This is a genomic window from Ensifer sp. R1-3, assembly GCF_056739175.1.
Genome location: NZ_CP096516.1, coordinates 283,051 through 339,669, shown reverse-complemented (window position 1 = coordinate 339,669; position 56,619 = coordinate 283,051). Strand labels below are relative to the sequence as shown.

51 protein-coding genes and 2 pseudogenes (2 of these 53 cut by a window edge) are annotated in these 56,619 nt (G+C 62.7%); 24 read left to right on the top strand and 29 right to left on the bottom strand.

What is annotated here, in order from left to right; all coding sequences use genetic code 11:
• From M1D43_RS18945 to rpiB, 10 genes are all read left to right on the top strand, one after another.
• On the top strand, positions 1-608 hold the 3' portion of the coding sequence (locus tag M1D43_RS18945) for an ABC transporter ATP-binding protein (RefSeq protein ID WP_014530750.1). 442 nt of this gene lie to the left of the window's left edge; only the last 608 of its 1,050 coding nucleotides appear in the window; its start codon lies off the left edge, out of view; the stop codon is at positions 606-608.
• A gap of 30 nt (positions 609-638) precedes the next feature.
• Positions 639-2,024, top strand: a complete 1,386-nt coding sequence (locus M1D43_RS18940; protein ID WP_013850008.1) for an aspartate aminotransferase family protein — start codon at positions 639-641, stop codon at positions 2,022-2,024.
• A 9-nt stretch (positions 2,025-2,033) separates the two neighbouring features.
• Positions 2,034-3,497, top strand: coding sequence for an NAD-dependent succinate-semialdehyde dehydrogenase (locus M1D43_RS18935; RefSeq protein ID WP_014527506.1), 1,464 nt, complete (start codon positions 2,034-2,036; stop codon positions 3,495-3,497).
• Positions 3,498-3,530: 33 nt separating this feature from the next.
• Entirely contained in the window at positions 3,531-3,914 is a 384-nt protein-coding gene (locus M1D43_RS18930) for a RidA family protein (RefSeq protein ID WP_014530751.1), read from the top strand.
• A gap of 43 nt (positions 3,915-3,957) precedes the next feature.
• Entirely contained in the window at positions 3,958-4,338 is a 381-nt protein-coding gene (locus M1D43_RS18925; RefSeq protein ID WP_013850010.1) for a RidA family protein, read from the top strand.
• A 203-nt stretch (positions 4,339-4,541) separates the two neighbouring features.
• Positions 4,542-5,312, top strand: a complete 771-nt coding sequence (locus M1D43_RS18920; protein ID WP_003525813.1) for a FadR/GntR family transcriptional regulator — start codon at positions 4,542-4,544, stop codon at positions 5,310-5,312.
• Positions 5,313-5,332: 20 nt separating this feature from the next.
• The gene (locus M1D43_RS18915) at positions 5,333-6,325 is read left to right on the top strand and encodes a TRAP transporter substrate-binding protein (RefSeq protein ID WP_014527507.1); all 993 of its coding nucleotides are present in this window, start codon (positions 5,333-5,335) and stop codon (positions 6,323-6,325) included.
• A 79-nt stretch (positions 6,326-6,404) separates the two neighbouring features.
• Positions 6,405-6,872, top strand: coding sequence for a TRAP transporter small permease (locus M1D43_RS18910; RefSeq protein ID WP_003525807.1), 468 nt, complete (start codon positions 6,405-6,407; stop codon positions 6,870-6,872).
• 11 nt (positions 6,873-6,883) lie between these two features.
• Positions 6,884-8,161, top strand: a complete 1,278-nt coding sequence (locus M1D43_RS18905) for a TRAP transporter large permease (RefSeq protein WP_010975249.1) — start codon at positions 6,884-6,886, stop codon at positions 8,159-8,161.
• Positions 8,162-8,184: 23 nt separating this feature from the next.
• Positions 8,185-8,631, top strand: a complete 447-nt coding sequence (gene rpiB, locus M1D43_RS18900) for a ribose 5-phosphate isomerase B (protein WP_003525805.1) — start codon at positions 8,185-8,187, stop codon at positions 8,629-8,631.
• 44 nt (positions 8,632-8,675) lie between these two features.
• Here the strand turns inward: rpiB and M1D43_RS18895 are convergent, their stop codons facing one another.
• From M1D43_RS18895 to M1D43_RS18885, 3 genes are read right to left on the bottom strand one after another with little or no spacing between them, the layout of a single operon-like run.
• Positions 8,676-9,356: an ABC transporter ATP-binding protein gene (locus tag M1D43_RS18895; protein WP_498814383.1), complete on the bottom strand. Its 681-nt coding sequence runs from the start codon at positions 9,354-9,356 to the stop codon at positions 8,676-8,678.
• The gene (locus tag M1D43_RS18890; protein WP_014527509.1) at positions 9,353-10,594 is read right to left on the bottom strand and encodes an ABC transporter permease; all 1,242 of its coding nucleotides are present in this window, start codon (positions 10,592-10,594) and stop codon (positions 9,353-9,355) included. Before M1D43_RS18890 ends, M1D43_RS18895 begins: the two co-directional genes overlap by 4 nt.
• A gap of 5 nt (positions 10,595-10,599) precedes the next feature.
• A complete protein-coding gene (locus M1D43_RS18885; RefSeq protein WP_013850014.1) occupies positions 10,600-11,622 on the bottom strand; it encodes an efflux RND transporter periplasmic adaptor subunit in 1,023 nt (340 codons plus the stop codon).
• Positions 11,623-11,756: 134 nt separating this feature from the next.
• Between M1D43_RS18885 and M1D43_RS18880 the strand changes: the two genes are divergently transcribed.
• Positions 11,757-12,449 (top strand): TetR/AcrR family transcriptional regulator, encoded by a 693-nt coding sequence (locus tag M1D43_RS18880; RefSeq protein WP_010975245.1) that lies wholly within the window; start codon positions 11,757-11,759, stop codon positions 12,447-12,449.
• 495 nt (positions 12,450-12,944) lie between these two features.
• Here M1D43_RS18880 and M1D43_RS18875 read toward each other — a convergent pair whose 3' ends face one another.
• Positions 12,945-13,949 carry a LacI family DNA-binding transcriptional regulator gene (locus M1D43_RS18875; RefSeq protein WP_010975244.1) on the bottom strand — a complete coding sequence of 335 codons (1,005 nt, stop codon included), beginning with the start codon at positions 13,947-13,949 and terminating at the stop codon, positions 12,945-12,947.
• A gap of 178 nt (positions 13,950-14,127) precedes the next feature.
• On the opposite strand from M1D43_RS18875, the gene M1D43_RS18870 reads away from it, so the two are divergent.
• From M1D43_RS18870 to M1D43_RS18850, 5 genes are all read left to right on the top strand, one after another.
• The gene (locus M1D43_RS18870) at positions 14,128-15,156 is read left to right on the top strand and encodes an ABC transporter substrate-binding protein (RefSeq protein ID WP_010975243.1); all 1,029 of its coding nucleotides are present in this window, start codon (positions 14,128-14,130) and stop codon (positions 15,154-15,156) included.
• Between the two features lie 174 nt (positions 15,157-15,330).
• Positions 15,331-17,559 carry an ABC transporter permease gene (locus M1D43_RS18865; protein WP_017264386.1) on the top strand — a complete coding sequence of 743 codons (2,229 nt, stop codon included), beginning with the start codon at positions 15,331-15,333 and terminating at the stop codon, positions 17,557-17,559.
• Entirely contained in the window at positions 17,556-18,617 is a 1,062-nt protein-coding gene (locus M1D43_RS18860; RefSeq protein ID WP_498814381.1) for an ABC transporter ATP-binding protein, read from the top strand. Before M1D43_RS18865 ends, M1D43_RS18860 begins: the two co-directional genes overlap by 4 nt.
• A 30-nt stretch (positions 18,618-18,647) precedes the next feature.
• Positions 18,648-19,448, top strand: a complete 801-nt coding sequence (locus tag M1D43_RS18855) for an inositol monophosphatase family protein (protein ID WP_010975240.1) — start codon at positions 18,648-18,650, stop codon at positions 19,446-19,448.
• A 90-nt stretch (positions 19,449-19,538) separates the two neighbouring features.
• Positions 19,539-20,336 carry a potassium channel family protein gene (locus tag M1D43_RS18850; RefSeq protein ID WP_010975239.1) on the top strand — a complete coding sequence of 266 codons (798 nt, stop codon included), beginning with the start codon at positions 19,539-19,541 and terminating at the stop codon, positions 20,334-20,336.
• Between the two features lie 85 nt (positions 20,337-20,421).
• Here the strand turns inward: M1D43_RS18850 and M1D43_RS18845 are convergent, their stop codons facing one another.
• From M1D43_RS18845 to M1D43_RS18785, 13 genes are all read right to left on the bottom strand, one after another.
• Positions 20,422-21,207 (bottom strand): COG3904 family protein, encoded by a 786-nt coding sequence (locus tag M1D43_RS18845; protein WP_013850021.1) that lies wholly within the window; start codon positions 21,205-21,207, stop codon positions 20,422-20,424.
• Complete coding sequence (locus M1D43_RS18840) at positions 21,194-22,489, bottom strand: hypothetical protein (RefSeq protein WP_013850022.1); 1,296 nt, start codon at positions 22,487-22,489, stop codon at positions 21,194-21,196. Before M1D43_RS18840 ends, M1D43_RS18845 begins: the two co-directional genes overlap by 14 nt.
• Positions 22,490-22,605: 116 nt before the next feature.
• Positions 22,606-24,168: an adenylate/guanylate cyclase domain-containing protein gene (locus M1D43_RS18835; protein ID WP_013850023.1), complete on the bottom strand. Its 1,563-nt coding sequence runs from the start codon at positions 24,166-24,168 to the stop codon at positions 22,606-22,608.
• 8 nt (positions 24,169-24,176) lie between these two features.
• Positions 24,177-24,542: a response regulator gene (locus tag M1D43_RS18830; protein ID WP_010975235.1), complete on the bottom strand. Its 366-nt coding sequence runs from the start codon at positions 24,540-24,542 to the stop codon at positions 24,177-24,179.
• Between the two features lie 24 nt (positions 24,543-24,566).
• Complete coding sequence (locus M1D43_RS18825) at positions 24,567-27,320, bottom strand: ATP-binding response regulator (RefSeq protein WP_010975234.1); 2,754 nt, start codon at positions 27,318-27,320, stop codon at positions 24,567-24,569.
• Positions 27,317-28,075 carry a Tll0287-like domain-containing protein gene (locus M1D43_RS18820; RefSeq protein WP_003525786.1) on the bottom strand — a complete coding sequence of 253 codons (759 nt, stop codon included), beginning with the start codon at positions 28,073-28,075 and terminating at the stop codon, positions 27,317-27,319. Before M1D43_RS18820 ends, M1D43_RS18825 begins: the two co-directional genes overlap by 4 nt.
• Before the next feature lie 122 nt (positions 28,076-28,197).
• Positions 28,198-30,117, bottom strand: coding sequence for a D-apionate lactonase (gene apnL, locus M1D43_RS18815; RefSeq protein ID WP_027989178.1), 1,920 nt, complete (start codon positions 30,115-30,117; stop codon positions 28,198-28,200).
• Positions 30,114-31,148, bottom strand: a complete 1,035-nt coding sequence (locus M1D43_RS18810; protein ID WP_010975231.1) for a Gfo/Idh/MocA family protein — start codon at positions 31,146-31,148, stop codon at positions 30,114-30,116. The genes apnL and M1D43_RS18810 overlap by 4 nt, the downstream gene beginning before the upstream one ends.
• Before the next feature lie 5 nt (positions 31,149-31,153).
• Positions 31,154-32,218 carry an ABC transporter permease gene (locus tag M1D43_RS18805; protein ID WP_003525781.1) on the bottom strand — a complete coding sequence of 355 codons (1,065 nt, stop codon included), beginning with the start codon at positions 32,216-32,218 and terminating at the stop codon, positions 31,154-31,156.
• Positions 32,218-33,768 carry a sugar ABC transporter ATP-binding protein gene (locus M1D43_RS18800; protein WP_010975230.1) on the bottom strand — a complete coding sequence of 517 codons (1,551 nt, stop codon included), beginning with the start codon at positions 33,766-33,768 and terminating at the stop codon, positions 32,218-32,220. The genes M1D43_RS18805 and M1D43_RS18800 overlap by 1 nt, the downstream gene beginning before the upstream one ends.
• The gene (locus M1D43_RS18795; protein WP_127539753.1) at positions 33,765-34,409 is read right to left on the bottom strand and encodes a DUF2291 family protein; all 645 of its coding nucleotides are present in this window, start codon (positions 34,407-34,409) and stop codon (positions 33,765-33,767) included. Before M1D43_RS18795 ends, M1D43_RS18800 begins: the two co-directional genes overlap by 4 nt.
• Before the next feature lie 165 nt (positions 34,410-34,574).
• Complete coding sequence (locus M1D43_RS18790; RefSeq protein ID WP_010975228.1) at positions 34,575-35,516, bottom strand: D-ribose ABC transporter substrate-binding protein; 942 nt, start codon at positions 35,514-35,516, stop codon at positions 34,575-34,577.
• A gap of 68 nt (positions 35,517-35,584) precedes the next feature.
• Complete coding sequence (locus M1D43_RS18785) at positions 35,585-36,412, bottom strand: phosphogluconate dehydrogenase C-terminal domain-containing protein (protein ID WP_010975227.1); 828 nt, start codon at positions 36,410-36,412, stop codon at positions 35,585-35,587.
• 186 nt (positions 36,413-36,598) lie between these two features.
• On the opposite strand from M1D43_RS18785, the gene M1D43_RS18780 reads away from it, so the two are divergent.
• The 6 genes from M1D43_RS18780 to M1D43_RS18755 all read left to right on the top strand — a co-directional run bounded on the left by M1D43_RS18780 (position 36,599) and on the right by M1D43_RS18755 (position 45,675).
• Positions 36,599-37,207: a TetR/AcrR family transcriptional regulator gene (locus tag M1D43_RS18780; RefSeq protein ID WP_010975226.1), complete on the top strand. Its 609-nt coding sequence runs from the start codon at positions 36,599-36,601 to the stop codon at positions 37,205-37,207.
• A gap of 92 nt (positions 37,208-37,299) precedes the next feature.
• Positions 37,300-38,454, top strand: a complete 1,155-nt coding sequence (locus M1D43_RS18775) for an efflux RND transporter periplasmic adaptor subunit (protein ID WP_010975225.1) — start codon at positions 37,300-37,302, stop codon at positions 38,452-38,454.
• A 28-nt stretch (positions 38,455-38,482) separates the two neighbouring features.
• Positions 38,483-41,632 carry an efflux RND transporter permease subunit gene (locus tag M1D43_RS18770; protein ID WP_010975224.1) on the top strand — a complete coding sequence of 1,050 codons (3,150 nt, stop codon included), beginning with the start codon at positions 38,483-38,485 and terminating at the stop codon, positions 41,630-41,632.
• A gap of 136 nt (positions 41,633-41,768) precedes the next feature.
• Positions 41,769-42,725 carry an AraC family transcriptional regulator gene (locus M1D43_RS18765; protein ID WP_010975223.1) on the top strand — a complete coding sequence of 319 codons (957 nt, stop codon included), beginning with the start codon at positions 41,769-41,771 and terminating at the stop codon, positions 42,723-42,725.
• Between the two features lie 276 nt (positions 42,726-43,001).
• Positions 43,002-43,460 (top strand): (2Fe-2S)-binding protein, encoded by a 459-nt coding sequence (locus tag M1D43_RS18760; protein ID WP_003525768.1) that lies wholly within the window; start codon positions 43,002-43,004, stop codon positions 43,458-43,460.
• Between the two features lies 1 nt (position 43,461).
• Positions 43,462-45,675, top strand: coding sequence for a xanthine dehydrogenase family protein molybdopterin-binding subunit (locus M1D43_RS18755; protein ID WP_010975222.1), 2,214 nt, complete (start codon positions 43,462-43,464; stop codon positions 45,673-45,675).
• A gap of 386 nt (positions 45,676-46,061) precedes the next feature.
• Here M1D43_RS18755 and M1D43_RS18750 read toward each other — a convergent pair whose 3' ends face one another.
• The 5 genes from M1D43_RS18750 to M1D43_RS18730 form a co-directional block, all read right to left on the bottom strand.
• Positions 46,062-46,247: a hypothetical protein gene (locus M1D43_RS18750; protein WP_003525766.1), complete on the bottom strand. Its 186-nt coding sequence runs from the start codon at positions 46,245-46,247 to the stop codon at positions 46,062-46,064.
• Positions 46,244-46,441, bottom strand: coding sequence for a hypothetical protein (locus tag M1D43_RS18745; RefSeq protein ID WP_013850036.1), 198 nt, complete (start codon positions 46,439-46,441; stop codon positions 46,244-46,246). Before M1D43_RS18745 ends, M1D43_RS18750 begins: the two co-directional genes overlap by 4 nt.
• Positions 46,442-46,451: 10 nt before the next feature.
• Entirely contained in the window at positions 46,452-46,631 is a 180-nt protein-coding gene (locus tag M1D43_RS18740) for a hypothetical protein (RefSeq protein WP_010975221.1), read from the bottom strand.
• A gap of 69 nt (positions 46,632-46,700) precedes the next feature.
• The gene (locus M1D43_RS18735; RefSeq protein WP_010975220.1) at positions 46,701-47,183 is read right to left on the bottom strand and encodes a hypothetical protein; all 483 of its coding nucleotides are present in this window, start codon (positions 47,181-47,183) and stop codon (positions 46,701-46,703) included.
• Positions 47,184-47,271: 88 nt separating this feature from the next.
• Entirely contained in the window at positions 47,272-48,495 is a 1,224-nt protein-coding gene (locus M1D43_RS18730; protein ID WP_010975219.1) for an MFS transporter, read from the bottom strand.
• 115 nt (positions 48,496-48,610) lie between these two features.
• On the opposite strand from M1D43_RS18730, the gene M1D43_RS18725 reads away from it, so the two are divergent.
• A complete protein-coding gene (locus M1D43_RS18725; protein ID WP_014527524.1) occupies positions 48,611-49,204 on the top strand; it encodes a TetR/AcrR family transcriptional regulator in 594 nt (197 codons plus the stop codon).
• Positions 49,205-49,261: 57 nt separating this feature from the next.
• Here the strand turns inward: M1D43_RS18725 and M1D43_RS18720 are convergent, their stop codons facing one another.
• The 4 genes and pseudogenes from M1D43_RS18720 to M1D43_RS18705 all read right to left on the bottom strand — a co-directional run.
• The gene (locus M1D43_RS18720; RefSeq protein WP_010975217.1) at positions 49,262-50,053 is read right to left on the bottom strand and encodes a hypothetical protein; all 792 of its coding nucleotides are present in this window, start codon (positions 50,051-50,053) and stop codon (positions 49,262-49,264) included.
• Positions 50,054-50,102: 49 nt separating this feature from the next.
• Entirely contained in the window at positions 50,103-51,371 is a 1,269-nt protein-coding gene (locus M1D43_RS18715) for an alpha/beta hydrolase (protein WP_014527525.1), read from the bottom strand.
• Positions 51,372-51,603: 232 nt separating this feature from the next.
• A complete protein-coding gene (locus M1D43_RS18710; RefSeq protein ID WP_015456587.1) occupies positions 51,604-52,560 on the bottom strand; it encodes a formylglycine-generating enzyme family protein in 957 nt (318 codons plus the stop codon).
• A 191-nt stretch (positions 52,561-52,751) separates the two neighbouring features.
• Positions 52,752-52,916, bottom strand: a pseudogene (locus M1D43_RS18705) (DUF2950 family protein); the annotation flags it as partial.
• 355 nt (positions 52,917-53,271) lie between these two features.
• Here M1D43_RS18705 and M1D43_RS18700 point away from each other — a divergent pair.
• Complete coding sequence (locus M1D43_RS18700) at positions 53,272-55,251, top strand: BCCT family transporter (protein WP_498814377.1); 1,980 nt, start codon at positions 53,272-53,274, stop codon at positions 55,249-55,251.
• A gap of 143 nt (positions 55,252-55,394) precedes the next feature.
• Here M1D43_RS18700 and M1D43_RS18695 read toward each other — a convergent pair whose 3' ends face one another.
• From M1D43_RS18695 to M1D43_RS18685, 3 genes and pseudogenes are all read right to left on the bottom strand, one after another.
• The gene (locus M1D43_RS18695; protein ID WP_498814504.1) at positions 55,395-55,946 is read right to left on the bottom strand and encodes an arylsulfatase; all 552 of its coding nucleotides are present in this window, start codon (positions 55,944-55,946) and stop codon (positions 55,395-55,397) included.
• Positions 55,927-56,253: pseudogene (locus M1D43_RS18690) on the bottom strand (sulfatase-like hydrolase/transferase); the annotation flags it as partial. The pseudogene M1D43_RS18690 and the gene M1D43_RS18695, both read right to left, overlap by 20 nt.
• Positions 56,141-56,619, bottom strand: the 3' portion of a protein-coding gene (locus M1D43_RS18685) for a sulfatase-like hydrolase/transferase (protein WP_107358434.1). The gene runs 16 nt beyond the window's last position; the window shows 479 of its 495 coding nt (coding positions 17-495); its start codon lies beyond the right edge, outside the window — the gene reads right to left on this strand; it ends in the stop codon at positions 56,141-56,143. The gene M1D43_RS18685 and the pseudogene M1D43_RS18690, both read right to left, overlap by 113 nt.

Sequence of the window (56,619 nt, the reverse complement as noted above, 5' to 3'; positions counted from 1 at the left end):
CCCGTGCTCTCGTCTTCGAACCGGACATCATTCTGCTCGACGAGCCGCTCGGCGCCCTCGACAAGGCGCTGCGCGAGCACATGCAGGTGGAACTGAAGCGCATCCACAAGGACCTCGGCGTCACCATGGTCTATGTCACCCACGACCAGTCGGAGGCCATGACCATGTCAGACCGGATCGCCGTCTTCAATCAGGGCCGGATCGAACAGGTCGGCACGCCGAACGAGATCTACCGCGCGCCGAAGACCCGCTTCGTCGCATCCTTCATCGGCGACAGCAACCTCATCGAGGCCTCCTCGCTGGGCAACGGAAGGTTCGACACGCCGGTCGGGATCGTCGAGGCGCGGAGCCGCCAAGCGGACCGCAACCGCCGGGCCGATCTGCTGCTGAGACCTGAAATGATCCGCATCGCCGAAACCTCACAGGACGGACGCCAGCCGCTGAAGATCGACAGCACGATCAACTATGGCGACAACCTGCTCGTCATCGGAAAGCTCGGCACGCAGCCAATCCGCATGCGGGTCCCCGGCGCCGATGCGCGCAGGCTCGAAGGCATTTCCGAATGCCACGTGACCTGGCGCGCCGAGGATGTCCACGTGATCGCCTGATCCGAACTCCGGTTGCCGATGGAGCCGCACATGAACGACCGTCCGAATTCCCTCCACGCTCTCGACAAGCAGAGCCTCGTCCACCCCTACACGAACCTGGCCGTGCATCAGGAAACCGGGCCGCACGTGATCACCGGCGGCGACGGCATCTATGTCGTCGACGACGAAGGAAAACGCTACATCGAGGGATTGGCAGGCCTGTTCTGCGCCGGTCTCGGCTTCAGCGAGCAGCGCCTCGTCGAAGCCGCGACGCGTCAGCTCAAAACGATGCCCTTCTATCATTCCTTCGCCCATAAATCGACGGAGCCGGGCATCAGGCTTGCGGAGAAGCTCCTGTCGATCGCGCCGGTCCCGATGTCGAAAGTGTTCTTCGCCGGCTCCGGGTCGGAGGCGAACGACACGGCGATCAAGCTCATCTGGTACTACAACAACGCTCTCGGGCGTCCCGAGAAGAAGAAGATCATCTCGCGCCGCAAGGCCTATCATGGCGTCACCGTCGCGACCGCGAGCCTCACCGGCCTGCCGTTCAACCACCGCGATTTCGATCTGCCGATCGCCAACATTCTCCATACCGATTGCCCGCACTACTGGCGCTTCGCCGAGACCGGGGAAACGGAGGAAGACTTCGCCACGCGGATGGCCAACAATCTCGAAGCGATAATCCTCGAAGAGGGTCCGGAAACGATCGCCGCCTTTTTCGCCGAGCCCGTCATGGTTTCAGGCGGCGTCATCACCCCGCCGAAAACCTATTTCGAAAAGGTCCAGGCGGTTCTCCGCAAATACGATATCCTGCTCATCGCCGACGAGGTGATCTGCGGTTTTGGCCGCACAGGCAACATGTTCGGCTCAGAAACCTACGGGTTAAAGCCGGACATGATCAGCTGCGCCAAGCAGCTGTCGGCGGCCTACATGCCGATCTCCGCCCTAATGATCAACGAGAAGATCGCTGACGCACTTGTCGACCAGAGCCGGAAGATCGGCACTTTCTCGCACGGTTTCACCTATGGCGGCCATCCGGTTGCAGCCGCCGTGGCGCTCGAAGCGCTGACGATCTACGAGGAGATCGACATCGTCGGCCATGTACGCTCCGTCGCCCCCGCTTTCCAGGATCGCGTGCGTAAGCTCGGCGAGCATCCGCTGATCGGGGAAGCGCGCGGCGTCGGCCTCGTCGCCGGCCTCGAATTCGTCAAGGATAAAGCGACCAGGGAGAATTTCCCGCCGGCTTGGCAGGTGGCAAACCAGGCCGGCAAGTTCGCGACCGCCCGCGGCGTCCTGACACGCGGCCTCGGCGACATGGTGAGCCTCTGCCCCGCGATGATCATCGATGACGAGCAGGTCGACGACCTGATGACGCGCATGGGGCTGGCGCTTGACGATACGCTGGCCTGGGCACGCGCGCAGGGACATGTCGGCTGAGGAAAGAGCATGAATCCGGAAACCACTGCAGTCCCCTATGAGCGCCTCGGCATACTGATCGATGGCCGCTGGATATACGAGGCAGAGCGGAGCACCGAGGTGGTGGATCCCGCGACGGGCCAGACGATTGCCCGGCTGCCTTTTGCGGCCGATGGCGAGATTGCCGAAGCCGTGGCCTCGTCGCAGCGCGCTTTCGAGAGCTGGAAGGATCGCTCGCCGCTCGAGCGGGGCCGGATCCTGCGCCGCTTCGCAGACCTCGCGCGCAAGCATGCCGACGAGATCGCCCGTAACATGACGCGCGACCAGGGCAAGCCGCTCAGCGAGGCGATCGGCGAGATCCGTTTCGCCGCCGACCATGCCGATTGGCATGCGGAGGAAGCGCGCCGCATCTACGGGCGGGTCATTCCCGCCCGCGATCCGCGCGTGCAGCAGATGGTCCTTCGCGAGCCGGTCGGGGTCTGCATCGCCTTCACGCCTTGGAATTTCCCCTTCAGCCAGGCGCTGCGCAAGGTCGTGGCGGCGCTTGCGAGCGGCTGCACCATCATCCTCAAGGGACCGGGGGAATCCCCCTCCTCCACGGTCGCGATCGGCCGGCTGATGCAAGAGGCCGGGCTGCCGGACGGCTGTCTCAACATCCTCTGGGGCGACCCGGCCCACCTGTCGGAGACGCTGCTGGCGGCGCCGGAAGTCAGAAAAATCTCCTTCACCGGTTCGGTCGAGGTCGGGAAGCATCTCGCGAGCCTTGCAGGCAGGCACATGAAACGGTCCACGATGGAGCTCGGGGGGCATGCACCGGTGATCCTCTTCGACGACGCCGACATCGAGGCGGCAGCCGATGCGCTTGCCGGCCAGAAGGTGCGTAATGCCGGCCAGGTCTGCATCTCTCCGACGCGGTTTTACGTGCAGGCGAAAGGGCACGACCGTTTCCTGGCACGCTTTGCCGAGAAGATCGCATCGACAAGGGTCGGCAACGGTTTCCAGGAGAGCGTACAGATGGGCCCGCTCTGCCACGGCCGACGCGTCGCTGCCATGGAAGGTTTCGTCCAGGACGCGCGCGAGCAGGGTGCCGAGATCGTCACCGGCGGCGAACGCGTCGGGAACGCGGGCTTTTTCTATGCGCCAACCGTGGTCGCCGCCGGCACCGACGAACTGCGCCTGATGAAGGAGGAGCCCTTCGGACCGATCGCCGTCGTCACGCCCTTCGGCGATTTCGACGAGGTGATCCGGCGCGCCAACAGTCTGCCCTTCGGTCTGGCGTCCTATGTGTTCACAGGCTCGAGCAGCCGTGCACAGAATGCCGCACGCGCTCTTGCAGCCGGAATGGTGAGCGTCAACCATTTCGGCCTGGCGTTGCCGGAGACTCCCTTCGGCGGAATCAACGACAGCGGCTACGGGAGCGAGGGAGGCTCCGAGACATTCGACGGGTATCTGAACACGAAGTTCGTCACGCGTTTCGACCAAATCCCGCAGTGAGCTATCCGACAACAGAAACGAGCGAGGAAGAGCATGTTTGAAGTCATCGATACCGGCGCCGATCCGTCGGATGTTCCGGTCAGCGAAGCGGTTCACGCCGGCGGTCTTTTCTGGTCCGTTCACGTCTCGGAGGACCCGGTCACCGGCGAGCCGGTCTTTGGCGACATCGAGACGCAGGCACGCCGCACGCTTCAGAACCTCGAAATCGCGATCAAGGCCGCCGGCGGGTCCCTCGCAAATGTCGTGCAGATGCAGGTGTTTCTCACCGAAAGAGCCGACGCTCCCGGCATGAACAGGATCTATACCGAGTTCTTCAGGGAGCCCTATCCGGTGCGCGCGACCGTGGTCGTCAAGGAGCTCATCACCCCGGGCCTGCGCGTCGAGGTCCTCGCCCATGCGGTGCTCGAGGGTGCTTGATCGCAGCGCACGGTCCGAATTCAGCAAGGCGGGAGGAACACGAATGTTCGAGAAAATCGAAACCGGAATTGCTGCATCCCGCGCTCCCTTGAGCGGTACCGTGAAGGTGGGCCGGATCGTGAGATCGGCCCACATAGCAAAGAACCCGGAGACCGGCGAACTCGTCACCGGGGACATCGAGTGCCAGGCGCGACAGGTATTCTCCAACCTCCGACAGGCGCTTGAAGCCGCCGGAAGCACGCTAGCCGCTGTCGTGCAGATACAGGTCTATCTCATCGACAGGGCCGATGCCCCGGGCATGAACAAGATATACCGCGAATTCTTCGCGCCTCCATTTCCCGTGCGGGCGACAGTCGTCACGGAGCTCCTTTCACCCGGCATCCGCCTGGAAATTCTCGCCACTGCGGTTTGCTCCCTGGATTGAGCAGTTCAAAGCGATAGCCCAAGCCGGCAGCACTCGTTGCTGCTGCAGCGCGGTCCCTCGCCGCACCTGAAATTCTTGTGACCCGCGCCCCTGCCCGGTTCGGTGCGCGACCATTCTCAACAAGTTTCCAATAATTCAAGCAGCGCGTCTTGACGGGCAAACGCATGTGGTGCTTACTGGTAATACCAGTTGGGACCATTTGCATGAACCCTGTGCTATCCGACAGTGCCGACGAACTTGCGGGAACGGAAAAGGTTCTCTCCTTCTTCCGGGAGCAGCTGTTGTCCGGTGCGCTCAAGGTGGGAGACAGGCTGTTGGGCGAGAGGGAGCTTTGCCTGGCCCTCGGCGTATCGCGACCGGTGCTGAGGGAGGCTTTGCGGTCGCTCGCCAATCTCGGCTTTCTCGACATCCGCCATGGCAAGGGCGCCTTCGTGCGCAAGGCCGACGTGGGCGTCTTCGGCGATTTCCTGACGTTCTGCCTCGCCCAGCAGCCCGACATGCTCGACGACATCATGCAGGCCCGTGTCGCGATCGAGTGCCAGGCCATCCGTCTTGCCTGCATCCGCGCGACGGATAGCGACCTCTCACGCATTGGCGGCCTGCTGACCCGGCTGATGGACACGCTCCACAACGCCGAAGACGGGGGTGCTGCGGACTTCGCCTTTCACATGGCGATCGTCGAGGCCAGCCGCAGTCCCGCGCTCGTCACGGTCTACCGCTCGATATCCGACCTTCTGAAGCGCAGCCATGTCCAGAGGCGCGCCGAAACGAGCGACGCGCCGGGCATCACCGACTATCTCGTGGAAGCCCATCGGGAGGTCTTCCTGTCCATTCTCGCGCGCGACCCGGACAAGGCCGACAGGATGCTGCGCGAGCATTTCGCCATCGGCGACGAGCTTCGGCGCAAAAGCTACATAGCTGCCTTCACCAGGAAGGGCGCGCCGCAGGAAGAGGAAAAAGAAGCAGACAGCTAGTTTTATCCAGGGAGGAGAGCATGCTGAACTTTCTGAAACATGGCCGGGTGGCCGGCGCCATGCTGGGAGCCGCATTGTTGGCCGGAGCCGCTTCCGCGACCGAACTGCGCTATGCGCATGTGGGCGCAGAGGGAGACATCCAGACGGTCTATGCGGCACAGGCGGCGGAGGGCATTGCGGCCGCGACCGGCGGCGAAGTCACCGTCACCGTTTATCCCGCCAGCCAGCTCGGCGGGGTCGCGGAAATGGTGGATGGCGTGCGCATGGGCTCGATCTCCATGGGCCATCATGATTTCGCTTCCCTCGCACGATTGGTGCCTGAGGTCGCGGTTTTCAACGCGCCTTTCATCTATCGCGACGGCGCCCATGCGCTCGCTGCGACGGACCCGCAGTCGTCGCCGGCCCTTCAGGCGATCAACGAGAAGCTCATCGCACAGGGCGTGCGGATCGTCGGGCGCATCTATCGGGGTGACCGCCACATCTCCTCCAACTTCCCGGTAAAGACACCGGCGGACCTTGCCGGCAAGCCTTTCCGAGCGGTCCCGCTCGAACTGTGGGTTTCCATGGTCAAGGGCTTCGGCGCGATCCCCACCCCGGTCGAAGTTGCCGAACTCCCGACCGCGCTGATGACGGGCGTGGTGGTCGGCCAGGAAAATCCACTGACCATGATCGCCTCCAACAATCTCAACGAGGTGCAATCGCATCTGTCGATGACGGGTCACATGCGCGCCGTGCTCGCCGTCTTCATCAATGAGGAAGTCTGGCAGGGATTGAGCGAAGAGCAGCGCACGGCTTTGACGAAAGTCCTCGACGAGGAGGCCCAGAAATCGCTGAAGATGGCGACGGAATCCGAGGCTGATCTGGTCAAGGAACTCAAGGGCCGCGGCATGACCGTCATCACGGAGGCCGAAGGACTCGACGTGGCGGCCTTCAGGGAAAAGGTCGGCGCCCAGATCGGGCAGGACTTCCCGAATTTCGCACCGCTCATCGAGCAGATCGAAGCGGTGAAGTAACCGACGAGCTGCAGGGGCAAGCCACTGTCCCTTGTCCCTGCAACGCCTGCATTTTTCAGTAAGAATGGGAGGGGAGAAGATGCGTCTGCCCGAACGTGTCCTGACGATTGTCGTGGTTGCCGTGATGGCGGGTCTGGTCATCGTTCCGACGGCTCAGGTCATCATGCGCAGCGTCTTCGGGCTGCCCTTCATCGGCGCGGAGGAACTGACGCGCTTCCTGCTCATCTGCCTGGTGTTCCTCGCCTATCCCCTCGTGGTCGGGCATGGCGAGAATATCGTCATGGGCGAGTTCAAGGCTGCAATGTCGAGGAAGGCGCGCGCAATCGTGAATGTCGCGATTTCGATCTGCGCGATCGGCGTCACGGGGTTCATCGGCTGGGTCACTGCCATGAATATCACCCGGAACCTGACCAACGCCACGCCGACCCTCGGCATCCCATTCTGGATATTTCTGGGCGCTACGCTTTTCGGTTTCGCGGGTGCGGCGCTCGTTCATCTTCTGCATCTGCGCAAGCCGCCGCAGGCGGACAAGAACGTCGCAGTCTGAGAGGTCGTTTCATGGGTTTTCTGGTCGTTGCGGCCTTCCTCGGTCTGTTCATGCTTGGCTTCCCGGTGGTTTACGCCATCCTGCTGCCGTCAATTCTCTACGTACTTGTCGAAGGCTTGCCGTTCGGGCTGCTTGCCCAGCGGATCACCTATGCGCTGGATTCGTTTCCGCTGGTGGCCGTGCCTCTCTTCATCTTCGTCGGCAACCTCATGAACCTTTCCGGCATTACCGATCGCATCTTCCGCTTCGCCTATACGCTCGTCGGGCGAATGCCGGGTGGCCTGGCGCAGGTCAACGTCTTCGGAAGCCTGATCTTCTCCGGAATGTCCGGGGCGGCGCTGGCTGATATCGGGGGCCTGGGGCGCATAGAGATCGATGCCATGAAGAAGCGCGGCTTCGATCCATCCTTCGCCGGCGCGGTAACTGCCGCTTCCGCGACGCTCGGGCCGATCTTCCCGCCTTCCATCCCGCTGATCGTCTACGGCTCGGTCACGAGCGTCTCGATCGTCCAGCTCCTCGTAGCCGGCATCATGCCCGCCGTGCTGTGCACCGCGCTGCTAATGCTCACCGTGCTGATCGTCGCCATCCGACACGGCCATGCACGTGCGGAGCGCTGGCCAACGGCAGGCGAGCTGGTCGGCACATTGGTGCCGGCGCTCCCGGCCATTCTTGCTCCGGCGCTCATGGTCGGCGGCATGACGGCCGGCGCCTTCACACCGACCGAGGCGGCCGCGATAACGGCCGTCTATGTCATCTTCATCAGCGGCGTCCTGTACCGCGAACTGACGCCGGCGCATCTGTGGCATTCGGCGGTTCTGACGGCTCGCAGCTCCAGCGCTATCCTCATCATCGTCGCCTCTGCTGCGCTTTTTGGCTGGATTCTCGCGGTCGAGCAGGTGCCTCAGACCTTTGCCGCAGCGCTGCTTGGCTGGTCGAAGGACCCGCTGATGCTGCTGATCATCGCAAATCTGATCTTCTTCGTCGCCGGCATGTTCCTCGACTCGACGACCGCAACGCTGCTTCTCGTTCCCATCATCGCCCCGCCGCTCGTGATGGCCGGTGTCGACCCGGTTCAACTCGGCATCGTGACGATCTTCAACCTGATGCTCGGACTGCTGACGCCGCCTATGGGTTTGTCGCTGTTCCTCGTGTCGGATATCGCCAAAGTCTCGATCCGGCAGTTGCTGCGGGCACTTGTGCCTTTCTACATTCCGCTGGTTTCCACGCTTGTCATCCTCACCCTAGCGAAGGACTTCACGCTGTGGCTGCCCCGTCTGATCGCCCAGTAATCTTTTCTCCAGGAGACACCAATATGCGTATCGTCATCGGTTCCGACCATGCTGGCTTCCACCTCAAGGCCACGATCATCGACCATGTCACCTCGCTCGGCCACGAGGTGTACGACGCAGGCTCATACGATGCGAACCCCGTAGACTTCCCCGACATCGCAAAGATGGTCACTTCTTCGATCATCGAGGGCAAGGCGGATCGCGGGCTGATGGTCTGCGGCACCGGCGTCGGCGCCTCGATCGCGGCAAACAAGGTGAAAGGTATCCGCGCAGCGGTCTGCCATGACGTGCATTCCGCCCATCAGTCGGTGGAGCATGACGACGTCAACGTCATGTGCATCGGCGCCCAGATCGTCGGCGCATGGTTGGCCAGGGATCTCGTTGCAGCCTACCTCGCTGCCGAATTCTCCACCGACGAGGACTTCCGGCGCCGCGTGCGCAAGCTTGCCGAAATGGACGAGCAGCGCTGAGCATCCGCCGGCCGGTTCCGCGCCGTTCGGCGAAACGCGCGCATCTATTCTTCCTTGCTGACCTCGCCGTCCACGAGGTGGATTCGCCGGTCCATTCGAGCAGCCATGTCCAGGTCGTGCGTCACCGCGACGACTGTCTTGCTGCGCTCGCGGACAAGTCCGTCGAGAATTGCGAATACCTGCTCCGAACTCCTGCTGTCGAGGCTTCCGGTCGGCTCGTCTGCCAGGATCAGCGGCGGATCGTTGGCAAGCGCCCGTGCGACCGCCACGCGCTGGCGCTGGCCGCCCGAGAGCTGATCCGGCCGCTTGTCGAGATGATCGGCGAGGCCGAGCGAGGACAGCAAGTCGGTCGCCCGCCCCCGCATCTCGTCGCGCCCGAGGCGGGCGAGCTTGCGCATGGGAATCTCGACGTTCTCGCGCGCGGTAAATTCCGGCAGGAGGAAATGGAACTGGAAGACGAACCCCATGGTAGCGAGGCGGGTCTCCGCCCGCTCCTTCTCGCTCATCGGCTCGGAATCGCGGCCGCGGACGCGCAGCCTACCCTCCGTCGGCCGGTCGAGCAGCCCCAGGAGATAGAGCAGCGACGACTTTCCCGACCCCGAAGGGCCGGTAACGGCCACGAACTCGCCTTCCTCGATGATGAGATCGATGTCCTTCACCAGCGTTACCGGAACCGTCTCATGCAATATACGCGTGAGGCCGCGAGCCTCGATCAGCGGACTCATGTCGCGCCCCTTATGATGTCCACCGGATTGACGCGTGCTGCGCGGCGGGCGGGGAGGTAGCCGGCGACCGCTGCCGAGGACAGGGCGAAGGCTGTCGCTACGGCGTAGTGAAGAATGCTCCACGCGATCGGCAGCCTGGTCATTTCCTGGCCGGTTGCCGCAATTTCGAACCGCACCCGGGAAAGCGCGTAGGTGATCGCAAAACCGAGCGCCCAGCCGAGAAGTGAACCCGCGATGCCGATCGCCAGCCCCTCCATCACGAACAGCCGGCGCATGTCGGCTTGCGAAAAGCCGAGCGACTTCATGATGGCGATGTCGCGCGCCTTCTCGTGCGTGATGGTGGACACGATGTTGAAAATGCCGAAACCCGCCACCAGCATGATCGCGGCGACGACCGTGTACATGATGACGTTGCGCACGACGAGCGCTTCGAGAATGGACTCGTTCGCCTCCTGCCATGCGACCGTCTTGTAGCCGAGTTCGGCCTCCACTCGGCGCGCGATGGTGGGCGCGGCGTTCGGATCGTCGAGCTTGATGCGGATCTCGTTGATTGCATTCGGTCGGTTGGACAGGATCTGGGCGTTCTTCAGCAGAACATAAGCCTCGCCTTCGTCGCGCGCCGTGGTGCCGGTATGAAACAGGCCGACGATCTTGAAGTTGCGGGCAAGGCCTTCCGACGACACGGCGGTAATCGTGTCGCCGAGACCGGCACCCAACCTCGAGGCCATCGTATCGCCGATGACGACGTTGTTGCCGCCGGCCGCAAGCGCGGCGAAGCTGCCGGACTCGAAATCCTCGACGATGGGCGAGACCTTCACCTCCTTCTCCGGCTCGATGCCGATCACCACGGCGCCGACTTCGCGGCCGGAGTAGCGGATCACGCCCTGCACGTTCAGGACGGCGGCCAGCCGCCCGGGCATCCATTCTTCGAGCCAGGATGCCGCTTTCGTCGGATTGATGATGCCGCGCCGGTCGTCCCTCGGCCTCAGCCCGGATATGGCGACGGCTTCGAAGAGGTCTTCCGCCGGCTGCCGCCGCGCCGAGCGCTGCTCATCGGTCACATCGACATGGGGCATCGTGTCGACGAGCTGGCGAACGAAATCGTCCTGCCCGCCCTGCATCAGCGCCGCCATGGCGATCGAGAAGCCGACGCCGACAGCGACACCGATAACCGCAACGAGCGTCTGGCGGCCGCGGCCGGCGACGTGCGTCAAGGCGATGTCGAAGATCAGGCGCATGGCGTTCAATTCGTCGCTGTTTGCACCACATCCACCCGAGTCCCGTCGGCAAAATCGGGGGATAAGGGCGAGATTATGCGTGCGGTTTCTTCAAGGCCGGAAAGGACCTCTACACCGTCCGTGCCACGGATGCCGGTTTCGATCTCGCGCAGTTTCGCCGTTCCCCCTTCAACCACCGCGACTCTGGTCCCACTGACCGCTGCCGCGGGGATGACCAGAGCATTGCGCGACAGGCGAACCACCACGTTTACGTCGGTCGACATGCCGATTCTGAGCGGCGTGTCCTCAGGCAGGCGAAGGCGGACGCGGTAAGTCTTCGTAACAGGATCGCCTTTCGGCGTAATGCTGTCGACAACCGCCTCGAGCGCGCGCTCTGGAAAGGCATCCGACCGAAGATAGGCATTTTGGCCGACTTCGACCCGCGGAATGTCCTCCTCGTTCACCTCGGCCTCCACGATCAGCGGTCGCGGCTCTCCGACCCAGAAGAGAACTGTCCCAGGCTCGGCGACCTCGCCGATCTCACCGTCTTGCCGAAGCACCCGCCCGTCACTGGGCGCACGCAGCACGTAGGCGGCAAGCCGCGCCTCTTGTCCCGCGATCAACGCCTCCAATTGAGCGACGTCGGTGCGTGCCCTGTCCACGGTCTGCTCGCTTATCGTGTTTCTTTCTGCCAAGGCGAGCTTGCGGCGGTATTCTTCCTGGGCAAGCGACAGGCGCGCCTGCAGCTCGCTCAGAATCGCCCGCGCCTCCGTATCGTCCAGGCGCGCGAGCACGGCACCCTTTTCCACTCGTTCGCCCTCGCAGTTACACTGCTCGACGATCCGCTCGCGCACTGTCGAAGTGACCTTTGCCCAGACGCGCGGCTCCACGACCCCGCTGGCATAGACGATCTCCGCCGCATCGCCGCGCTTCGGCGTCACGATCGAAACGGGCACCGCCCGGGTCGCATACCAGAAGGCAACCGCACCGACTGCGGCGGCTATCGCAATACCTGCCGCGTAGCGCCTCATCTGCTGCATCAGCCGCACGAACTACTCCTGAAATTCACCCGCATCTATTGTTATGTTAGCATTAGACCGACCGTCGGTCTATAATTGCGAGCAGGACTTCGCGCAGCCTGCCAACACGTGTAGAACGTATTTCTCCGGTTCAGGACAAATCGATGCCACGAGTGAAGAAATCACCTGACGTCAGAACGAATGAGCTCATCGGTTGCGCTGAACGCCTCTTCTTCGAGCAGGGATACGAAAACACGACTGTCAACGACGTGATCCGGGAGGCGAATGTTTCCAAGGGGGCGTTCTATCACTACTTCGTTTCGAAGGAGGCACTGCTGGAGGCAGTCGCCGCGCGCATGGCACACCACAGCCTAAAGGAATTGCAAACGGTATTCGAGGATCCCTCCCTCGATGCCGTCGGCCAGCTGAATGCCCTTTTCGCGGGTTCGCGGCGCCTGAAAGTGGAAATGGCGCCACAGTTGAAGAATACATTCAACGCACTTTTCAAGCCGGAGAACATCGTCCTTTATCATCGCATCGACGCAGCGGTCAGCGCGGTGACACTTCCCTTTCTAACCGAACTTCTGAGGCGCGGTCACAAGGAGGGGAGCCTCGACGCGCCCGATCCTGAAGCCCTCGCGCCGATGCTGTTGTACTTGCGGCTTGGCGTCGCCAAGACGATGCATCGGGCTCTGCAGCAGACCGAAGCCGGGGACCTGGACGGCGCGGCGCGGACGCTGGATGGCTGGATGCGCACCTACGGGATGGCTGTCGAGAGATTGCTGAAGATCCCTGAAGGGACGATCGAGGTAACGGAACCGGGTTTTTCGCGCGCATTTCTGGAAGCTTCCGTCTAGCTCCCTGAAGCTGCACACCTCCGGGCGGAAAACCGCTGCGCACTTTTCTTTGGAATTGCTCAGATATCCCCGATATTCACCGGTGGTAGCCCTGATGGGTCAGTGGAGCCGAAGCATTATGCGTGCTAGTCCTTCGTCAGCCGTCTCGAACGGGGGAAGACGGTCAGAGGCCTGGCGCTTCAGCGACTGGCCTCGCCGGGGCTGGGGCACCGCACGCAATTCGAAGCTCGACGCCTGGCGAAATCAGAGCCTACCCGAGCGAAAGGCCCCGACCGGTATCGGTCAGGGCCCCATTCAGTTCCCACCAGCTCAATAAGAGAGCACGGACACGGCAATACGTTCTCCAGCACAGCCCATTACAAGCCATAGCGATGCAAGAAGATGTGTCGGTGCAAGTGGGATATTACACAAACGTATTACTATAACCAGTAACAAATTGGGGGTATTCGCATTAAATCGGCTCGCGAATACCATCTGCGCTGAGTCGAACCGTAGCTACCCTCCCCGGATGGACGAGCGCCAAACGAGATCAGGCTGGAAGCGTACCGAATGGTCGACCGGTTCCTGCCTCTCATTGACGAGCCAAGCCACCGCCTCCTGGGCTATCCTATCGACGGGTTGGGCGAAAGTGGTCAGGTCATAGGAGGACCAGGCCGCCTGTTCAATGTCGTCGAAACCCGCGACACAGAGCAGATCGGGAATGGAGACCCGGAACTGGTGGCGCGCGGCATCCATGAAGCCGCAGGCAAGGAGATCAGTGGCACAGAAGACCGCATCGGGGCGCTCGCCGAGCGTCAGCAGCCGCTGCGCCAGAACGCGGCCGCTTTCGTAATTTGTCGGCCCGTGGCGCTCGACAAGAACCGGGAGGCCCATTGCTCTTGCCGTCGCCACGAAGCCGTGTTCGCGCGCCATCAGGCTCGGGGTGCCGGCTTGCGAATTCGCGAAGGCAAGACGCCGGCAGCCGGCGCGCACGAAAGCGGTGACCACCCGCCCCGCCGCCTCCGCGTCATCGAGATTGATGCGAAGCGGGCCCTGCTGGTCGTCGTCGCGGTTGATGAGGACGAGGCGCTGGCCGTTCTTGAGGCAGAGCTGGGTAATCGACCGGTCGGGCATGCCGGACAGGATGATCGATGCATCGGCGCGGTACCGGATCGCCTGCCGCAATGCGAGATCCACGCTGTCGTCCGAGCGGTCCGTGTTGATCAGCATGGCGACCTTGCCGGCGTTCTGCAATTGCTGCGTCATCGCCCGGATCAGGTTGGCACGGTAGGGCGTGCTCATCTCTGATACGATAAGGCAGACGATGCCACTCTCGTTGCGCATCAGTCCGCGCGCGAGATGGTTGACGTGATAGCCGAGCGCTTCCGCCGCCTCTACCACCCTCCGCCGTGTTTCGGGCGAGACGCTCGCGCCGGGCGTAAAGGTACGGGAGACGGCTGAACGTGAGACTCCCGCCCGCTCTGCGACTTCCTGGGCGCTGACAAACGGCTTCTGCGGCATCACGATCTCTCCTCGACCTTGCACGCAGAATTGCACTATTTTGCAAATGCGTGCAACGCAGTCATATCCTGCAATATCGAACAATCTTATTGACACTCCCCGTATCCTCGTGCAGCATTTGCACGCGCTTGCAAAAAGCGTCCGGCACGGAGGCGCCGGCACAATCTGGGAGGAACCGATGGGTTTGGTTAAACTGGCCGCGGCAGCGCTCGCCGCGGGCGCGACGTTCTTTGCCTTTTCCGCGCGAGCCGATGGAAATCTCAATCTGATCTGCTCGGCCGACGTGGTGATCTGCGAGCAGATGGAGGGCGCCTTCGAAAAGAAGACCGGCATCTCCGTCAACATGGTTCGCCTGTCTTCCGGCGAAACCTACGCGAAGATCCGGGCCGAGGCGCGCAACCCCAAGACGGACATCTGGTGGGCGGGCACCGGCGACCCGCATCTGCAGGCCGCCTCCGAGGGACTGACGCTCGAATACAAGTCGCCGATGCTCGGCGAATTGCATGAATGGGCCGTCAAGCAGGCCGAGAGTGCCGGCTATCGCACGGTCGGCGTCTATGCCGGCGCGCTCGGCTGGGGCTACAACACCGAGATCTTCAAACAGAAGAACCTGAAGGAGCCGAAGTGCTGGGCGGACCTGCTCGATCCGTCCTTCAAGGGTGAAGTCCAGATTGCCAATCCCAATTCTTCCGGCACCGCCTATACGGCGCTCGCGACGCTCGTTCAGATCATGGGCGAGGCCGAGGCTTTCGACTATCTGAAGAAGCTGAACGCAAATGTGTCGCAATACACGAAATCCGGCTCCGCACCGGTGAAGGCCGCGGCGCGGGGGGAAACCGCAATCGGCATCGTGTTCATGCACGATGCGGTCGCGCAGACGGTGGAAGGCTTCCCGGTGAAGTCCGTGGCGCCCTGCGAAGGCACCGGCTACGAAATCGGTTCGATGTCGATCATCAAGGGCACAAAGAACCTCGACAATGCCAAGAAATGGTATGACTGGGCGCTCTCCGCCGACGTGCAGTCCAGTATGAAGGAGGCGAAATCGTTCCAGCTTCCCTCCAACAAGACGGCCAAGGTGCCGGAAGAGGCGCCGAAGTTCGAGGACATCAAGCTGATCGATTACGACTTCAAGACCTATGGCGATCCGGCCAAGCGCAAAGAGCTCCTGGAGCGCTGGGACCGGGAGATCGGCGCAGCCGCGAACTGATCGCGCAACACGCCTTTCAAACGGATTCGAGCCGTCGGGAAACCGCCGGCTCGAATCCGGCAATCTCGGCCAGATGAGCCCTTCCGGTCGCATTCGCGCTCTTATCCAACGGCAGCGATCTGGCTTGTATTCGGAACAACTCATCGTGACACGGCGGCACGGACAGGCCTATCCATGAAAACCCACTACCGCAGACTGGATATCGCGCTGGCTCTCGGGCTCGCCGCCTTCGTCCTCCTTCCCTGGTACAGGATCGACGGCGGTTTCTTCGGCTTCGGCTGGCTTTCAGCCTTTCCGGAAGAACCGGTTGCCGCGCCGGGTCTCGTCCAGATCGCTTCCTTTGGCAAATGGTGGCTGATGCTCCCGGCGCTGGCCATGATGGTCGCCGCCGCTGCCCGCTTCATCGGCGATCCGGCGCGGCGAGGAAGCTTTCTTGCCTGGACAGGCGCAGGCGGCATCGTCGTTCTGGCCCTTCAGGGCCTCGCCATCGGCTTTTCCGGCTGGAACTGGACGGTCAGCGAAGCGCTGTTCGGCGCGCTTGCGGAGGGCCAGCCCTCCATGGGAGCGGGAGCTGTGCTCGCGGCGCTCGTCTTCGTCCTCATTTTCGCCTTCGGGATTGCCGAACGCGGGGTGATGAAGGGCGACGCTTTCGTCGTGTCGGCCATCTCGCTGCTTGTCTTTCTCGTCGCCGTCTTCGTCTTCTATCCCGTCGGGAGCATGCTGGTCGGCGCCTTCCAGGATTTCGACGGCTCCTTCAATCCGGAAGGCTTCACCCGCAATATCGTCGATCCGTCGATCTGGAGCCTCGACTGCGTCGTCGGCGGCGGGCGCTGCGGGATCGCCTGGCGGACATTCTGGCTGGCGGTGATGACCGCGGGCGGCTCGACCATCCTCGGCCTCGCCTTCGCACTGCTCGCGACCCGTACCGGCTTCCGTTACAAACGGAGCCTCAGGCTGTTGACGGTGCTGCCGATCATCACGCCGCCCTTCGTGGTCGGCCTTGCGCTCACCCTGCTCTTCGGCCGTTCCGGCGTCATCACCGAAGCCCTGTCCACGCTGATCGGCGTGGAGCCCGGCCGCTGGCTCTATGGCCTCACCGGCATCTGGATTGCGCAGGTCCTGTCCTTTACGCCCATCTCCTTCCTTGTGCTGATCGGCGTCGTCGAGGGCGTCAGCCCGTCGATGGAGGAGGCCTCGCAGACGCTGAGGGCAGACCGCTGGCGCACCTTCTGGCGCATCTCGCTGCCGCTGATGAAGCCGGGGCTCGCAAATGCATTCCTCATCGGCTTCATCGAAAGCATGGCCGATTTCGGAAATCCGCTGGTGCTCGGCGGCAGCCATGGCGTGCTTTCGACGGAAATCTTCTTCGCCGTCGTCGGCTCGCAGAACGACCCCTCCCGCGCCGCCGTGCTCGCCATCATTCTCCTGTGTTTCACGCTGACGGCCTTTCTGGCGCAGCGCTTCTGGCTTTCGGGAAAGAACTTTGCGACGGTTACCGGAAAGGGCGACAGCGGCGCCCACGCCGCCCTGCCCCGCACGGTTTCGATCGCGGTCCATGTCCTGGTAATCCCATGGGCGCTCTTCACGCTCGTCGTCTACGGCATGATCCTCCTCGGCGGATTCGTGAAGACCTGGGGGCTGGACAACTCGCTGACGCTCGCCCACTACGTCAAGGCATTCTCCGTCGAGTTCCGCGACGGCGGCATCGCCTGGACGGGCGTTGCCTGGAACTCCTTCTGGACGACGATGGAGATCGCCCTCATATCGGCACCGCTCACGGCGGCCGTCGGGCTCCTTACCGCCTATCTGATCGTGCGCCAGAGGTTCGCCGGCCGCGGACTCTTCGAGTTCGCCCTGATGATGAGCTTCGCCATTCCGGGGACGGTCATCGGCATCAGCTACATCATGGCCTTCAACCTGCCGCCGCTCGAAATGACCGGCACCGCTCTGATCCTCGTTGCCTGTTTCGTCTTCCGCAACATGCCCGTCGGCGTGCGCGGCGGGGTGGCGGCGATGAGCCAGCTCGACCGAAGCCTCGACGAAGCATCGCTGACGCTCCGGGCCGACAGCTTCCGCACCATCCGCAAGGTCATTCTGCCGCTTTTGCGGCCGGCGATCACGGCCGCCCTCGTCTATTCCTTCGTGCGCGCGGTCACGTCGATCAGCGCCGTCATCTTCCTGGTCAGCGCCGAGTACAACATGGCGACGGCCTATATCGTCGGGCTCGTCGAGAACGGCGAATACGGCGTGGCGATCGCCTATTCCTCCATGCTGATCGTGGTGATGATATCGGTCATCGCCGGCTTCCAGCTTGTCGTCGGCGAACGCAGGCTTCGGCGCGAAAACCGCGTCCAGGCCGTTGCCCGCGCGCCCGTTCCCCTTCCCCAGGAGAAAACCGCATGACCGTCGTCGCTCCCGGTTCCGTCGTCTTCCGGAACATATGCAAGCAGTTCGGTGCCTTCACCGCCATTCCCGACCTGTCGCTGACCATCGAACCAGGAACGCTCGTCACCCTGCTCGGGCCCTCCGGCTGCGGCAAGACGACGACGCTTCGGATGCTCGCCGGCCTCGAACATCCGACATCCGGCCGCATCCTGATCGGCGGCAAGGACGTGACTATGCTGCCCGCGAACGAGCGCGACGTCTCGATGGTCTTCCAGTCCTATGCCCTCTTTCCGCACATGAACGCCCTCGACAACGTGGCCTACGGCCTGGAGTCTTCAGGTATGAGGCGCAAGGAAGCGCGCGAAAGAGCCGAGGAAGGACTGGCCCTGGTCGGCCTGCCCGGCATGGGCCAGCGCCTGCCCGCCGAGCTCTCCGGCGGGCAGCAGCAGCGCGTCGCGGTCGCCCGCGCACTGGTGCTGGAGCCGCAGGTTCTTCTCCTCGACGAACCGCTGTCAAATCTCGACGCAAGGCTGAGGCGCCGCGTCCGGACCGAAATCCGTGAACTGCAGCAGCGGCTCGGTTTCACCGCCGTCTACGTCACGCACGATCAGGACGAAGCCCTTGCCGTCTCCGACCGCATCATCGTGATGAAGGACGGGAACATAGCGCAGGAGGGGCCCCCGCGCGAACTCTACGAAACGCCGGCATCCGCCTTCATCGCCGACTTCATGGGCGAAGCCAATGTCGTTGCCTGCGACGTGATCGACGTCGACGGCCACGAGGCCACGATCCGCGTGGAACGGCTGACGCATCGCGTGAGCGGCCGCGGAATTCGCCCCGGACCGGCGAAGCTCGCGGTGCGCCCGAACGCGATCACGCTGGAGCCGTCCGCAGCCGGCAGTTTTTCAGGCGAGATCACCCATACGGCCTATCTCGGCGATCATGTGGAATACGAGGTCAAGACAGCAGCCGGGACGCTCTTCGTGGTCGACCCGGCGGTGGAGCGGGCACTTGCGCCCCAAACGAATGTGGCAATCGCCTTCAAGGAGCGCGGCATTGCCCTCATCAACGGTTAGCCCCGGCAATTTGCAACCAAGGATTCCCTTATGACATCTCACGTCGTCCCCGGGCTCGAAGCCCGCCTGGCATTGGCCGAAACCATCGGGCGCGAGGCGGGCGCGATGGCGCTCGATTTTTTCGCTCGCCGCGAAACGCTGATCATCGAAACGAAGCGCGACCCGCAGGACCTGGTTTCCATCGCCGACCGCGAAGTCGAAAATCTCATCCGCGATCGAATCGCGGAGGCGTACCCGGAAGATGGCGTGCTCGGCGAAGAGTATGGCCTCGTACCCGGCCGCTCCGGCTTCACATGGGCGGTCGATCCGATCGACGGCACGAGCCCATTCGTCAACGGCATGCCCAACTGGTGCGTCTCCATCGCCCTCGTTCATGCCGGCATACCGGTGGTGGGGGTCATCGCCGCACCATGCCACGGTGAACTCTACGCGGCAGCACTGGGCCTCGGTGCACGGTTGAACGGCAAGGCGCTCACACTCGACGGCTCCCGCACCATTCGCAACCACGTGACCGGGCTCGGCGCCAACAACTATGTCAAGCCGGCCTTCGTCGGACAGATGGTCGAAAGCCTGTTGGAGGCCGGCGGCACCTTCATGCGCAACGGTTCCGGCGCACTTATGCTTGCCTATGTGGCCGCCGGCCGTCTGGTGGGCTATTACGAACCCTACATGCACGCCTGGGACTGCCTCGCCGGCTATTGCCTCGTCCAGGAAGCGGGCGGCTGGTACCTGCCCTTTCCCACTGAGGGAGAGAGTTTGACCCGCGGCTCGATCGTCCTTGCCGCCGCGCCCGGCGCAGTCGAGGACCTGAGGAAACTTGCAGGCGTCTGACACTCGCGGCTGCAACGTTGAATCGCCACGTCCCTGAACTGCCAAGGCCTGCTCCTTGACCCGGGATTCAGCGTCCCCTATTTCAGCTTCATGGATATGACTGACCAGCCGCGTGCGCATTCGAAGTTAAATTCGACAAGGCTGGCGCTTCAGAGATTGGAACGCGGGCGGGATCCGTGGGCGCTGCGCTGGCAGGCGCTGCTTGCCGTCATAGACCTCAGCATCCTCGCCTTTTTCATCCTCGGGCCCTATCTGAGAGCGGGTCCGTCCTATCTCATCATCGACTACATCATCGCCGCATGGATCGGCTGCGAACTCATCGCAAGAGCGTTTGCCGCGCCTTCGATCGAGCGTTTCCTCCGGCGGCCGATGACCTGGGTCGATGTGATCATTCTCGGCACGCTTCTCTTCCCCGACCTGCTGTTCAACTTCGCATTCCTCAGGGTGATGCGCATCTGGGCGATCGGCAAGAGTCCGCTCCTGCTGGAAGGTCTTCGCCGCGCCGGGTGGTCGCATCTGCAGGATGTCTTCCGTGCCTGCCTGAACTTTCTCGTGTTCCTCTTCGTCGTCACGGGCTTCGTTTACACGACGTTCTTCTATCACAGGGAAGGCGGCGAAGGTTTCGTCGATGCTCTCTATTTCACGGTGGCCACCATCACCACGACGGGCTTCGGGGACATCACCCTGCCGGGCACGCTCGGCAAGCTCACCTCCGTCATCACGATGATCGTCGGCATATCGCTCTTCGTTAGGCTCGCCCAGGCCGTCGTGAGGCCCTACAAGGTCAGTTTCCCCTGCCCTCAATGCGGCTTGCAGAGGCACGACACCGATGCCGTCCACTGCAAGGCCTGCGGTCATCTGCTCAACATACCCGATGAGGGTGACTGAGACGTTCGAGGCGTGAGGCTTTCACTGTTTCAGTGAAAGCCTCACGCTTAGATACTGCACTTCTCCGCATGGAAAACCGCTGCACCTAGCCATCCGTCTTGGCTGTAGCGACCGGCTCCGTGGTCAGATGAAAATCAACCATCTCCTTTTCAGTCAGGTAATAGAGCCGGTCCGGCGGTGTTTCGAGAGCGTTGATCCAGAGGCCGGGGCCGACGCCCATCGAATCGAGATGGCGGGCGACTCTGGCCGTGGTGGATTGTGCGAAGGACATGGCCTGTGCCGGCGTCGGCCTTTCCTCGCCGCCGCTGAAAACCTGGTGCACGCCGATCAGCGCGTCCCTTTCCGCCACACGCGCCACGCCCCCGGCAAAAACGATCGGGCAGGAAGACGCGCAGAGCGCCTTGGATGCCACTTTGGTGTCGAGCTTCTTCTCACGGATCAGTTTCGACATCGCGAGCGCATCGTCCACCGAACCACCCGGCGAGTTGAGAGCCACGGTCGTCACATATTCGCCGCGCGCCTCGATCTCGTCGGCGAAGCGCGAACCGGCGCCGAGGTCGAGCGTGCCCTCGGCGACCAGTACGCCGCCGGATCGGAGATCGAACCTCATCGGCTGGCGCAGCACTTCGTCGGAGCTTCCGGGTTGGACTGGCGGGCCGTTGGGCGCAGCCTCGGTCACTGCCGGAGGCAGGACGGGCCGATCCTCGAGCATCGGATCGAAACCGGGCAGTCCGGCGTTCATCGCCGAGATCTCGCGCAGGTCGATCAGCAGGAAGACACCCGCGGCCGCCAGCATCGCGAAGAAGGCACCGCGCATCAGCACACCGTCCTCAATCCGGACCAGCGCCTTGAACGCTTCATCGATCCTCATGCGTCCGATCCTTTGCACGCGTCCTCGGGTCGAGGCTGGTGATGTTGTTCGGCTCCTCCGCTTCTGCCTGAGCGACTATATCGCCGAGTTGCCCGCCGTTCGCCGTCACGGCGCGCTGCACTTCCAAGGCCTGCAGAAGCTCGGCCGCCGTGATGCGCTCGGCAAAGGGCAGCTTCTCCTCCTGCTTGCGGATTGCGCTGTGAACCGCTGCCAGAATGAAGACCAGTACGCCCGGCAGCAGGTCGATGGAAATGGCGCCCGCCCAGGCGGGAATGAAATCGGTCGCATAGCGCAGTACCGCCTCAGCGGATGAAAGCGGAACGAAACGCCGCTCCGCCACCGGCGCACGCGCCAGTATTTCGTCAGCCGCTTCGGAGAGAACCTTGGATTGCGTTGCCACCGAGGCTCGCACAGTCTCCATCACCCGGTCCTGGCGGTTGACGAGATCGGCATCGCCGCCGTCGGCCACGGGTGCGATGAAGCCGAGCGACAGGTCGTCTGCGGCGCGGCGGATCGAAGGCGCGATCGAAGTCTGTCCGAGCGACGTTATGACGCCCGTAAGCGCCACCACTTCCGAGGAGAACTGATCGGCACGCGGTGCGACCGCACCCGGCGCGGAGACCAGTGTCCGCATCGTTTCGAGCCGCTTCTGTCCCTGATTGAAAAGCATCGCCACCTGTTCGCGGGACGCGTTTATGCCATTCTCCAGATCCTTCATCTGTGCCGACATTTGCGACAGAAGCTGCACTACGCTTCCGGATCCCGTCGTGCCGGTGAGCGCTCCCGATTGCCGCTCCGAGGCGGCAAGCTGGGCGAAGCGTTCGGATGCGCGCTGGATATCGGGCAGCAGGCTCTGGGCCGCAAGCGCGTTCTGATGCGCCTGGTCCAGGTCGGCGGTATAATCCTCCACCGTTTCCGCAAGATGCTGTTCGAGCGCGGCCGAACCTGCGAGCGCCGCCGCATTGAGCCAGCTCGACATGGCGATGATCATGGCCGCCCCCAAAGCCATCACGCCCAGCATGGCGGCTCGGCCCGTATGGTTTGTCACATGCGGATAGAAGCGCGCCATGTAGGACCAGAAGGCGTAGATGCCGACGGAAACCGAGGACGAGTAGATGATCGCCGCGAAGAAGACCGAGGTCGGGGAGCCGTCGAGAATGCTGCGAACGCCGAGATAGGTATAGACGCCCGAGGCAAGCGCCAGCACCGCAAGTGCAAAGCGCGTCATAGTTTCCACGGCCGCAACGCCGTCATGCAAACGTTGGGATGCGCCGAGGGCCATGAGCACCATCTCCTCAGAGGAATGTATTCCTTAACAGAGAATGAAGAAACGGGCGGAATAAAGGCTGCCCATGCGGCGAAGAGCCGGGATGCCAGGAGATCCGACGCAAGGGCGCGTCATCGAACAAGATAGGTCTCCACCGCGCCGATGCCTCGCAGCTCCAGGGCGCAACGGCGCTCGAGCGTCCACGGACCGCGCAGCGCGCGCCTGGTTGCCTCGGAAATCTGTATTACGTCGGCGACCCCCTGGGATTCGAGCCTGCTCGCTATGTTCACCGTTTCTCCCCACACGTCGTAGACGAACCGGAGTCGCCCGATCAGCCCGGCTACGACGGGCCCCGTATGGATTCCGATCCGAACCCGAAAACGGTCAGGCCCGGCTTCCATGTCCTGCAAGGATCGAAGCATGGACTTTCCGAGAGCCACGATCCTGTCGGCATGATCCGGCGCAGGCTCCGGGATCCCGCAGGCGGCCATATAGGCGTCTCCTATGGTCTTGATCTTCTCGACACGGTGCTGCTCGGTCAGCAGATCGAACCTCCTAAACATTCTGTCCAGGCGCCTGACCAGATCGGATGCAGTCAACCTTGCTGCAATGGGCGAAAAGCCGACGATATCCGCAAAGAGGATGGAGACCTCGTCGAAGCGGTCGGCGATGATCTCTTCGCCATCCTGCAACCGTGCAACGATCTGGTCGGGCAGGATCGCGCGAATGAGGGAATCCGCCCGCAGCTTTTCCGTTTTTATCTGCTGGAGGTAGCGGTGCTCCCGGTCAAGCCAGCGCTTCTTCTCGAGCGTCGAGTTGATCCGTGCGCGCAGAAGTATCGGATTGAAAGGCTTCGTCAGATAGTCGTCGGCGCCGGCCTCGATGCAGCGGGCTACCGCCGTGACATCACTCAAGCCCGATATCATGATGACCGGGACGTGCTGCCATCGCTCCTCGGACTTCAATCGCGACAGCATCTCGATGCCGTTCATGTCCGGCATCAGAATGTCCAGCAGGATGAGGTCGAACTCGTCCTCGGCCAATCTGGCTAGCGCAGACAGTCCGGATTCGGCGGTGACCACGCGGTGACCTTCGCGTCGCAGCCGCCGGGACAGAAGATCACGATTGCTGGCCACGTCGTCGACGACGAGGATCCTGCCCCCTTGTTCCGGGCATGCAACCTCTTGCGCCTTGAACAGAAGTCGCTCGAGCCCCGCCGCGTCGATTTCGGCGCGTTCCCCCGGTTGAAGCATCTCGACCGTTTCCCCGCGTGAAAGACTGGCGATGGCGTCGACCTGCGTCAGGAGCTCTGCCGCCGCCGACAGTATCACATGGAGGTCTTCCTTTAGCGCATGCTCCGGCGCATCGCTTGCCTCTTCAAGGATCATTTCGGAATAGCCTATGATGGCGTTGAGCGGCGTGCGCAGGTCGTGGCGGAGTCTTGCCTCAGCCTCCGCTTCTCCTTCCTCCAGAGGGCAGGCCGCGCCCTCGAGAAGGCGATCGATAAAGCCGTTCAGTTGCCGTGCTGCAGCACCGATCCGGTCGAGATCGCCCTTTATATGGATCAAACCGAGATCCCGCGCCTGCTCGACCAGCAGTTCCTGGAAACCCAGGATTGCCCGCGCCGGACCGGCCAATCTCTGGGCCACGTGAGCGGCGATCGCCTGGTGCTGGAAGTCGTTGCCGGCGGTCATCTTCCCACCTATATCGCGAGCAGCTGCTCGATCTTGCGAACGAGCTGGGGCAAGTCGACCGGCTTGCTGTCGTAATCGTCGCAGCCGGCTTCAAGCGCCATCTCCCGGTCGCTTGCCATTGCATGCGCCGTCAGGGCGATGACCGGTATTGCGGATGTCAGCGGATTGGCCTTGATCCGTCGTGTCGCTTCCCAGCCGTCCATCACCGGCAGGCTCATATCCATGAGGATCAGGTCCGGCTTTTGCGATTCGGCAAGTTCGACGCCGGCCCTTCCGTTTTCAGCAATCAGCACGTCGAAGCCCCGGCGGGACAGCCGCCGCGAAAGCATGTCGCGGTTCATTTCATTGTCTTCCACCAGAAGGATTTTCGTCATTTGCGGCTCTCCTCCTGCCTATGTTCAGCCGTCCGCGAGGGCTTTGCCGACCGAAGCGCCCGATCCGATCTGACGTTCGAGTGCCGCGACCAGCTGGGAGCGGCTGTTTGCGCCCTTGTTCACGACAGCGACCGCCCGGTCGCGCAACCATTTCAGCTCGCTTGCGGAGAGGTCCTTCGACGTGACCACCACCACCGGAATGTTCTGCAGCTCCGGAATCCTCTGCATTTCGCTGAGCGTCTGGAATCCATCCATTTCCGGCATCAGAAGGTCGAGCAGGACGAGACGCGGCAGAATCCGCTTCATCATTTCCAGTCCTCGGATGCCGTCGCCCGCTTCGTGTACTGTCCACTTTCTCTTGACCAAAATGCGCCGGAGAAACTCGCGGGAGGCCTGGTCGTCGTCGACGACCAGAACGTCGTGCTTGCCGCCCCCGAATGTCTCGATCGTCCGGACCAGCTTATCGGTATCGATCGGCTTCGTCAGATACTCGACCGCGCCGAGCGAAAGACCCAGTTCGCGATCCGCCAGGATCGTCGCCAGGATCACCGGGATCGTGCATAATTCGGGATCGTTCTTCAGGGCGCGCAGGACCGACCAGCCGTCCTGATGCGGCATGATGATGTCGAGAATGATCGCGTCTGGCCGGTGCTTGCGTGCGGCAGCCAATCCTTCCTGTCCGTTCGACGCCTCGATCGAAGCGAGGCCCGCTTCTGCGAGCGCCTTTGCGATAAGGCTGCGGGCAGCCGGCTCATCGTCGATGATGAGTGCGGTGCGGCCCGACCCAACTTGCGGCACGGGTTCGGCCGGCGATCCGTCGGCCTCTCTCTCGCACTGTGCCGGCACCTCCATGGTGAACACGGAACCCTTGCCGACTTCGCTTTCGACGGTGACGACGCCGCCTATCATGCGGCAGAAGCTGCGCGTGATGCTTAAGCCCAGGCCCGTGCCGCCGTAGTTTCGGGTGGTGGAGGCATCGGCCTGGGTGAAGGCATTGAAAAGCCGTTCCTGCTGCTCCGGTGACATGCCTATGCCGGTGTCGGTGACCTGGAACACAAGCCAGTCGCGGTCCGGTCTTTGCTCCCGCCGGACCCTCAGGGTCACCCGCCCGCCATTCGTGAACTTGGCCGCATTGCTGAGCAAGTTGAAAAGGTTCTGGCGCAGCTTGGTCTGGTCGGAATGCATCTCGCCGAGATCGGCCTCGAAATCCTGCGTGAACTCGTTTCCGTTCCGGGCCATCAACGGCGCGACTGTCGCTGCTACGTCACGGAGCAAGTCGGCAACGCTGAAGGTCTCGAGGAAAACCTCCATCTTGTTCGCCTCGATCTTCGACAGGTCGAGGATGTCGTTGATGAGCGAAAGAAGATGGCGACCCGCGGACGCTATCTTGTCGAGGTCCGGGACAAGCTCCTCATCCTCATGATCGCGTGCCTCCTCTATCAGCATCTCGCTGTAGCCGATGATCGCGTTGAGGGGCGTGCGCAACTCGTGGCTCATGGAGGCGAGGAACCGGCTCTTGGCCTCGTTTGCCGACTCTGCGTGGCTCTTCGCGCGCTCGAGTTCGACCTGCCGCTGCTTGAGCTGGGTGATGTCGGTGTAGACGGCGACCGTTCCTCCGTCCGGAATCTTGCGTTTGCTTATGCGGACCCACTTGTCGCCGAACCGCTTCTCGTCGACGAGGCCGGCAGGGTCCCGATGCAGCCTTACGCGCTCGTCGACCCACTCTTGCGGCGACTTGCCTTCGAGATCCACCTGACCCATTTCCAGGTTCTGCTCCACGATTTCGCGGAAGCTCCTGCCGCGAAGCGTATTCGGCTTGTGGCTCGGGAAGATTTCGCAATATTTGCTGTTGGCGACCAGGATCCTGTCCTCGGAATCATAGAGGACGAAGCCATCCGAGATCACCTCTAGCGCGGCTGCGATCGTCCGGCGCTGCCGCTCCGCTTCGTCTTCGAGTTTTTTCTTTTCGATCGCGCTTTCCCGGAAAAGCGAAAGCGTCCTTGCCATTGCTCCCAGTTCATCGCCGCCCTCTTCGGGGATATCGACGTCGTAACGTCCCTCCGTCAGGTCGCCGATGACGCGATTGAGGCGCCGCAGCGGGCCGACGATCGAGCGCAGGACGAGAAGCGTGAGCAGCGAACCGATCAACACCACTCCGCCCACCAGGATGGCCGCGGTCGTGGCTGTCTTCTCGGTTTGCACGACAACCTCGTTGCGGGCCGCTTCCGCCTCGGCCTTTACCTGTTCCACGAGCCTGTTGAGATCCGCATCGACCTTGCCGCTGTGGGTGCGCGCCTTTGCCAGCAAGGCGTTACCGACGATGCGGTTGTCCTGGGTGTAGCTGTCGGCTGCCTGCAGAGCCGTTTCGACATAGGCGTCGACTTCCGTACGAATTGCCTCCACCGCCTCCGGCGCGTGCTTTGCAAGGCCCGCCAATTGCTCCTGCAACCGTTCGCGGGCCTCATCGGCGTTGCGCTGGGAGTTCATCAGCAGACTGACGGAGAGATCGGTCAACCAGTATCTGAGGTCGCCGAATGCCACATGGGCCGATGCTGCCGATGCTGCCCGGTCGAAAAGCTCCCTTGTTTCGGCCATGCGCTCGGCGCTGCGATAAAGCGCCTGCGTGAGAAACAGGGATGAAAGGACAAGGCTGATCAGGCCGGCCGCTGTGAGCGCGGCCACGCGGGCAGAGATCGGCAGATCGGTGATCCGGCTGTCGAGCCTTTTCGCGGGCCGGGCGGCCTCTGTCGACCGGAGCTCATGCCCGAGCGCACTCATTTGAACAGGACGATGCTGATGGCACCGCCCAGATCGCCCGCCTTGCCGCCTTCCTTCGGATAGCCGGTGACGTCGATTTCACCCTTCGGCGAGCCGTGACAGGAAAGGCAGGACTCCGTGTAATATTCCGGCAGCAGCATCCGGAAAGCCGGGCGGCCGTTCACCTGCGTCACTTCCGTATAGAGTTCACCCTTCGGCCTCTGCGGATCCGAGAAGACTTCGTTGATGACTCGCGCCTCCCAGGCATCGGGAAGCGACTTGCGGTTGCGCACCAGAACCTCCGGCGCCGTAACGCGGACCAGCGCCTCATTGCCCGCCTTGACGGCAAATTTCTCGTTCATCAGACGCGCGAAAATGGCCGGCACGAAACCTTTGAACCCGATCCCGGGGCGGTTTATGTCGTCCTGCTGCTCATTCACGACTTCCCGCATCGCCTCGACCTGCGCCTGCAGAAGCTTGCGGTCGCGATCGCCGAGATCATCCGAGATCAATGGATGGCCGGTGCGCTCGCCATAAAGGGCGATCGCTTCGGCCGTGAAACGCTCACCGTCGAGTTTCTTGTCTCCGAGGGCCGGGTCATTGATGAGCGACTGGTAATTCGAAAGGACGTTTCGAGCGGCACGCAACAGCTCGGCAAGCCGCGTCCCGGTCGCGACATCATCGGCCTCCTCGGCAGCAAGCGAAGGTGCGAAGAGCGCGCAACCGCACAACAGCGTGACGATGCAGTTTCGCGCCAGGGCTGCAAGAGCTTCCATTTTCTTACCCCCCAGAAGGAAGCGCAAGCAGAGATGATACCACAGGAGGGCACGTGGAAGGAGTCATCAGGAGTCGTCGCTCTCGCGCTTTCGCGCTCAAGCCTTCATTCCACTGGCGTGAATCACAGGATGTCGATGCGGGCAGCCGCATAAGCGGGCAGGTCGAGACTGTCGCTTTGGTGCGCTATCGCCTCCGGTTCTCCGGCGCCATCGCGCAACCAGGTCTCGTCGAGAAGCGTGAGCCTACGCGCGCCGGCCTCGGGAAGCATCACTCGTTGCAGATCGGGTGTGAGATTGGCAAGCAACAAGGTGGTCGTTCGATTCAACGTCGCACCAAGGCCGGCAACGCATTCCGGCGCGGATGTTTCGACCGCGATCCGCAACCCGTCCGACAGCTGCGCGAGCCAGTTGACAACATGAAACAGCGGCCTCGCCCGACCGGCTTCGACGGGCTCCCCGGCGCCGGCGATCAGCCCGGATGGTCCGGCAAGCGTCGAAAGCGTCAATAGCTCGGGCTCCGCATCGGCAACCGTCGCGGCATAGGCAAGCGTCCAGGCAGCGCCGAAGAGAGCGTTATGTCGGGGGTCCCTCGCCGCCATGGCGATCCGCTTGCCGAACGGATTGTCCTTCGTCGCACTGCCATAGGGGTTCTGGCGCATGGCGATCGTGGAAGGACCGATGCGATAGCGCTTCGCGCCATAGATCGCGCGCACGGACCGGGCTACGTCCCGCAACGCCTCGAAGGTCTGCATCACGCTCGTGTCGTCGGCCGCATGGACGATCGGGTTGGTGCAGTGGGTGACGTAGGAAAGTCCTTCGGCGGGCACCCGCTTACGGTTGAGCTCGGTGAAATAGCTGAACATGCCGCCGCCGAGCGGTACGCCTGGAAACGCTTTGCGAGCGGCCGCATAGATGTCTTCGAGCGGCGGGCATTCCGGCCAGACGCTACCGGGCGGGGTCGACTGCCGGTCGACCGAGGGAGAGACGGCCAGGCTTGCGAGCTCGATGCCGCTCTGGCGCACAAGCTGCGCGATCTCGCCGAGTTCCTCATCGAGGGGTCGCTTGCATGGAACGAAACATTCGAGCGTCACCGCGCAGCCCGACGCGTCGGCCACGCCTCGGAAGTGCCGAAGGTCAGCCAGGCCGTGACCGGCATCCGGGTCGAAATGGCAGACGAGATGCCGTGCGCCCACCTGCTTCAGAAGCCCCGCATTGCGTAGCTCTTCGGCGGCAGCGTCAGGACGCAGGCCGATGCCCATCTGAGCCAGCCTCCCTGCGTTGTGCCTGAGGGAGAGACGGATATTTTCCTGCCCTCGCTCTTCCAACGCAAGCGCCTCCCCCGACGTGCGGATCGACAGCATCACGCTCTGGTGGACCGTCTCTCTCGCCTGCAGCAGATAGGGCCAACGCAGTTCCAGCGGGCGCACGTAGGTCTTGTAGGAACCGTCGGTCCAGTTCCGCTGGTCCTCCATCTCGAACACGTCGCCGGCGAAGCGGCACTCGGCCTCGATGCCCGGCGAAACTTCGTGGGTAATCGCCGCGATGTCCTTGAACGGCTGCCAGGGCTCGATGAGGTCCGGGAAGACCGATCGTTCGACCGTGCCGTCTCCATGCTCGACCTCGACCGGCCGCCCTGCCACACCGACGATCGGATGCAGGACTGCGAAGCCGGCGCGTGCCGTTTCGAAATCGCGGTCCGGCGTGAAACGCGCGTCGAAGACGAGGCGGTCGGGCTTCAGGTCAATAGTCGCGCTGCAATCGAGAAGAGCCCCGTCCGGCGACCGGAACCTGGCGGAGTACCGAACGACTGTCCCGGTCTTGCCCTCCTCCACCGTCAGATCGCCGATTTCGGCCTCGCAGGTGCCCCAATCCCGGTCCCGGACGAGAAAGGAGATGGCCCTGAGCACCTCCTTGCCGGCAAGACGGATCGTGCGCAGATTGCCGCCGGCGAAATCGGCGCTCAAGCGGCCTACCTCGATCCTGCGCGCCTCGGGCTCTCTCTCGTCGGTACCTAAAAGGAGAAAGGCACGAGAGACCGTCATCCGAGAACCTCCGCGAGTGAAACGGTCCGTCCTTCCGCCGCGCTCAGATAGGAGGCCTCCACCAGGGCGAAGGTCTCGAGATTGTCGCGGCCGGACGTATCCGGCTCGCGTCCGGCACGCAAGGCTTCGATCCAATGCTGCTGGATGAGCGCGACGCTCTCCTGGATGTTGTGCCAGGGAGGCGACGCCCAGGAAAGGGCGGGCGGTTCCACATTCGTCAATTTCGTAGCGCCCTTCGAGTGAACGGCAAGGTGATAGCCCTGCGTCAGCCGCAAGGTGCCCTTGCTCCCGTCCACCTCCATGAGGGTCTCGGGGAAAGGCTCGATCGGCAGCTTGGTCGCGTAGCTGCAGTCGACGAGCGATGTGATCCCCCCGTCATGGTCCAGGAGCATCGTTGCGACGTCTTCGCCGGCAATCGCCGGATTGACCCGGCGCGTGCGCGCGGTCACCGCCGTCGCATCGCCGAAGATGTAGCGCGCGACATCGAGCGCATGAATGCCGAGATCCTCGATGATGAAGCGCTTGCCCGTGGCGAGATAGGGCTGGCCGGAAAAGACGTCGTAGCCCGACCGGAAGCTTACCCGCCCCCAAAACACCTCGCCGATCGCGCCGCTGTCGATCGCCGCCTTTACCGCCCGTATCGGCGACTGCCAGCGGAAATTCTCGTGAACCATGAACGCCACGCCTGATTTCGCGCAAGCCGAGACCATTGCCTTGGCGTCCTCCATGGTGGGCGCGATCGGCTTCTGGCAGATCGTCGCGACCCCGTGTCGTGCGGCCATCTCCACCAGCCCCCGGTGACTTCCGACGGTCGTGGCGATGTCGACGAAATCGAAGCCGCCATCGGCAAAAAGGTCCTCGGCCGAGGTGTAGCGCCGCTGGATGCCGAACGCGTCGCCGACGGCCTTCAGCCTCTCGGGATCGCGATCGCAGATGGCAACGATGCGCGCCCCTTCCGCGTCACGCCAGCCATGCATCTGGTTGACTGCGAAGAACCCGCAGCCGATCAGCGCGCCTTTGAGATCAGTCATGCCCGTCACCCCTTTTTCGCAAGCTGCATCAGCGTGACCTGTTGCTGCAGCCGGCGTTGCGCCTGATCCACCACGACGGCGACGATGATCACGATCCCCTTGATGACCATCTGCCAGAAGGACGAGATGCCCATCATCACGAGACCGTCGGAAAGAATGCCGATGACGAAGGCGCCGATGATGGTGCCACCGATCGTCCCGCGGCCGCCGGACATCGACGTGCCTCCGAGAACCGCTGCGGCGATGGCATTGAGTTCGAAGGAATTGCCCGTCGCCGGGTGCGACGCCATCAGTTCCGACGAGATGACCAGTCCGACGATCGCCGCGCAGAAGCCGGAGAACATGTAGACGAACATCTTCACCCGGTCGACCCGGATGCCGGACATGCGGGCGGCACGCTCGTTGCCGCCGACGGCGAAGATGTGCCGGCCGATCGGCGTATACCTGGCAACGTATGCGGCGGCGAGCGCCACGACGATGAGGACCCAGATCGAAACCGGCAGGCCGAGAAGCCGGCCCGAACCGAGGAAGGCGAAGCCCGTCGTCGCGAGTTCCGGCTTGCCGACGAGGTTGGGGAATGTCTGGCCGCCCGATGAAAGCAGCGCAAAGCCACGCGCGACATAGAGCGTGCCGAGCGTGGCGATGAAGGGTGCGACGTTGAGCTTGGTAATCAGCAGCCCGTTGACCGCGCCGATGACGATCCCGACGGCGAGCGTGATGAGGCAAACCTCGACGACGTTGAAATAGACCGTGTAGCCGAACTGCAGATCGATGCCGTTGAGGATGAGCCCGCCGGCCACCATGCCGCAGAGCCCGACGATCGAACCGACGGAAAGGTCGATGCCGCCGGTGATGATGACGAAGGTCATGCCCATGGCGAGGAAGGCGTTGAGCGCCACATGCTTTGACATCAGGATTAGATTGGCGGTCGAAAGAAAGTTCGGCGCGAAGATCGAGAAGAAGGCGACAACCGCGAAGAGGGCGATGAACGTCCTGAGCTTCATCAAGGTGAGCAGTACCGAGCCGCTCGTCGCGTCAGTTGCGTTGGTGGTGGTCGTTGCCGTCGTCATCAGGCGTGTTCCCTTGTCGTTTTATGACCCTCGGCCGAAGCCTTTATGATCATCTCTTCCGTCGCGTCCGCGCGGTCGATGACCGTGACCAGCCGTCCGTTGCTCATGACGGCGATGCGGTCGGAGAGCGCCATGACCTCTTCGAGGTCGGAGGTGGAAAAGAGGATGGCGAGCCCCTCGCCGGCAAGCCGGCGCATGGTGCGGAAGACATCCGCCTTGGCGCCGACATCTATTCCGCGGCTGGGTTCGTCCATCAGCAGCACCTTCGGTTTCGTCATCAGGGCCTTGCCGATGACGACCTTCTGCTGGTTGCCGCCGGACATCGAGGTCACCTCGAAGTCCGGGTTGGGCGCCTTGATGGAAAGATCGCGGATGGCCGCCGCGATCGAGGCTTGCTCCCGCGCGCCGACAATATGGAAGCCGAAGCGGACGAAGCGGTCGAGGCTCGCAAGCGTCAGGTTGCTGGCGATCGAAAGCGCCTGGACGAGACCCTCGCGCTGGCGATCTTCCGGTATGAGCGCCAATCCTGCGCTGATCCTGCCCGACGTGTCGCTGGCGTCGACCTCCGTCCCGCCGACGAAGACCCGCCCCGAGGAATGCGGGTGCTGGCCCATGACGCATTCGAAGAATTCGCTTCGGCCGGCCCCCATCAGCCCGTAGATGCCCAACACCTCGCCGGCACGTACCGAGATCGAGACATGATCGACCGCGAGCCCGCCGGTCCGGCGCGGCAGGCAGATCTCCTCGGCGCGGAACGCCTCCTCTCCGAGGCGGTGGTCGACCGATTTGGCGAAGTCCTTCGCATCCGAGCCGATCATCGACCGGACGATCCACTTGGTATCGATGTCCTTGACCATGGCGTGGCCGGTGATCTGTCCATCCCTGAGCACGGTGATGTAGTCGCCGATCCGCATCAGCTCCTCGAGCCGGTGAGAAATGTAGACGATCGCCACCCCTTGCGCCTTCAGCTCCCGGATGACCTTGAAAAGGACGTCCACCTCCGCCGCCGAAAGGGCCGATGTCGGCTCGTCCAGAATAAGGATGCGGGTATCGAGCGAGATCGCCTTGGCGATCTCCACCAGCTGCTGCTGGCCGATCGGCAGGTCTTCGACGAGCGTCTCGGCATCGATCCCGGCATCGAGCCTGTCGAGGAACCCGGTAGCCCTCTCGACCTGCGCGCGATGATCGATGCCGCGAATGCCTCGGGTCAGCTCCCGCGTCGCGAAGATGTTCTCGGCAACCGAGAGATTGCCGAACAGATTCAGCTCCTGGAAGACCATGCCGATGCCGTGGCGCTGCGCGTCGGCCGGCGAATGGAACTCCACCTGCTGGCCGTCGAGCAGGATGCGGCCGAGTGACGGCTTCTCGACGCCGGCGATGATCCGCATCAGGGTCGACTTGCCGGCACCGTTTTCCCCCACGAGCACATTCACGGCGCCGCGCCGGAGCGAAAGGTTCGCATGGCGCACCGCAATTATACCCGAATAGACCTTCGTCACGTCTTCGAGGCGCAGGACGCAGTCATCGTCGTCAGCTGGGTGCATGATCATCCGCCCACCGTCAGCTGAGCCGGAACGAACAGCGGCAATTGACCCTTGGCGGGCAGCGGATAGGCGCCGACTGCGTCGAGTTTCTTGCCGACAAGCCCGTCGCGGGACAGCTTTTCCAGAACCAGTCCGTTGACATGCGTGTTGAAGGCCTTGCCGAACTGCGCCCATTCGATCTGGTTCTTGAATTCGTTGAAGTTGACGAAGTCGAGGCTGTCGCGGATCGCCGTGCCACGGATCGCCGGGCCAATCTGCACGCGCGCATCCGCCTTGCCGTCGCCGTTGGCGTCGACCTCCACATAGGCCGAGCGCGACTTCGTCTCGGCCTTAACGACGGTGCCGGAAAGACGCGCCGCAAAAGTCCAGGGCGCACTTCCCTGCTTTTCCTTGTGGCCGTATTTGGCACCCGCCGCCTGAGGATCGCTCTCGGCGAGAGCCGCCACCTCGGCGAACGGACCGGCCTTCCTGTCGAAATAGGGAAGCACCTTGACGTCCCAGATCTCGGCGACCATGCGACCGGGGTTGAAGCCGCCGGAAGCAGCCTCCGCGGCCTCTTCGGCAGTCGGCGTCTTGATGATCTTGCAGCCCGAGAGTGCCATCACGCCCGCAACCACAAGTGCGGCCGCGACCTTAAACTTCGGCATCGAAATTCACTCCATGACAGGACAGGCGCGCAGCGGATCGGCCGCGTGCCGAGCGCATCGGCCCGAAAAGCGAAATCGATTTTCGGAAAGCATGATGCGTGGATTCAAAGGCACAGCGGGTGCGGACGGTTTTCGTCCGCTCCCGCTCCAACTCTTTGGAGCCGATCAATCGGCCAGCGCGAAGGTCTCGAGCTGGTCGGCGTTTTCGCTGTTGATCAGCACGCAGTCCATGAGCTGCTTTTCTTCCGCCGGCGCCTTGCCGGTGGTGATGTATTCGTGCGCCTGTTGCACTGCCATCTGCGCCTGAGCGTAAGCCGGCTGCAGAACGGTGGCCTTGATGCCGCCGGACTTGATGGAGTCGCGAACGTCGTTCGAGCCGTCGAAGCCGACGACGATCACGTCCTTGCGGCCGGCCGCCTGCAATGCGGCGATCGCGCCCATGGCCATCGTGTCGTTGCCGGAGATAACGCCCTTGATGTCGGGATTGGCCTGAAGGATAGTCTCCATCTTGCTGTAGCCCTCGGTCTGGCTCCAGTTCGCCGACTGCTGCGCCACCATCTTCATCTCCGGATATTCGTCGATGACGTCGTGGTAGCCCTTCGAGCGGATGCCGGCATTGAGATCGGCTTCGCGGCCGAGCAGCTCGACATAATTGCCGGATTCGCCCATCAGCTTCACGAATTCCTCGGCGCCGAGCTGCGCGCCCTGATAGTTGTTGGAGACGATCTGCGAGACGGCGACCCCGGTCGCGTTGATCTCACGATCGATCAGGAAGGACGGCACGCCCGCATCCTTCGCCTTCTGGACGGCCGCGATGGAGGCTTCAGAGCCGGCATTGTCGAGAATGATCGCCTTGGCGCCGCGGCCGATCGCGGTGTCGATCAGCTGCGATTGCTTGTTCGCATCGTCGTCATGCACGAGGACCAGTGTTTCGTAGCCGAGCTCCTTCGCCTTGGCCTCGGCGCCCACCGCTTCAGCCTTGAAGAAGGGATTGTCGTGCGACGGCGTGATAATGGCGATGAGATCGGCCGCGTAGGCCGGAACGGCGGAGCTCGCCGCCAGTACCGCCGCGAAAGCGGTGATGGTCATTCTGCGTGTCAGTTTCATCTGCTTTTCCTCCCAGGTTGAAAAACGTCGGAGCTGTCCTCACATGCTCCGGTATTCCGTTCGCACGATCAGGTGATGCGGCGGATGCTGTCGGCGATCTCCTGCGGCTCGAAGACGCGTTTCCAGTCCTCGCGCATGAGCATCGGCTTGCCGAATTCGATGGCCTTGTTGCAGGCGTCGGAGAAGACGCCGGGTGTCTCTTCGAAGATCACTGCGCCGAGCACGTTCATGTGGCCGAGCAGGAAGTCGCGGGCTGCTTGTTTCGGCACCCCGCGCTTGACGCATTCCTCCATGGCCTCGCGCATGACGACCAGCAGCGAGGCGCAGACCGTTTCCGAAAGGCCCGGCTCCAAAAGCGCAATCTGCTCGACCGTCACCCGGTGCGAGCGCATGACCGGCGCCCAGATGATCTTGGCGATCTCCTCGCCGAGCGCATAGGCCTCTTCCGGCCCCTGCATCAGCGCGGAGACGATGTGCTGCTTGGCGGCGACACCGCCGAAGAAGTCGCGCTTGGCTGCCGCATCCGTTTCGTCGTTGAAGATCGGCGGATGGCAGGGATGGGTGACGAAATAGGTAAGATCGCCGCGCTCCGGCAGATGACCGGCATAGGGTGCGGCCGCATCGAGGACGATGACCATCGTGCCGGACTTCAGTCTATCCACAATCCCGGAAGCGACCTTGCCGATAGCCGTATCCGGCACCGCCAGAATAACCACCTCGGCACCATCCAGCGCCTCATCGGCGGCAACGGCCTGAAGCCCGAGCTCGTCGGCCAGCCGCGTCTTGCCCGCCTCGCTCACTTCGACATGGCGCACGTCGAAACGCGAGCCTTTGAGGTTCTTGGCCAGGCGGCAGCCCATCTTCCCGCCGGCGCCGAACAGGGCAATCGATGTCATTTGCAACTCCTCAGCTATCTTGATGATCCGAATAGCGGAACTGGTATGATGAGTCAATGAGTATATCACCAGCTCCAGTTTGCCGATTAGCTGGCGACCGCAAACAGGGTCGGCGGTTGACAAGTCACGATTATCGGATTACGACTGACGAAATTCAAAATTCGTCACTCATCATCAGGAGACAGGATGAGCGATCTCGCAGACAACGCCATAGACGCAGCCCGCCAGGAAAACGTGGCGCGCATTCTTGAGGCCGCCGAGCGGCTGTTCCGCCATTACGGCTATGCCAAGACAAACGTCGCCGATATCGCGCGCGAGCTCGATATGTCGCCGGCCAACATCTATCGCTTCTTTGCGTCGAAGACGGAAATCCACCAAACACTTTGCTTGCGCATGCTCGGCGCGAGCTACCAGCAGGCGCTGGAAATCGCGCATCTGCCACTCAGTGCTTCCGAGCGGCTGAGGCGCTATGCGCTGGGACAGCACAAGCTCACCGTCGAGACGATGCTCGACGAGCAGAAGGTCCATGAAATGGTCGTCGTGGCGATCGAGCGCGACTGGCACGTCATCGAGAAACATATCAGCCGTCTGGACGACCTCCTCGCAGGCATTATCCGCGAGGGGATCGAAGCCGGAGAGTTCGCCGACGTGGACCCCGCGGTCGCGGCCAGATGTTTCGGCGCCAGCCTCGTCACCCTTTGTCATCCGCAGATCGTCGCCCAGTGTCTTGCCAAGGAAAACCGCGCGACACCCGATGAACTGGTCGAGTTCGCGATCCGGGCGCTGAAAAAATAAGGCATGCTGCCCCAAAAGTGTGGACGGGTTTCGGGCGAAGCCATGCACAAAAACGCCGCGCCGCCGCAGAGTGGCCAAGGAGAGTAAGAGCGATGTTTTCAGGAAGTGCCCTCAACCGACCGTTCGTCGCCCGTCTCCTCACCGCGATCCTGCTCGGCGCCGTTCTCTCCGGCTGCTCGCAGGAGAAAGTCGAGACGAAGGAGACCATACGCCCGGTCAAGGTCGTGGAGATTGCCGCGGCCGGCGAGCCGCGGGAGCTTCACTATTCCGGCTCGGTTAGAGCGCGCACGGAAATGAACCTCGGTTTCCGCGTCGGCGGCAAGATAACCGAACGGCTCGTCAATATCGGCGACCGGGTTAAGCCTGGTGACATTCTCGCCCGCATCGACGCCACCGACTATCGGCTCGCGGTCACGAGCGCCGAGGCAAACCTGCTTGCTGCCGAAAAGCAGGTGCAGACGACGGCGCTTGCGAAACTCCGGGCCGAACAGCTCTTCACCAAATCGTTTTCCTCCCAGGCTCAGCTCGATCAGGCAACGCTTCTTTACGATCAAGCGGTATCGACGCGAGACGCCGCGGCCTCGTCGCTGAGCCAGGCAAAGAACCAGGTAAGCTATACGGACCTCAAGGCCGATCAGAACGGCATCGTCACGGCCGTAAACGCCGATATCGGCCAGGTCGTCGGCACCGGAACGCCCGTCGTGACCGTCGCAGTCGACGGCGAGAAGGAAGTCGAAATCGCAGTGCCGGAAATAGATGTTACCGAATTCAAGCCCGGCAAACCGGTCGGGGTGCGCTTCTGGTCGAACGACATGCTTGTGCTCGACGGACATGTGCGCGAAGTCTCCGGCAGCGCCGACCAGCGCTCGCGCACCTTTTCCGTACGCGTCAGCCTGCCGAACGACGAGCGCGTGCTTCTCGGCATGACGGCGACGGTCGAGGCGGCTGCAGCAAGCTCGGCGCCGCTCGTTTCGATACCCCTGAGCGCGCTGTCGAAGAAGGATGGCCAGAATATCGTCTGGATCGTTGATCGTGACTTCTCGACCGTCCATGCACGCCCGATCAAGCTCGCCGATTTCGCCGACAACGGTGTGCGCGTCGTCGACGGCCTCGGCGCCGGCGACCTCGTCGTTGCCGCAGGCACACAGTTCATGGCCGAGGATCTCAAGGTGAGACTGCAGGCGGGCGAACAGCAATCCGCCGAGCAGCAGTCCGCCCGGGCCGAAACGCCCGAAATTCTCCGCTAACCTCCACCGATAGAACGGGACGACGGCCATGCACGCCTCCACCGAGGACAAGAAACCGTTCAATCTTTCGCGCTGGGCGATCGGGCATCCGAGCATCGCGCGCTTCCTGCTTGCGCTGATCATCATCACCGGTGGGCTTGGGCTCCTGCGCATGGGGCAACGCGAGGATCCGGAATTCACGTTCCGCGTCATGGTGGTGCAAGCCGTATGGCCGGGAGCTTCCATCCAGGAAATGGAAGACCAGGTCGTCAACAAGATCGAGCGCAAGCTGCAGGAAACGCCGCATCTCGATTTCGTCCGCTCCTATACGCGCGCCGGCAGTGCCATCATCACGGTCCAGATCGAGGGCGACACCAACGCAGACGAGGTCGCCGACGCATTCTACCAGGTGCGCAAGAAGGTGGGCGACATCGCCAACGAACTGCCCGAAGGCGTGCTCGGCCCCTATTTCAACGACGAGTTCGGCGACACCTTCATCACCCTGCATTCGATCAGCGGCGACGGCTTCAGCTATCCGGAACTGAAGCGCTTCGCGATCGAGGGACGCGACATGCTGCTGGCGACACCGGGCGTCGAGAAGGTAGTGGTCCTCGGGGACCAGCCCGAGAAAATCTATATAGACCTTTCCTCCAAGGTCCTCGCAGAGCGCGGCCTGACATTCAACGACCTGCGCAATGCGATCGCCGGTCAGAACAATGTCGATTATGCCGGCTCTGTCGACACCGGCACGCGCTCGGTGCGCATCTCAGTCGAAGGAGACGTCACCAAGGTCGAGGACATCCGCGAGCTGCGGCTGAGGGCGGGAGACCGGACCATCCGGCTTGGCGACATCGCGACCGTTACCTCCGGGCTGGAAGATCCCTATGCAAGGAAATTCCGATTCAACGGCCACGACAGCGTCCAGATCGGCGTCGTCATGGCAAAGGGCTTCAACGTCACGGACGTCGGCAAGGCAGTGGAGGCGACCTACGATCGCTTTGAGTCAGCCCTCCCCTACGGCGTGTCGGTCGATCAGGTCTCCAATCAGCCGGAGGTCGTGACCGAAGCGATAACCGAGTTCAGCCACGCGCTCATCGAAGCGCTGATCATCGTCCTCATCGTCTCCTTCCTGTCGATCGGCTGGCGCTCCGGTCTCGTGATCGCGATTGCCATTCCGCTCGTGCTCGCGGCCACTTTTGCGATCATGTACGAGCTCGGCATCGACCTCCAGCGCATCTCGCTCGGGGCGCTGATCATCGCCCTTGGCCTGCTTGTCGACGACGCGATGATCGTGGTCGAGATGATGGAGCGGAAACTCGAAGAGGGGCTGGAAAAGATCGACGCGGCGAGCTTCGCCTATTCCTCGACCGCTTTTCCCATGCTGACCGGCACTCTGATCACCACCGCCGGCTTCATCCCTGTCGGCTTCGCGGAATCGACCGCCGGCGAATATGTCCGCTCGCTCTTCTACGTCGTCGGCATCGCCCTGGTGGTCTCCTGGTTCGTGGCGGTCTATTTCACGCCCTGGCTCGGCTACATGATCCTGAAGCAGCGCCACCACGCCGGCACCCATCACGACGTCTTCGATACGCGCTTCTATCGCCGCCTGAGGACGACTGTCGGCTGGGCAGTGCGCCACCGCGTCGTCGTGCTCCTGATGACCCTTGCCATCTTCGTGACGAGCCTTTGGGCATTCCAGTTCATTCCGAAGAATTTCTTCCCGCAGTCCTCGCGCCCGGAAATCCTGGTCGATCTCTGGCTGCCTGAGGGAACGAGCATCAAGGAGGTCGAAAAGCAGGCGAAGGCGCTCGAGGAGCGGATGATGGACGATGAGGACAAGCGTTTCATCGCCACCTATATCGGCGAAGGCGCCCCGCGCTTCTTCCTGCCGCTCGACCAGCAGCTTCGCAATCCAAATTTCGCGCAGCTCCTCGTCATGGCGAAGGACGAGCCGGCCCGCGAGCGGCTGATCGCCAAGTTGAGAACGATACTCGCCGAGGACTTCCCCTCGATCCGCGCCAAGGTCGACCGATTGTTCCTGGGACCACCGACCGGCTGGCCGGTGCAGATGCGGGTGATGGGACCCGACCGCGAGGAAGTGCGTCGAATCGCCGACCAGGTGAAGACCAAATTCCAGGAAAACCCGATGCTCGGCGCGATTCATGACGACTGGCTGGAACCTGTGCCGGCGATGAAGCTGGTGATCGACCAGGACCGCGCCCGCGCCCTCGGCATCACGTCGCAGCGCATCCGCCAGATGTTGCAGGCGGCAATGTCCGGCGTCCCGCTCGACAGCTTCCGCGATGGCGAGGAAACGGTCTCCATCATGGCGCGGGAGCCCGGCGGCAATCGCCACCTGCTCTCTGCCGTGCAATCAGTCTATGTGCCCACCGATTTCGGTGGCTTCGTCCCGGTCTCGCAGATTGCCAAGGTGGTTCCCGTCATGGAACAGGGTATCGAGTGGCGGCGCGACCGGCTTCCTACGATCACCGTGCGCGGAACGCTGCCTGACGGCGTGCAGCCGAACGACGTGGCGATGCAGCTCTTTGACGAGCTCAAGGGACTGAGGGACGGCCTTGCACCCGGCTACAAGGTGGAGATCCAGGGCGGCGCCGAAGACAGCGCCGAGAGCCAGGCCTCGATCGCCGCCAAGGCGCCGATCATGCTGGTGGTGATCGTCATTCTCCTGATGGTGCAACTCCAGCATTTCGGCAAGGCGATGCTGGTGCTCGCAACCGGTCCGCTCGGGATTATCGGTGCGGCGGCGGCCCTGCTCATCAGCGGAGCACCCTTCGGCTTCGTCGCCATTCTGGGGGTCATCGCGCTGCTCGGCATCATCATCCGCAATTCGATCATCCTGGTGGACCAGATCGACCAGGACATCGCGGCCGGGATGGAGCGTTCCGAGGCGATCATCGGCGCGGCGGTGCGCCGCTTTCGACCGATCATACTGACGGCGCTCACAGCGGTGCTGGCATTGATCCCGATCTCCCGCGGCGTCTTCTGGGGACCGCTCGCCTATGCGATGATGGGCGGCATACTGGTTGCCACCGTTCTGACGATCCTCGTGCTGCCGGCCGGCTATGCGCTCTTCTTCGGCAAGGAGCCTAAATCGCGCAAAACGGACCCGGAGCCTCTAGCCGCGCAGGACAATGCGGACGAACAGGAGCACTACTCGACCCCGCTTGCGGCAGAGTAAGCGGAGTCCGGTTATTAGCCGATTCTGCGCGAGCACGCACATCGGCTACTCTTGCCCAATTCTGTCGAGATCAGAATAATGTGATAATGTGATCGGGTTCGATCTACATAAAAGGACACAGAGAGGCAGGAGCAGAATGAGCACGATCATGTTCCCGCAGAAGGACTTGCGCGAAGAGACCGCAGCCCTGCGCGCGCAGATTCTCGACAGGCTGTCGAAATTGCCCTGGGACGGGCTTTCCTTCGCGCATCCCGTTCCAGGCCTGTCGCTCTATCGCATCGTCGAGCCGGCGGGCCCCTTTTCGAGCGTATACGAGCCGAGCCTCTCCTTCATCATCAAGGGCAGCAAGAATGTCCGCGTCGGCAACGAGACGCTCGTCTACGATGAAGGCTGCTTCTTCCTGACCGCCATCGGGGTTCCCGTAACTGCGCAGATCTGCGCAGCGAGCGAAGGGGAGCCCTATGTCGCAGCCGCCTTGCGGCTGGACATGGGAAAAGTGCGGCGCATCATTGCTGATCACGACATACACCCGACCGACATTCCCGAACGCGACCTTGGTGTGGCTGTCGGTACCGCGACGCGCGAGCTCTTCGACGCCCTGTTCCGGCTGATTTCGCTTGCGAGCTCGCCGGCCGACATTCCGTTCCTGGCCGGCCATATCCAGAACGAGATCCTCTATCGGCTTCTCACCGGCGAGCAGGGCGCGCGGCTGCGGCGCTTCGCGCTCGCGGGCACGCACAGCAACCGCGTCGCCAAGGCGGTCCTATGGTTGAAGGAAAACTACACCAAACCGCTTCGCGTGGAAGAACTCGCCGAGATCGCCAATATGGGCGTCTCCACGCTGCACCATCACTTCCGTGCGATGACCGCAATGAGCCCGCTGCAGTTCCAGAAGCATCTGCGACTGCATCACGCACGGGAACTGATGCTTTCCAAGTCGCTCGATGCGGCGACGGCGGCGCTGCAGGTCGGCTACGAGAGCCCGACTCAGTTCAACCGGGAGTATCGCCGGGCATTCGGCCATCCGCCGCTGCGCGACATCCGGGCGATTCTGAATTCCAACGATTCGACCAGGCGGAACTCCGCAGGCTGATTGCTGTCCCACCCGGCGGGATGATCACGATCCCGTTAACCTGGCAGTAATGGGCAATAATTCGGCAGGATTGAATCTATCAGCTCGGCGAATGGTCTTCTAAGCTCCAGGTCTCGTTCATGGTCTTAGATCAGGTTGCCCTGAATCATGACCGCGATCGAATCCAATAGTTTGAGCGGAATGTGGGTGGAAGACCTTTCCACATCCGCGCCATCGGCAGTCCGGCATGTGGCAGCGGCGTCCCGCATCCACGCGCCGAAACGCGAGGAGAGCACCATGGTGACTGTTAAGATCAACGGCGTCGAACACAAGATAGAGGCCGAGGCGGATATGCCGCTTCTCTGGGCGATCCGCGACCTTGTCGGGTTGACGGGCACGAAGTTCGGCTGCGGAATGGCGCAATGCGGCGCCTGCACGGTTTATGTCGACGGTTCACCCACTCGGTCCTGTCAAACCTTCATCGGCGACATCGAAGGCGCCGAGGTGACGACGGTCGAGGGCCTGAAGGGCAAGGTTGCCGAGACGGTACAGGCCGTCTGGGCCGATCTCGACGTTCCGCAATGCGGCTACTGTCAGTCCGGCCAGATCATGTCCGCAACGGACCTTCTGGCCAACAATCCCAAACCAACCGACGCGGACATCGACGCCGCCATGTCCGGCAATCTCTGTCGGTGCGCCACCTATCATCGTATCCGCGCGGGCATTCACGAAGCCGCGAAGCGCCTGGAGGCCTGACATGATACCGAAACTGATGCAATCGATCACCCTTCCCGTCGCCCGGGCCGAAGCGTCGCGGCGGCAATTCCTGCTCGGTGCGCTTGCGGCCGGCACCGGCGTCGCAATCGGGTACCGGATCCTGTCCGCGTCGCCGGCACTGGCGGGCGAGGCGGCAACGGAGAGCGGCTCACACGCATTTTCCCCATACCTGACCATCGGCGGGGACGGAAAGGTCACCGTTCTCTCGTCTCAGTTCGAGATGGGCCAGGGCTCTTATAACGGCATTGCCACGCTGGTGGCGGAGGAACTCGACTCGGATTGGTCCGCGATCGACGTCATCGGAGCCGCCGGCAATATCAAGGCTTACGGCAATATCGCCTTCGGCGGCACGATGCAGGGCACGGGAGGGTCGACCTCCATGTCCACCTCCTGGGAGCGCTATCGCAGGGCAGGTGCCGCCGCCCGGGCGATGCTGGTTGCTGCCGCTGCAGCGGAATGGGGCGTCGACGCGGCCGAGATCGCGGTCGAGAACGGCGTTCTTTCGCATCCATCCGGCAAGAGCGGCGGTTTCGGCGCGTTTGCAGCCAAGGCGGCCACCATGCCGGTGCCGGCCGACGTGAAGCTCAAGGAGCCGGGAGACTGGAAACTTATCGGCAATGACGAACTGAAGCGCTTCGACAGTGCCCGAAAGGCAAACGGAACCGAGCAATACACCATCGACGTCAAGCTCCCCGGAATGCTGACAGCGGTGATGATCCACCCGCCTCTCTTCGGCGCGAAGGCGAAGTCCTTCGATGCTTCCGCTGCCCGTGCGATCAAGGGCGTGGTCGACGTGGTGGAAACGCCCCGCGGCATCGCCGTGGTCGGCGAGCATATGTGGGCCGCGATCAAAGGCCGCGAGGCAGTCACGGTTGAGTGGGACGAGACGGGCGCCGAAAAGCGCGGAACGCCCGAGCTGATGTCCACCTATCGCGATCTTGCCGGCAAGTCGCCGGCCGCATTCGCGCGCAAGGACGGGGACACCGACGCCGCATTCACATCGGCGGCAAAAGTCATCGAAGCGACGTTCGAGTTCCCCTATCTCGCGCATGCTGCCCTGGAACCCCTGAACGCGGTCGCGCGCAGGAACGACGACGGCACGATCGAGATCTGGGGCGGGCACCAGCTCCCCGACGTGTACCAGAACCTCGCCAGCGAGATTGCCGGAGTGCCGGTCGAAAAGGTCCGGCTCAACGTCATGAAGACCGGCGGCAGCTTCGGGCGGCGTGCGGTATTCGACGGCGATGTCGTGGTAGAGGCCGTCCATGTGGCGAAGGCCCTCGGCTTCCGCGCACCGGTCAAGGTGCAGTGGACGCGGGAGGAAGACACCCGCGCGGGCCGGTATCGTCCGGCCTATGTGCATCGGCTGAAGGCCGGGATCGACGAAGCCGGGAAGCTCGTCGCCTGGAGCGATCACATCGTCGGCCAGTCGATCATGGCGAAAACGGCCTGGGACGGCATGGTCCAGAACGGGGTAGACCCAACCTCGGTGGAGGGCGCCAACAACCTCCCCTATGCCATTGCGAATCAGACCGTCGGCCTCACGACCACCGACGTCCGCGTCCCGGTTCTCTGGTGGCGCTCCGTCGGCTCGACACACACCGCATTCGCAGCCGAAGCCTTTCTGGACGAGGTTGCCGAGGCTGCGGGACGGGATCCGCTCGAGTTCCGACTGTCGATGCTGGAGCCGGACTCGCGCCATGCGACCGTTCTCAAGCTCGCAGCGGAGAAGGCCGAATGGCAGAAGCCCTTGCCCGAAGGCCGCTTCCGGGGCGTCGCCGTCGCCGAGAGCTTCGGTTCGGTTGTGGCACAGATCGCCGAGGTCTCCGTCGATGGCGACGGTATCAAGGTCGAGCGCGTCGTGGCTGCCGTCGATTGTGGTCTCGCGATCAATCCGGATCAGGTCCGCGCTCAGGTCGAGGGCGGTATCGGCTTCGGGCTGAGCGCCATCCTGGGTGAGGAAATCACGCTGACCGACGGCAAGGTCGATCAGGGGAACTTCGACATGTACACACCACTCAGGATCGATGCGATGCCGAAGGTGGAGGTTCATATCGTCGCCTCCGCCAATCCGCCTTCGGGGATCGGCGAGCCCGGCGTTCCGCCGATCGGCCCTGCGGTTGCCAATGCCGCCTTCAAGGCGCTCGGCAAGCGGATCCGCGTCATGCCCTTCGCGAAATCGCTCAACGCCTGAGCGCGTGCCGGCCGCCTACTGCATGTTTCCTTTAATCGTGGCCGGTTAAAGGGCAAAAACAGCGCTTTGCGCGACAAGACGCGCGGCGCTGCAGGCGGCCGGCATTCTTCCCCAGCGGACCGGGGCAGAAACAGAATTGCCGTTTGGCATGTATTTCTCGGAACCATCCGCGGCGCAGAGTGTTAGGCGCCGTCGCTTTACCCAAAGCGGCTTGTCCAGAAGAACGGGTCGGCTCTTGTCCCCTCCGCTATGCCGGAATCGACCCGGGCGGCGTCCCTCCCTCCTCCCCTCCCCGGGGGCGCCGCCGTCGCTGCGGAAAGTGCCTCCTCCGCAGCGACGTCATGCAGCGGCAGCAGACAATGCGTCGTTCTGCCGTCGCGACATGCTCAGCCGAAGAAGAGAGACACGACCATGATCGCCGAAACCAGCCCGACGGCAGCGATGAACACGATCAGGTCGACCATTGGGTGATGGCGCAAACCGCGTCGCATGGCGAACTCCTCCACCCGTTGCGGGTCAAGCAGAACGCCTGCGATGAGGAATTGTTCATCCGAGGCAGTGGCGATGGTCAATGCCCGCCCTTGCGCCTCGCGTCGTGACTGTGGTGGCGGTCAGGCTCGCCTCCGCCGCCGGAAACCTTGCTGCGCGTGCGGCGCTCGGAGTCGGCTGGCGGCTTTGGTATTTCCAGCGGCTCCTTTGCATTTTCGTGCGAGGCTCCCGGACCGCCCTGGCGGATACTTGCTGGCGTCTTCTTGGATGTGGACATGCGCTCTGCCTCATCTGTCCTGTTGGTAGCCTTGATGGGTCGTATTGACCTTCGTGTTGCCCTGCTGGCCCTTCTTCTCGGGGTTCTCGGCCACGTCCGGCTTCTTCGACTCGGCCGACACGGTTCCAGGCTCTCCTGTTCCCTTGTCGCTGCGATTGTCCGGAGGGATTGGCGGTGGTCGGCTGCTCATTGGGGATCTCCTCACGCATGTGTCGTCGCGTTTCGATACCGACGTCTTGCTGGCACCCGGTCTAACCGGTCAGACCGGAGGATGTTCCTGGCCGCGCGCCGCCGCTGCGCCATGCAGGGATGCGCCCAACGCCAGGCCGATACCCATGGCCATATAGGCCGCCGCCAGGTCGGACTTCGGCAGGGCGAGTTCCCAGCCGGGCGTAAGACGCTTCGGTACCAGCCCATAGTCGACAAGGGCTGCCAGCACGGTGGTGCCGAAGGCGGCGGCAATCACCCGCTGCGGCGAAGGCCGCGCGCTTCGTCCGACCATGGCGGAGAACGGCAGCGCCCACCAGAGTGAGGCAAGCATATGCGTCACGAAGCCGGTGCCGGTGTGCGCGAGGTCGAGACGCGACTGCGAACCGGCTCGACGGCCGTGTATCCAGTGGCTCGTCGCGTTGATCGGCCGCCAGGGACTTTCATTCCGGCGCTCGGCCGAGACGGTCAGCGCCGCCACCGCGGCAAGACCGGCGAATAATCCGCTTACAGCAATGAGTGATCCACGCGCCATCGGTTTCTCCTCTCGTGGTGACGGGCCGACGGATGAACCGGCGGTCCGCCTGTTTGTTCCGACCCGCCGAAGGTCGGCGGAGGTGCCGCTACTCGGCCGGTTGCGGAATGCTTCCCGCTACTGACGCCCCTTTGTGGCCGGCAAGGCTACGCTGGCCCATCGCTATGGTCGCAACGGTCGCTGTCCCGGCCGCCACGGATACCCAGAAGCCGTTCTGCGCACCGAAATTGTCTACGACCCAACCGGAGACGAATGCACCGAGCGCCATGCCGATGCCGATACCGGTCATCACCCAGGTGACACCTTCCGTAAGCATCGACTCCGGTACGCGGCGCTCGATCAGGCCGAAAGCAGTGATGAAGGTCGGCGAAATGGCGATGCCGCTTACGAAAACCGCCAAAGCAAGGAGAGGCACGGTGTCGGCGAGGAGGAGGGGCACCGACGTGATGGCAATGACGCTTACGGCGATCAGAAGCTGCCTGTGCAGAGGCATCGTTGGGTTCAGGGCCCCAAGCGCCAGGCCCACCAGGAACGAGCCCACCGCATAGACGCCGATGACGAGGCTCGCTGCCTGCGGCTGGCCGAGCTCTTTCGTGATCGCTACGGCGCTGACTTCCGCAGTCGCGAAGATCGAGCCCACAAAGATGAGGGCGAGTGTGATAATCTGCACCGGTCGTTGGCGGATCGCCGACGCTCGCGAGACCCCGGCCTCCAACGGGCGCACCTTCGGCTCCGTCGAGCGCTGGAGGATAAAAGCTGCCGTCCCGAGGGCAAGGAAGATCGTGCTGATCAGCATGCCGGCTTCAGGAAACATAACTACCGCCAAACCCACCGACAGCGACGCGCCGGCAATATAGACCAGTTCGTCTGCCGAAGACTCGAAGGCGAAGGCGGTGTTCAGCTCCGGACGGTTGCGGAATATCTCGGTCCAGCGGGCACGGACCAGGGCGGGTATGCTCGGCATCGCGGCGGCGAGGAAAGCCGAGGCGAACAGCGTCCATGCCGGCCAGTCCCGATTGGCTGCAAGGATCAACACCAGGAACGCAAGAACCGATATGATCGTTGTCGGAACGACCACGGCCGTCTGGCCGACGCGATCGACCAGACGGGATATCTGCGGGGCAACGAGCGCATTGGTGAGAGCGAAAGTCGCCGACACCGCACCTGCAAGCCAGTATTCGCCGTGGGTCTGGGACAGCATCGCGACGATGCCGATAGGGGCCATCGCTATCGGAAGGCGTGCGAAGAAGCCGGCTGCCGAAAAGCCCTTGGCTCCTGGAGCCCTGAATATTTCTCCGTATGGATTGGACATGAGACGCTCCTTGGAAAACTTGTGCAGAATGACATACGCGGCGTATGGAATCTAATTAGTTGCATACGCCGCGTATGTCAAATAAAATACGCGGCGTATGCAAGCAGGAGACATGATGAACAAGCCGCGCAGCGAAATGATCGCCGAGACCCGCGCAAAACTGATCGCGGCCGCCCGGCGCGCCTTCGGCACCGTCGGGTTTGCGGAATCGTCTATGGACGATTTCACTGCCGAAGCCGGGTTGACCCGTGGCGCGCTCTATCATCACTTCGGCGACAAAAAGGGGCTTCTGCAGGCAGTGATCAGGGAGATCGACGCCGAGATGACGGCACGCCTGAACAAGGTATCGTCGGAAGCACCAACACGCTGGCAAGGGTTCGTCGACGAGTGCGTCGCCTATATCCGCATGGCACTCGAGCCGGAGATCCAGCGCATCATGTTCCGTGACGGCCCTGCCGTACTCGGGGACATATCGCAATGGCAAATGACCGAAGGTTGCATTGCAGCGCTGGCGGGAAGCCTGGACCGGCTCAAGGCCGATGGTGAGGTCATCGATATCGACACTGAAGCGGCCGCCCGTCTGATCAATGGCGCGAGCAGCCACGCAGCGCTGTGGATCGCCAATTCCGACGACCCGCAGGAAACCTCGCACAAGGCCGTGGAAGGCTTCCGGGCCCTGCTCGACGGCCTGAGGACAGCGAAGGATTGATGCGTCGCAACCGGTGACGCATCAAGATTCACGACGCTTGCCTTCCGTGATATTGGTTTAGAAGCGCACCACCAGCCCCAGGATCGGTCCCTGCTCGACCACGTCGAAGACAAAGCCATCATCGCTGTAGTCGACGCCAAGCGCGCGGTAGCCGGCGACCGCCGAAACCGTGTCGCTGAACCGGTAGCCGATCGCTGCGGCGACGTCCCAGTCGAGATCCGCGCCACCGGCCCCGACAAGCCCCCATCCGGTCAGATAGATTTCCGGAGTGATCGAGTAGGTGCCGCGAAAACCTGCCATCCCGTCCACCCAGGCCGCATCGTCGGTTCTCGACCGTGTACCGAGAGCGCCACCGCTGATGGAGAGCTCGCTCTCGACGGACCACACGCGCAGGCCGCCGACAATGTCGAGCCGAGAGGAGCCATCATCGTAAATCGCGTAACCGGCCCCAAGCAGTCCCGCGAATGTTTCGGTCGCAAGCTCGACATCGTCCGCAAGGAAACCCCTCGGCGTCGCGCCCTGACCCGACAGTTTGATGTATATCGCGTCACCGAAGATGCTGTACGGTCCGTTGCGTGCCTCCGCCGTGGCCATCAAAGCGAAATCCAGATGGTCGAAGACGTCGCTGAAACTCGCGTCCACATCGACGGCGGACAGACCGAACTGGCCGATATCGCCCGAAAGGCCAGCGGCCCAGAAATAGGGGGCGAAGGAAAACGTCCAGCCGCTCTCCGTCGTGATTTCCCGCGCCTGCGGCGTCATCGGCGAATATATGTCCGCCGCCAAGGCGCTGCTTCCGAGCAGGCAGCTTGCGGCAAATGCCAGATTTCGAACGAGCCAAGACGTCATGCTATCCTCCGATAATATTTGCCGGCACAGCCAGGCTTGTTTGCGGCTCCTATGGCACTGCACGTTGAGAGCGTTCGTCACTGGCGAGGGTTTCGTTCAGCCGGACTTGCTTCGGCGGCGTGCCGCGGCCTTCGATTATGGTGACCGGCGCGGTGATCGTGGCAGCCGCGACGGTGCCGACATTCTTGGCCGTGCCGGCGACGACGGCGGTGATCCCTTCGCCCAAAGTGATCTCGGAGTCGGTCAGCGTCTGCCCCTTGATGATCCGCTGCCCGATTAGTTGCACGATCTCGGGGCTCTCAGCGAACTTGCCGTGGTGCAAGCCGTCATCCGTCTCGACCTTGGTGAGGTCGATCGCAGTAATGCCGGCTGTCTCTAGCTGCGTGCGATAGGGTTCGGCGCTGGGGTCGATCGCGCCGAGCCGCGAGACATCCCCCGAGATCAGTCGCGAAAGCGCCAGCGCCCGGTCGTCCTGCGAGACGAAGATCGTAAATTTCGGCCGTTCATCGCCCATATCGGTCCACTGCTTGGCGAAGACGTCGAGGTCGATGTCGGGCGAAGCGAGAATCACGTTCTCGATCTTCGGCGCGATCTTCCCGTCGCGAATTCCCATCTGGCGCAGCGCCTCCATCGTCAGCCAGGTTCCCATAGAATGGGCAAGGATGGTGACGTCCTTGACGTTCGGGGCATTTGCCAGCGTGCGCAGCGTATCCTCGAGCGCGGTGCGCGAATAGTTGGTGCTCTCCTTGTCGTAATTATAGTCGAACACCCGCGCACGCGACGGCCAGGTGAACAGCATAGGTGTCGCCTGCGCACCGGAATCATGGACAATCTGGGCCAGCCGGAAGACGCCGTCCTCATAGCGGTTGTTGAAGCCATGCACGAAAAGAAGCACATGGCCGTCCTTGTTATGGGCGCGGAACCAGGTGCGCGCCTCGTCTTCCGATGCCATTTCGCGCACGCGCGTGACGGCGAAATCGGTTTCCGGATTGGGTGGCAGCTTGCGCGGCCACTGCACCGTGCCCGGCGCGCGGCGCGAGTCCGGCGGGATCGAAACCGCCACATCGGTCATCGAAAGCGTCGGGCTGCGCTCTCCCGAAAACAGGGTCGCCGGGTCGCCCGAGGGCTGGCGCGTGGTCGCCACCAGCATGTCGACCTGCGAGGTGTTCGACGGCTGCGCCAGAGCCACCGGAGTCATGACGCCTTTAGGGTGACCCCCGCAACCCGCCAACAGAGCGAGCGCGAGAAGCGCCGATAAGGCCGATCCCCCGGCCTTGGCTACACGGAACCCGTCGCCGCGCGAGCTTACGTCACTCAAACCACGCCTCACAAAATTCGGACGCCGTCGCGCCCCCACTCCACTCCGGCCCACGCTCGCCTGCGTGCGGCCGTTCGACGCCATCCCCGAAGCGACCAATCGAGGACGAACGAATCGCACCGGAACGCTACCTATCCCCTCTGCAACCTACTGCACGTTTCCTTTAACCGTAACCCTTTCTGGATAGAGCGGGACGAGGAAACTAGCACGCCTTTCTTCATCCATCCCGCTCTTATCGAACGCGCCTGACACATCGGAAACCGACATGGCTGGTCGTCGTGTCGATTTCCTGGGCGTGCCTCGCCGCAGGGCGGTACCGCCGGCAGTAGTTCGGCGCGCAGAGATGCGATCCACCCTTGAGCACCCGGCGCGGAACTTTCACGCTCGCCGCCGGATCGATACTCGCATCGGCATCGGCATTGCGGGGATTGCTCGGAATGCAGCAAGGCTTGGCGGCCGCTTCCGGGTGGCGCACGGACCAGTAATCCGTGGTCCACTCCCACACATTGCCGATCATGTCGTAGAGGCCGTAGCCGTTCGGCGGGTAAAATCTGACCGGCGATGTTCGCGCGAAACCATCGTCCATAGAATTCTCGACCGGAAAACTTCCCTGCCAAGTATTGGCCATGTGATTTCCGCCCGGCGCAAGCTCGCCGCCCCAGGAAAATTCAGCCCCATCGAGGCCGCCGCGGGCCGCCAGCTCCCACTCGGTCTCGGTCGGGAGGTCCTTGCCGGCCCATTCGGCATAGGCCTTTGCGTCGCTGTAAGCGACATGGACGACCGGATGATCCAGAATCGCTCCGATGCTGCTCTTGCGCCCGAGCGGGTGCCGCCAGTTGGCACCCAGCGTGAATATCCACCACTGCGATATATCCGTTCCCTGCAGCGGTCGCTTCGGGGGTGTGAAGACGAGCGAACCGGCCCTTAGATTGGATGGCGGAGCGCCCGGATAGTCTTCGGCGCGCGGCTTTCTTTCCGCGAAGGTCACATGCCCCGTCGCATTTACGAATTCGAGAAACTGGCGGTTCGTTACCGGTGTCACATCGATCCAGAATCCGTCGACGGTTACCGGATGCACGGGCGCTTCCTCCGGGTAATGGTCGTTCGACCCCATCATGAAGGTCGCTCCGGGAACCCAGACCATCTCCGCCGCGGGTTCAAGGTCGACCACGCTGTTCAAAGAAGGCATCGGCAATCTCCCCTGCAACCAGTTCCTGCGCCGTCATCACCGAGCAGCGCCACGCCAGTGCACTCCCTGACATCTTGTACCAGGCCGGCAGTCTTGTCCGCATTTACCTGCTCGGCAAGCCGGCCGCCGGCAGCATAATATTCGCTGATGTTGCCGCGGTACTGCACCGTTTTGCTTCGAATGCCCCCTTCCTAGTCCTGGACGACCGCCCAGTAGTCGTTCGGATTGAACGTGCGGATGGCGGCGGCAGTCTTCTCGGTGTCCTCGCCGAGATCCGCCTCATAGACGATGCCGTTGCGATTGACGACGAAGGTCTTCACACCGGTAACGCCATATCTCACGGGCCAGGCAACCAGGCCTAACCGACGCCGAGACGCAGCAGGTTTACCACGCCCGGCAGAGGGCGCTTTACGGCCTTGCGGAGGCTTCTTCCCGGCCGGTGCGCTGAGACCTGTTCCTTCCGGGGCTGAAAAGGGCACGAAAGATCTGGTTGGCGCGAGGGGAGAAGGCGCCCGGACGACGTGAGCCCGCCTTGCTCCCCCTCAATCCGACCATGCCGTGACTCGAGGAATGCAAAACCGGGTTGTCTCTTGTCGATTCACCGGCTCAACGGCTAGGCGTGCTACTATGCCGGAAGGGATTCGAGGGAGATCGCACATCCTTTTCCTAGTCCCGCTCTCGCGCGCAGAATCTGTGGGGAGGTTGCATCAAGTGCAGCGTTTCAAAGTGAATTTGCCGGTATTCGTCGGTTCGGTGGCCGTCATCGCTCTGTTCGTCGGGATAGGTGTGATTGCGCCAAAGAGAGCTGAATCGATTTTCAGCGGAATGCAGACTGCGATCCTGTCCGGGTTCGGTTGGCTCTACCTGCTCTCGGTGGCCGTCTTTCTGTTTTCGATGCTATTTCTGGCGTTCAGCCGCTACGGCGAGTTGAAGCTCGGACCGGACGATTCAGAACCCGAGTTCAGGTACCTGTCCTGGATCGCCATGCTGTTTGCCGCCGGCATGGGCATTGGCCTCATGTATTTTGCCGTCGGCGAGCCGATGACGCATTTTGCCTCGCCGCCGGAAGCCGAACCCCTGACCATCGCGGCCCAGCGCGAGGCAATGAGCGTAACCTTCTTCCATTGGGGGGTGCACGCCTGGGCGATATACTCGGTCGTCGGGCTGTCACTCGCCTATTTCGGCTACCGCTACAATCTACCCCTGACCGTCCGATCCGGCCTCTACCCGCTCCTCAAGGAGGGCATTCACGGGCCGATCGGACATGTCGTGGATATATTCGCGATCTGCGGGACCATGTTCGGGCTCGCAACCTCGCTCGGATTCGGCGTCCTTCAGATAAACTCCGGACTGAACTATCTGTTGGGGATCCCCCAGTCGATCTACGTCCAGCTCCTGCTCGTGACCGTGGTCACGGCAATAGCGACTATCTCGGTGGTCACCGGCGTCGAAAAGGGTGTCCGCATTCTCAGCGAGACCAATCTGTTCCTGGCAGTACTGCTGATGCTCTTCGTGCTCGTGGTCGGGCCGACGGGCACGCTCATGCGCGACTTCGTCCAGAACATCGGTCTCTATCTCGATAGCCTGGTTTTGCGAACCTTCAACATCTATGCCTACGAGCCACGGCCGTGGATCGACAGCTGGACCCTGTTCTACTGGGCATGGTGGATTTCCTGGTCACCCTTCGTCGGCATGTTCATCGCGCGCATTTCCCGTGGGCGTACCGTGAGAGAGTTCGTCACCGCCGTCCTCTTCGTACCCGCCATGTTCACTTTCCTCTGGATGACCGTTTTTGGAAACACGGCGATCTACGTGGACACGACGATCGCCAACGGCGAACTGGCGCGTGACGTGAAGGCGGACCTTTCGGTCGCCCTTTTCCAGTTCTTCGAGTATCTGCCGTGGCCCGCGGTAACCTCGACGCTCGCGGTTCTGCTCGTCAGCATATTCTTCGTAACCTCCAGCGACTCCGGCTCGCTGGTGATCGACACGATTGCATCCGGCGGAGAAACGGCGACACCCGCTCTTCAGCGGATTTTCTGGTGTTCGCTCAGCGGTATCGTGGCGGCCGTTCTGCTCTCCACCGGCGGACTGACGGCACTCCAATCCGCCACGATCTCGACGGCACTGCCGTTCAGCCTCGTGATGCTCATTCTGGTGTGGTCGCTATTCGTCGGAATGCGGGCCGATCTTGCCCGCACACAATCACCCGGATCGCTCGGTCCAAGAGCCTATCCCGCGTCCGGTGTGCCCTGGCAGCGGCGCCTGGCGATGACCTTGAGCACGCCGGATAGGCGGGCGGTGGAGAAATTCCTGCAGGCTTCCGTTCTTCCGGTATTGGAGGCAGTGGCAAGGGAACTGACGCGCCGGTCTCGGCCGGCTTCAGTCGGTCGGGATGCCGAAACGGGAGCACTGACCCTCACTGTTCCGGCCGAAGGCCATCGCGATTTCGTCTATGGCGTGCAGATGTCGGAACACAAACTTCCCGCCTTCACCGCGTATGACGCAACCGTGGCAGATGTCCGGTACGAGGCGCGCACCTTCTTTTCGGACGGTAGCCGCGGCTATGACATCATGGGAATGGCGGACAACCAGATCATCAACGATGTTCTGTTTCAGTTCGAACGATACACGGGCTTCGTACGGTCCCCGGAGTCCTCGCTGTTGGCGACCTCGCCCGAAGAGCGATAGAACATTGCCAGGAATCTGAAAAGGAAAGGCGGAGCTTAGCCCCGCCTTTCCCGAAGATCGCAATATGGCTGGAATATGCGATCCTCGTTTCTCGTTTGCATTGTCCATCTATTGGAAGTAGCAGCGGGCTCTGACGAAGTGCATCAACGCGGCGCCAGGCTTTCCAACTCTCCCAACTCTCCGAGCCGCTTGAGCGCGGCCTGCTGTTGCAGCCACGTATAGCTGATCCCGCTGGCGTTCAGAGTGCTGCCAGGCTGGTGGGGATACTGGTCGAAGTCCTGGGAGAACTCCTTGATCTTGCCCTGGATCGGCACCAGGAGCCACATGTTTCGGCCAATGAACTCCATGGCTCCTCCGCCTTCTTTCGCACCTCGCTCATAGGGATCCATTCTCAGATTTGTGATGTTGGCCCAGCTCGGGGTCTCGCGGGTGGCCGTGGCGATGTTGCCTTCACTGTTGATTGCAAAGCTGAGCTTCCAGTCGTTCCACCGGATCGCATTCAGATTGCCGCCCTGGTCGAAATAGTAGACCGCTTCGCGGGGCGGTTCCTTGGCCTCGCCCTTCAGTTCTGTGAGGTTGTAGCCGTCGAGATGGACCTTGAAGTCCTTGTCGCCGGAAGAACGGCTTGTCGGCCTTCGTTTGGCGTTCGATGAAATCCTTCGCGGCAGCGAGGAACTCGCGTCGACGGTCTCCATGCGCTTTGTGTTGAGCGCTCCGGTATCCTCGATCTTTCCGTCCGCGCTCGATTCGATGACTCCCGCGCGGCCCGAAGTTCTTCCGGAATTCCTCGTCCTTCGGATAGAAGTAGCCTTCCGGCTCCTCTTCGGCATTCAGGTGATAGAGGTTCCCGAAGAACTCGTCGAAGCCGTGGTTCGTCGGCAGGTGCTCGTCACGCTCGCCCAGGTGATTCTTGCCGAACTGGCCGGTCGCATAACCCTTGGACTTCACGACGTCGGCGATGGTGGGCATCCAGTCCCGTATGCCGTGCGGGTCGCCGGGCATGCCGATCGTCAGCAGCCCCATGCGGAACTGTTCCTGGCCGAGAATGAAGGATGCGCCCTGCGGTGCAGCTCTGCTGCCCATAGGCATCGGTGAAAATCGAGCCCTCGGCGGCGATACGATCGATGTTGGGCGTGCGATAACCCATCGGGCCCATGGTGTAGGCGCTGTTTTGCGGAATGCCGATGTCGTCACCGAAGATGACGAGGATGTTCGGCGGCTTGCCGGTGCCTGCCGCCGGTTGCTCCTGAGCCTTCGCGCTGCCCACGGGCCCGTTCACCGCAGCCGCCGCTGCAAGGGTCGTACCTCCCAGAAGGAGGCTCCGACGATCTATGGAGATGGATTCTTGCGCATTGTTGCGCTTTTCAG

What these genes read in the sequence shown, in the direction of transcription:
- M1D43_RS18940 (WP_013850008.1), top strand. Translation starts at nt 639, where the DNA reads ATGAACGACCGTCCGAATTCCCTCCACGCTCTCGACAAGCAGAGCCTC.
- M1D43_RS18935 (WP_014527506.1), top strand. Translation starts at nt 2,034, where the DNA reads ATGAATCCGGAAACCACTGCAGTCCCCTATGAGCGCCTCGGCATACTG.
- M1D43_RS18930 (WP_014530751.1), top strand. Translation starts at nt 3,531, where the DNA reads ATGTTTGAAGTCATCGATACCGGCGCCGATCCGTCGGATGTTCCGGTC.
- M1D43_RS18925 (WP_013850010.1), top strand. Translation starts at nt 3,958, where the DNA reads ATGTTCGAGAAAATCGAAACCGGAATTGCTGCATCCCGCGCTCCCTTG.
- M1D43_RS18920 (WP_003525813.1), top strand. Translation starts at nt 4,542, where the DNA reads ATGAACCCTGTGCTATCCGACAGTGCCGACGAACTTGCGGGAACGGAA.
- M1D43_RS18915 (WP_014527507.1), top strand. Translation starts at nt 5,333, where the DNA reads ATGCTGAACTTTCTGAAACATGGCCGGGTGGCCGGCGCCATGCTGGGA.
- M1D43_RS18910 (WP_003525807.1), top strand. Translation starts at nt 6,405, where the DNA reads ATGCGTCTGCCCGAACGTGTCCTGACGATTGTCGTGGTTGCCGTGATG.
- M1D43_RS18905 (WP_010975249.1), top strand. Translation starts at nt 6,884, where the DNA reads ATGGGTTTTCTGGTCGTTGCGGCCTTCCTCGGTCTGTTCATGCTTGGC.
- rpiB (WP_003525805.1), top strand. Translation starts at nt 8,185, where the DNA reads ATGCGTATCGTCATCGGTTCCGACCATGCTGGCTTCCACCTCAAGGCC.
- M1D43_RS18895 (WP_498814383.1), bottom strand. Translation starts at nt 9,356, where the DNA reads ATGAGTCCGCTGATCGAGGCTCGCGGCCTCACGCGTATATTGCATGAG.
- M1D43_RS18890 (WP_014527509.1), bottom strand. Translation starts at nt 10,594, where the DNA reads ATGCGCCTGATCTTCGACATCGCCTTGACGCACGTCGCCGGCCGCGGC.
- M1D43_RS18880 (WP_010975245.1), top strand. Translation starts at nt 11,757, where the DNA reads ATGCCACGAGTGAAGAAATCACCTGACGTCAGAACGAATGAGCTCATC.
- M1D43_RS18875 (WP_010975244.1), bottom strand. Translation starts at nt 13,949, where the DNA reads ATGCCGCAGAAGCCGTTTGTCAGCGCCCAGGAAGTCGCAGAGCGGGCG.
- M1D43_RS18870 (WP_010975243.1), top strand. Translation starts at nt 14,128, where the DNA reads ATGGGTTTGGTTAAACTGGCCGCGGCAGCGCTCGCCGCGGGCGCGACG.
- M1D43_RS18865 (WP_017264386.1), top strand. Translation starts at nt 15,331, where the DNA reads ATGAAAACCCACTACCGCAGACTGGATATCGCGCTGGCTCTCGGGCTC.
- M1D43_RS18860 (WP_498814381.1), top strand. Translation starts at nt 17,556, where the DNA reads ATGACCGTCGTCGCTCCCGGTTCCGTCGTCTTCCGGAACATATGCAAG.
- M1D43_RS18855 (WP_010975240.1), top strand. Translation starts at nt 18,648, where the DNA reads ATGACATCTCACGTCGTCCCCGGGCTCGAAGCCCGCCTGGCATTGGCC.
- M1D43_RS18850 (WP_010975239.1), top strand. Translation starts at nt 19,539, where the DNA reads ATGGATATGACTGACCAGCCGCGTGCGCATTCGAAGTTAAATTCGACA.
- M1D43_RS18845 (WP_013850021.1), bottom strand. Translation starts at nt 21,207, where the DNA reads ATGAGGATCGATGAAGCGTTCAAGGCGCTGGTCCGGATTGAGGACGGT.
- M1D43_RS18840 (WP_013850022.1), bottom strand. Translation starts at nt 22,489, where the DNA reads ATGGCCCTCGGCGCATCCCAACGTTTGCATGACGGCGTTGCGGCCGTG.
- M1D43_RS18835 (WP_013850023.1), bottom strand. Translation starts at nt 24,168, where the DNA reads ATGACCGCCGGCAACGACTTCCAGCACCAGGCGATCGCCGCTCACGTG.
- M1D43_RS18830 (WP_010975235.1), bottom strand. Translation starts at nt 24,542, where the DNA reads ATGACGAAAATCCTTCTGGTGGAAGACAATGAAATGAACCGCGACATG.
- M1D43_RS18825 (WP_010975234.1), bottom strand. Translation starts at nt 27,320, where the DNA reads ATGAGTGCGCTCGGGCATGAGCTCCGGTCGACAGAGGCCGCCCGGCCC.
- M1D43_RS18820 (WP_003525786.1), bottom strand. Translation starts at nt 28,075, where the DNA reads ATGGAAGCTCTTGCAGCCCTGGCGCGAAACTGCATCGTCACGCTGTTG.
- apnL (WP_027989178.1), bottom strand. Translation starts at nt 30,117, where the DNA reads ATGACGGTCTCTCGTGCCTTTCTCCTTTTAGGTACCGACGAGAGAGAG.
- M1D43_RS18810 (WP_010975231.1), bottom strand. Translation starts at nt 31,148, where the DNA reads ATGACTGATCTCAAAGGCGCGCTGATCGGCTGCGGGTTCTTCGCAGTC.
- M1D43_RS18805 (WP_003525781.1), bottom strand. Translation starts at nt 32,218, where the DNA reads ATGACGACGGCAACGACCACCACCAACGCAACTGACGCGACGAGCGGC.
- M1D43_RS18800 (WP_010975230.1), bottom strand. Translation starts at nt 33,768, where the DNA reads ATGATCATGCACCCAGCTGACGACGATGACTGCGTCCTGCGCCTCGAA.
- M1D43_RS18795 (WP_127539753.1), bottom strand. Translation starts at nt 34,409, where the DNA reads ATGCCGAAGTTTAAGGTCGCGGCCGCACTTGTGGTTGCGGGCGTGATG.
- M1D43_RS18790 (WP_010975228.1), bottom strand. Translation starts at nt 35,516, where the DNA reads ATGAAACTGACACGCAGAATGACCATCACCGCTTTCGCGGCGGTACTG.
- M1D43_RS18785 (WP_010975227.1), bottom strand. Translation starts at nt 36,412, where the DNA reads ATGACATCGATTGCCCTGTTCGGCGCCGGCGGGAAGATGGGCTGCCGC.
- M1D43_RS18780 (WP_010975226.1), top strand. Translation starts at nt 36,599, where the DNA reads ATGAGCGATCTCGCAGACAACGCCATAGACGCAGCCCGCCAGGAAAAC.
- M1D43_RS18775 (WP_010975225.1), top strand. Translation starts at nt 37,300, where the DNA reads ATGTTTTCAGGAAGTGCCCTCAACCGACCGTTCGTCGCCCGTCTCCTC.
- M1D43_RS18770 (WP_010975224.1), top strand. Translation starts at nt 38,483, where the DNA reads ATGCACGCCTCCACCGAGGACAAGAAACCGTTCAATCTTTCGCGCTGG.
- M1D43_RS18765 (WP_010975223.1), top strand. Translation starts at nt 41,769, where the DNA reads ATGAGCACGATCATGTTCCCGCAGAAGGACTTGCGCGAAGAGACCGCA.
- M1D43_RS18760 (WP_003525768.1), top strand. Translation starts at nt 43,002, where the DNA reads ATGGTGACTGTTAAGATCAACGGCGTCGAACACAAGATAGAGGCCGAG.
- M1D43_RS18755 (WP_010975222.1), top strand. Translation starts at nt 43,462, where the DNA reads ATGATACCGAAACTGATGCAATCGATCACCCTTCCCGTCGCCCGGGCC.
- M1D43_RS18745 (WP_013850036.1), bottom strand. Translation starts at nt 46,441, where the DNA reads ATGTCCACATCCAAGAAGACGCCAGCAAGTATCCGCCAGGGCGGTCCG.
- M1D43_RS18740 (WP_010975221.1), bottom strand. Translation starts at nt 46,631, where the DNA reads ATGAGCAGCCGACCACCGCCAATCCCTCCGGACAATCGCAGCGACAAG.
- M1D43_RS18735 (WP_010975220.1), bottom strand. Translation starts at nt 47,183, where the DNA reads ATGGCGCGTGGATCACTCATTGCTGTAAGCGGATTATTCGCCGGTCTT.
- M1D43_RS18730 (WP_010975219.1), bottom strand. Translation starts at nt 48,495, where the DNA reads ATGTCCAATCCATACGGAGAAATATTCAGGGCTCCAGGAGCCAAGGGC.
- M1D43_RS18725 (WP_014527524.1), top strand. Translation starts at nt 48,611, where the DNA reads ATGAACAAGCCGCGCAGCGAAATGATCGCCGAGACCCGCGCAAAACTG.
- M1D43_RS18720 (WP_010975217.1), bottom strand. Translation starts at nt 50,053, where the DNA reads ATGACGTCTTGGCTCGTTCGAAATCTGGCATTTGCCGCAAGCTGCCTG.
- M1D43_RS18710 (WP_015456587.1), bottom strand. Translation starts at nt 52,560, where the DNA reads ATGCCTTCTTTGAACAGCGTGGTCGACCTTGAACCCGCGGCGGAGATG.
- M1D43_RS18695 (WP_498814504.1), bottom strand. Translation starts at nt 55,946, where the DNA reads ATGGAGACCGTCGACGCGAGTTCCTCGCTGCCGCGAAGGATTTCATCG.